This window comes from Bifidobacterium felsineum, from assembly GCF_002802915.1.
Taxonomy (GTDB): domain Bacteria; phylum Actinomycetota; class Actinomycetes; order Actinomycetales; family Bifidobacteriaceae; genus Bifidobacterium; species Bifidobacterium felsineum.
Map to the genome: position 1 here is coordinate 115343 of NZ_PEBJ01000004.1, position 53675 is coordinate 169017.

General features: G+C 58.7%; 31 protein-coding genes, 1 tRNA gene and 3 pseudogenes (1 of these 35 cut by a window edge). 7 read left to right on the top strand and 28 right to left on the bottom strand.

Annotated elements, in window-relative coordinates:
* The 16 genes and pseudogenes from CSQ86_RS08250 to CSQ86_RS08320 form a co-directional block, all read right to left on the bottom strand.
* Positions 1–1326, bottom strand: the 5' end (the start) of a protein-coding gene (locus CSQ86_RS08250; RefSeq protein WP_100494634.1) for a polyribonucleotide nucleotidyltransferase. The gene continues 1464 nt to the left of window position 1, outside the view; 1326 of the gene's 2790 nt are visible here — the first part of the coding sequence; its start codon is at positions 1324–1326; the stop codon falls past the left edge of the window.
* A gap of 313 nt (positions 1327–1639) precedes the next feature.
* Positions 1640–1909 carry a 30S ribosomal protein S15 gene (gene rpsO / locus CSQ86_RS08260; RefSeq protein WP_044089619.1) on the bottom strand — a complete coding sequence of 90 codons (270 nt, stop codon included), beginning with the start codon at positions 1907–1909 and terminating at the stop codon, positions 1640–1642.
* Positions 1910–2032: 123 nt separating this feature from the next.
* Positions 2033–2704 carry a hypothetical protein gene (locus tag CSQ86_RS08265; RefSeq protein WP_100494636.1) on the bottom strand — a complete coding sequence of 224 codons (672 nt, stop codon included), beginning with the start codon at positions 2702–2704 and terminating at the stop codon, positions 2033–2035.
* 88 nt (positions 2705–2792) lie between these two features.
* Positions 2793–2963, bottom strand: a complete 171-nt coding sequence (locus CSQ86_RS10020) for a hypothetical protein (RefSeq protein WP_207761569.1) — start codon at positions 2961–2963, stop codon at positions 2793–2795.
* Between the two features lie 135 nt (positions 2964–3098).
* Positions 3099–3346, bottom strand: a pseudogene (locus tag CSQ86_RS10025) (hypothetical protein); the annotation flags it as partial.
* Between the two features lie 366 nt (positions 3347–3712).
* Positions 3713–6094, bottom strand: a complete 2382-nt coding sequence (locus CSQ86_RS08275) for a hypothetical protein (protein ID WP_100494637.1) — start codon at positions 6092–6094, stop codon at positions 3713–3715.
* 98 nt (positions 6095–6192) lie between these two features.
* Positions 6193–7539: a SpaA isopeptide-forming pilin-related protein gene (locus tag CSQ86_RS08280; protein WP_165773810.1), complete on the bottom strand. Its 1347-nt coding sequence runs from the start codon at positions 7537–7539 to the stop codon at positions 6193–6195.
* An 84-nt stretch (positions 7540–7623) separates the two neighbouring features.
* Positions 7624–7935, bottom strand: a complete 312-nt coding sequence (locus tag CSQ86_RS09925) for a hypothetical protein (RefSeq protein WP_214379549.1) — start codon at positions 7933–7935, stop codon at positions 7624–7626.
* Between the two features lie 157 nt (positions 7936–8092).
* The gene (locus CSQ86_RS08290) at positions 8093–10612 is read right to left on the bottom strand and encodes a DUF7604 domain-containing protein (protein WP_165773811.1); all 2520 of its coding nucleotides are present in this window, start codon (positions 10610–10612) and stop codon (positions 8093–8095) included.
* A 339-nt stretch (positions 10613–10951) separates the two neighbouring features.
* Positions 10952–11025: transfer RNA gene (locus tag CSQ86_RS08295), tRNA-Gly, on the bottom strand.
* An 81-nt stretch (positions 11026–11106) separates the two neighbouring features.
* A complete protein-coding gene (locus tag CSQ86_RS08300; RefSeq protein WP_100494641.1) occupies positions 11107–13062 on the bottom strand; it encodes an alpha-amylase family protein in 1956 nt (651 codons plus the stop codon).
* A 128-nt stretch (positions 13063–13190) separates the two neighbouring features.
* Positions 13191–13616: a holo-ACP synthase gene (locus CSQ86_RS08305; RefSeq protein ID WP_165773812.1), complete on the bottom strand. Its 426-nt coding sequence runs from the start codon at positions 13614–13616 to the stop codon at positions 13191–13193.
* 522 nt (positions 13617–14138) lie between these two features.
* Positions 14139–18164 (bottom strand): annotated as a pseudogene (locus CSQ86_RS10135) (beta-ketoacyl synthase N-terminal-like domain-containing protein); the annotation flags it as partial.
* 57 nt (positions 18165–18221) lie between these two features.
* Positions 18222–23630, bottom strand: a pseudogene (locus CSQ86_RS10140) (fatty acid synthase subunit beta domain-containing protein); the annotation flags it as partial.
* 36 nt (positions 23631–23666) lie between these two features.
* Complete coding sequence (locus CSQ86_RS08315) at positions 23667–25298, bottom strand: acyl-CoA carboxylase subunit beta (protein ID WP_100494644.1); 1632 nt, start codon at positions 25296–25298, stop codon at positions 23667–23669.
* Entirely contained in the window at positions 25291–27174 is a 1884-nt protein-coding gene (locus tag CSQ86_RS08320; protein WP_100494645.1) for an ATP-binding protein, read from the bottom strand. Before CSQ86_RS08320 ends, CSQ86_RS08315 begins: the two co-directional genes overlap by 8 nt.
* A 439-nt stretch (positions 27175–27613) precedes the next feature.
* Here CSQ86_RS08320 and CSQ86_RS08325 point away from each other — a divergent pair, with 439 nt between their 5' ends.
* Positions 27614–28213, top strand: coding sequence for a biotin transporter BioY (locus tag CSQ86_RS08325; RefSeq protein WP_100494646.1), 600 nt, complete (start codon positions 27614–27616; stop codon positions 28211–28213).
* Positions 28214–28521: 308 nt separating this feature from the next.
* Here the strand turns inward: CSQ86_RS08325 and CSQ86_RS08330 are convergent, their stop codons facing one another.
* Complete coding sequence (locus CSQ86_RS08330; RefSeq protein WP_100494647.1) at positions 28522–29439, bottom strand: biotin--[acetyl-CoA-carboxylase] ligase; 918 nt, start codon at positions 29437–29439, stop codon at positions 28522–28524.
* 254 nt (positions 29440–29693) lie between these two features.
* Between CSQ86_RS08330 and CSQ86_RS08335 the strand changes: the two genes are divergently transcribed.
* The 3 genes from CSQ86_RS08335 (at position 29694) to CSQ86_RS08345 (ending at position 33967) form a co-directional block, all read left to right on the top strand.
* Positions 29694–32198 carry a glycoside hydrolase family 94 protein gene (locus tag CSQ86_RS08335; protein ID WP_100494648.1) on the top strand — a complete coding sequence of 835 codons (2505 nt, stop codon included), beginning with the start codon at positions 29694–29696 and terminating at the stop codon, positions 32196–32198.
* Between the two features lie 81 nt (positions 32199–32279).
* Positions 32280–33104, top strand: a complete 825-nt coding sequence (locus tag CSQ86_RS08340) for an alpha/beta hydrolase (RefSeq protein WP_100494649.1) — start codon at positions 32280–32282, stop codon at positions 33102–33104.
* Positions 33105–33169: 65 nt separating this feature from the next.
* On the top strand, positions 33170–33967 hold the full coding sequence (locus tag CSQ86_RS08345) for a TetR/AcrR family transcriptional regulator (RefSeq protein WP_100494650.1): 798 nt from the start codon (positions 33170–33172) through the stop codon (positions 33965–33967).
* 96 nt (positions 33968–34063) lie between these two features.
* On the opposite strand, the gene CSQ86_RS08350 is transcribed toward CSQ86_RS08345, so the two are convergent.
* The 11 genes from CSQ86_RS08350 to CSQ86_RS08395 form a co-directional block, all read right to left on the bottom strand.
* A complete protein-coding gene (locus CSQ86_RS08350) occupies positions 34064–34954 on the bottom strand; it encodes an ROK family protein (RefSeq protein WP_100494651.1) in 891 nt (296 codons plus the stop codon).
* Positions 34955–35113: 159 nt separating this feature from the next.
* Positions 35114–37180: a beta-galactosidase gene (locus tag CSQ86_RS08355; protein WP_100494653.1), complete on the bottom strand. Its 2067-nt coding sequence runs from the start codon at positions 37178–37180 to the stop codon at positions 35114–35116.
* Between the two features lie 30 nt (positions 37181–37210).
* Positions 37211–38749: a glycoside hydrolase family 43 protein gene (locus CSQ86_RS08360; RefSeq protein ID WP_100494654.1), complete on the bottom strand. Its 1539-nt coding sequence runs from the start codon at positions 38747–38749 to the stop codon at positions 37211–37213.
* An 83-nt stretch (positions 38750–38832) separates the two neighbouring features.
* Positions 38833–40872, bottom strand: coding sequence for an alpha-xylosidase (gene yicI, locus CSQ86_RS08365; RefSeq protein ID WP_100494656.1), 2040 nt, complete (start codon positions 40870–40872; stop codon positions 38833–38835).
* A gap of 183 nt (positions 40873–41055) precedes the next feature.
* Complete coding sequence (locus tag CSQ86_RS08370; protein ID WP_100494657.1) at positions 41056–43281, bottom strand: beta-glucosidase; 2226 nt, start codon at positions 43279–43281, stop codon at positions 41056–41058.
* A 63-nt stretch (positions 43282–43344) separates the two neighbouring features.
* Positions 43345–44820: an alpha-L-fucosidase gene (locus CSQ86_RS08375; protein ID WP_100494658.1), complete on the bottom strand. Its 1476-nt coding sequence runs from the start codon at positions 44818–44820 to the stop codon at positions 43345–43347.
* Positions 44813–45490: an SGNH/GDSL hydrolase family protein gene (locus tag CSQ86_RS08380; RefSeq protein WP_100494659.1), complete on the bottom strand. Its 678-nt coding sequence runs from the start codon at positions 45488–45490 to the stop codon at positions 44813–44815. The genes CSQ86_RS08375 and CSQ86_RS08380 overlap by 8 nt, the downstream gene beginning before the upstream one ends.
* 135 nt (positions 45491–45625) lie before the next feature.
* Positions 45626–47197: an extracellular solute-binding protein gene (locus tag CSQ86_RS08385; RefSeq protein WP_341476027.1), complete on the bottom strand. Its 1572-nt coding sequence runs from the start codon at positions 47195–47197 to the stop codon at positions 45626–45628.
* Between the two features lie 18 nt (positions 47198–47215).
* The gene (locus CSQ86_RS09930) at positions 47216–47383 is read right to left on the bottom strand and encodes a hypothetical protein (RefSeq protein ID WP_243387771.1); all 168 of its coding nucleotides are present in this window, start codon (positions 47381–47383) and stop codon (positions 47216–47218) included.
* 183 nt (positions 47384–47566) lie between these two features.
* Positions 47567–48487, bottom strand: a complete 921-nt coding sequence (locus CSQ86_RS08390; RefSeq protein ID WP_033891610.1) for a carbohydrate ABC transporter permease — start codon at positions 48485–48487, stop codon at positions 47567–47569.
* A 41-nt stretch (positions 48488–48528) separates the two neighbouring features.
* Positions 48529–49569 (bottom strand): ABC transporter permease, encoded by a 1041-nt coding sequence (locus tag CSQ86_RS08395; protein ID WP_100494660.1) that lies wholly within the window; start codon positions 49567–49569, stop codon positions 48529–48531.
* 265 nt (positions 49570–49834) lie between these two features.
* Between CSQ86_RS08395 and CSQ86_RS08400 the strand changes: the two genes are divergently transcribed.
* Genes CSQ86_RS08400 through CSQ86_RS08410 form a run of 3 tightly spaced genes read left to right on the top strand, consistent with a single transcriptional unit; the run spans position 49835 to position 53455 of the window.
* A complete protein-coding gene (locus tag CSQ86_RS08400; protein ID WP_100494661.1) occupies positions 49835–50482 on the top strand; it encodes a YesL family protein in 648 nt (215 codons plus the stop codon).
* Between the two features lie 36 nt (positions 50483–50518).
* Positions 50519–52570: a DUF6020 family protein gene (locus CSQ86_RS08405; protein WP_165773813.1), complete on the top strand. Its 2052-nt coding sequence runs from the start codon at positions 50519–50521 to the stop codon at positions 52568–52570.
* Between the two features lie 30 nt (positions 52571–52600).
* Complete coding sequence (locus tag CSQ86_RS08410; RefSeq protein WP_100494664.1) at positions 52601–53455, top strand: PucR family transcriptional regulator; 855 nt, start codon at positions 52601–52603, stop codon at positions 53453–53455.
* Positions 53456–53675 lie beyond the last annotated feature (220 nt).

Consider the following 53675-nt stretch of genomic DNA (forward strand, 5'->3'; position numbering starts at 1 on the left):
AAGAGCCTTCTCGGCGAGGGCGCCGTGGCCGATTTCGCGGCGCTTCGGGGAGCCGACGCGGCCGGTCTCACCGGTGGAGTACGGCGGCATCTCGTAGTTGTGCATGTAGCGCTTGGACTGCGGGCCGGACAGTGCGTCGATCTGCTGCTCCATCTTGAGCATGTTCAGAGTGGTGACGCCCAGAATCTGGGTTTCGCCGCGCTGGAACAGGGCGGAGCCGTGCACGCGAGGCACGATGTCCACTTCGGCGGACAGGGTACGGATGTCGCGCAGGCCACGGCCGTCGATGCGGTAGTCCTGGGTCAGGATGCGGCGGCGCACGATCTGGCGCTGCAGCTCCTTGAAAGCGTTGCCGAGTTCCTTGTCCTTCTCGGCGTCATCCAGCTCCGGGAACTCGTTGGCGAGCACCTCGCGCACGTGTTCCTTGATCTCGTGGATGCGGTCCTGACGCGGCAGCTTCTCGGCGATGGAGAGGGCCTCGTCCAGATCCTTGTGAGCGATTTCGTCGATACGGGAGTACAGCTCGTCGGTGTACTCTGGGAAGAGCTCGAATTCCTTGGTTTCCTTGGCGGCCTTCTCCTTGAGCTCGTTCTGAGCCTCGCAGATCACCTTGATGAACGGCTTGGCGGCCTCGAGGCCCTGAGCCACAACGGTCTCGTCCGGCTTGGTCTGGCCCTCGTCGTAGATCAAGTGCCATGCGTTCTTGCCGGCACCGGCTTCGATCATGGCGATGGCGACGTCGCCGTTCTCAATCACGCGGCCAGCGACCACGATCTCGAACACAGCGCGTTCACGCTCGCTCCAGCGCGGGAAGGCGACCCACTGGCCGTCGATCAGAGCCAGACGCACACCGGAAACCGGGCCGGAGAACGGCAGACCGGAGATCATGGTGGAGGCGGAAGCGGCGTTCAGGGCGATGACGTCGTAAGCATCATCCGGGTTCACAGCAAGCACAGTCTCGACAACCTGCACTTCGTTGCGCAGAGTGTGCGGGAACAGCGGGCGCAGCGGGCGGTCGATGATACGGCAGGCGAGGATGGCCTCGGAGCTCGGGCGGCCTTCACGGCGGAAGAAGGAGCCCGGGATCTTGCCGGCTGCGTACATCTTCTCTTCCACGTCGACGGTCAGCGGGAAGAAGTCGTAGTTCTCCTTCGGGCTGGAGCCAGCGGTGGTGGTGGACAGAATCATCGAATCGTCGTCGAGGTAGGCGGCCACAGCACCATCGGCCTGCTGTGCAAGGCGGCCGGTCTCGAAGCGCAGCGTGCGCTTACCGAACGATCCATTGTCGATTACGGCCTCAACGGCCTTGATTTCGGGACCCTCCATAGGGTTCCTCCTTTTTACTTATCTGTTATTCCTACATACAGTTGCGGCTTCAAAGCCGCATGTCCTCTTCAGCGGACGTCACATACCTTGTTTCGGCTGGCCCCTTGGCCACCGTTTCCTCGTGTCAACCCATTCATTCGGGTTCTCTTTTCGGCCTTACCTATCTGAACATCGGCACTTGGCTTGACTTGTTTGAACGTAGCGCAGTGCTTGTTTGCGGCCTATCCTCTAACCCTCTTGCTGTTGTTGCCGTTGGCTGGCGATATGCAAAACGCCCGAGCACCATTTTAGGCACTCGGGCGGAAGTCTGAAATTATCGACGCAGACCCAGACGCTCGATGAGGGAGCGGTAACGGTTGATGTCAACGCCCTTGAGGTAGTCAAGCAGACGACGACGATCACCAATCATGAGCTGCATACCACGACGGGAGTGATGGTCGTGCTTGTGCTGCTTCAGGTGCTCGGTCAGGTCGGAGATACGCTTGGACAGGAGGGCAACCTGAACCTCGGGGGAACCGGTGTCACCTTCGTGCGTTGCGTACTCGTTGATAATCTGGGTCTTCTCTTCAGCCGTCAGTGCCACGGCATCCTCCTTAATTGTGTCGTTGCGCGGTGTTCCGTGCGGGCTCGCTCGAAACGCTCTCTATCCGCGGGCGAAATCACGCCAAATGGATACTTTACGGCAGGGTGCGGACTGCGCAAGTACTCACACTGCAGTCAGCAGACCGCCGAACAGTACGACGAACAATGCCAACGCCTCAATCGCAAAGTACAGAATGAAGCTTGCCCAGCTTTTTGTGAGTACGTTGAGCGGCGAGCTTTTCTTGATGATGACCAGCAGTCCCACGAAAATCACGGCGTATACGGCGATGCCGATGGCAGCAGCCAGAATGCCGAGATTTGCGGCGTTGGCCAAGGCCGACTGATCGCCATACACCACATAAGTGGAGTACCAGAAGTTCAGGTTGAGCATGCTCAGGCCCGCGATGAATTGCTCAAAGGCGAGGCCTAGCACGAATACAATCAGCCATGGCCAGGATGGCGAGACGACCACCGCCATAGCCAGACCCACATAGGTGATTACCACGGCCACCCAGCCGATCAACGCGATGCCCTGCGGCGCGACGCCATTGAACATGGAGATGATGGCGTCGGTATTGTTGACAGCCAGCGTGCGGCCGAACCAATACGGTGCGATGATCGCCGCCAGCACGCCCACGATGATGGCCGCCCAGCGCACCGGATGCGAGCGCCGACGTTCGATGTCCGCCAACGACAGGTCGCTGACCGGAATCGAAGCCTCGGGGTGCTTGGACACCTCAACGGTCTCCACTTTGCCGCCCACCACTTCGATAGCCTCGTTGGGTTCCTTGTTCATGCACCGCCTCACCCATTATTCGTTGCAGTTTGATTGCGGTGACTATCTTAGCGTGCCGTCAGTCCAGCCGGCGCTGATACCGTCCAGCTCATTCCGCAGACGAAGCAGTATTATCTGCATTATCTGTGGTGTTGTTTACAGCTGATCCGCTGGCTTGTTTCTTATTCTGCTCCGTATGCAGCAACGCTTCCAGCATGTCTACTTGACGCTCCAGTTCATCGATGCGTCGAACTTGCTGAGAAATCAGTAAGTCACGCAAATCGCTGTTTGGAATATCGTTATCGAGACTGCTTGCGCCACGTATTGCCCGGAAAACTGGCGATGAGGATTCCCCCCCCCCCAGGGCCATTTTTAGGGTTTGACGTATCCGATCCTGCCTGCAGTATCTCGTCCTGCTGTTCACGCCAACGCGCAATACACTGCTCGATACGCTTATAGCCGATTAGCGCGGGGTCAAGCCCAGCTTCTCGGAACATGCGCACAGGCGACGTCCCCCTGATTGTAATGAATTATGCAGTACCGCTTGAATTCATCGGTATAGGTTATGCGTTTCGAGGTGGCTCCCGCTACCGACGGCAAAGACTTCAGATACTCAATTTCCTCGGGGCTAAATACCCCGCCGCCACCACTGGCCATTATCATCCCTTACTTGCACTCGGAAGGCTACGAATAAACAGCACGTGCCACAGTTCGGGATAGTAGTCAGTAGGTTACAGACCGTTGTAACCCCGTGAAGAGGCAGTTTTATCCCCGATTTTCCTTGGCGAGGAGCACTGACGCAGTGTGATTAATGCGAAATAGAGCACAAATAAGGAAATCGAGTGCCACGCAACTGCAAAAACAGCCAAAATGCGGTTGCGGGGCACTCTGCACTAGTGAAAATAATCAATTTCTGCCGAAAACCGTGCCGCACAAATGCAATTCAAGCGATTTTGCACTCGCGTGCCACAAACGAGTGCCACGCAACTGCAAAATTGGGGATTTTGCAGTTGCGGGGCACGAATCGCATTATGAAAGAATCCCCTCAATCGCATGTTTTACAAACAAGTGTTCAGTTCCCTTATACGGTGCAGGCTGATCCCATCCGGCGGCAATCGCAGAACGGCCCTGCGCTACTTTGCTATGAGTAGAGGGAGAAGTCGCATACCCGTTATTATCCACGGGTAAAGAGGCAATGCCATTGATATCGACAGGCAAATTGGTCGATAAGAAATCTCCCTCCTTGCGCCGAACAATTGGCCATCCTTCTCCAGTCAGTTTCCACCCAGCCGTACGGTACTTTTCAATAGCGGCATTAGACGGGTGCCCATACTGACTATTGCCCTTGGTCGTTGTTCCGAATGAAAACAGCAATCGAGCGTATTCATCCGCACGACGAGTGGGAGGCTTATTACTCGATGCGGATAATCTTGCACCATGATGGGATGCCGTCATTGCAACAATTTCACCGTACTGTCTAATGAATTTAAGGAAGGACTTTTTACTCGATGCCTGGAAAGACAGAACCGAAGGCTTTCCAGCTTTCAATGTGCCTACTTGCAGCTGGTTGAATTCCCTTTGCACTGTATGATAGCCTGCATCAGCCACAAGTAGCCAAACAGCCTTCTTAGAGGAATTCGCCACAGCAATTACAACCCCAACATCATTGGTGCTTTTAATAGATTGATTCTTATTACCCGGCTTTGTATGAGCCGTTTCACAAATAATAAGCTTTTCCTGATCATTCGATGCATTGCTCGAGTTATTCAGGTCAACAACACATAGTGCCGGCAACGTCGAACTCAAATTGTAAACATTCGCACCATTGTTAACGCCAATTGTACCCATTAATTTTGCATAGCTGGCTTGTCCTTTTTTCGTGGCAGGCTGCTGGGGGACAATCCATGAAAGACTTAGTAACTTAGGTTCCGCGCTAATTCCTAACCAATGATCTTCATCCCAACTAGACAAAATGATAAGAGGTTCATTACAAGTACAATATTTAGGTTTTTTAGTTTCATTACTGCCCAATCCAACATCAAAATACGCACAAGGCACACCATTCGCATCAAGCAAACCAACGCACTGCCCTTGTCCGACGTCAAATACCACCATTTGTTCAACGGCAGGCAGCCCGCTCAATAATTGAGCTACCTGTTGATCTGACGCAGTCGGCACAGCAGGAGCAGGCACAGCATGTCCTCCACCAGCATTATTCCCATTAACGGCCATACGCAGCACCGAACCATGTCTCGTCAGCAATGTCTCAACATTCTGTGAACCATTCTCACCATCAATAGCATTGCTAGTATTCACAGCCTTCACGATGCGTGAGGAAACGTTCTCAGATTTATTCTCGCTATCCTCGCTGTTTCCAATATCAATACGAGTGACATATGGTGTTGGATCCATTAGCCATGACAGTCGATTAGACAGCTGAACAGGCAAACGGTATATTCCAACAGGAGCGAGTGGAAGCTTCTCCCTTCCTTTTGGATTAGTCCCAACAAAATACTGTTGAACCTGTGCAAGCCCCAAATGCACTGCATACTTACTATTGATGATCCCATGATTTAGATACGTATAGTCTGGGCTCTGCACTGTGCGCAACCCGCTACTATCACCAATGCACTCGTTGGAGTACTTAGCTCTATCCTTACGAGATAAATCGGCCACAGGAAGATAATTAGTGCAGATTATAAACCAACGGCTACGCACATCCTTGCGCCGCGCCCAGACCGGCATGCTTTGAGGCGAATCAGGAACCACATCAATGGTGTAAATATCTACATCATCAAATGCATTCGGACGGATATCTCCACCGACTACAGCCTTATGCTGCCGATCAATGTTACGGCGGCGTCCCCAATACGTTCGATAGTAATTATCAGCTCCTGGATAATCACGATTTAAGGAGACATCCACATTCGTAATCTCGCTCAGCTGGCTTCTTTTAATTAACCTTTTTTCTGTCTCAGACTGCTGCGCCGGAATAGCCTGACAAAATGCTGGCGACTTTGCATCAATTGCCATAAATATCATATGCAAAGTATCATCATCATCGATTTCACTATGATCATATGCAGCAAAGAAACAATGCTTCGCTATCACCTTATTGACATATGTAATAAGATTGCTTTTCCACATGCGATAGCTTTTTAATAAAGTTCTAGGATCTTCGTTCTGCAAAGGAGCAATAATATCTATGTCATCTGTTGCAATATGAAGAGCGTATGCAATCCGACTTATTATTTGAGAATCATCAGATTCCGGATCATCGCTAAATGTGCTTAAGGCATCCTGATATATGATTTCTCCAGGATATATTTTCGCTGGAGCAGGATACGATCGATAGCATTCATGCAACAATCTACATGCTTCAGTAGCACTCATATTGATTTCATGCATCATGAATTTCCCCTTCTATGAATCATGTTTATATAAGCAAAAAGCCGGCCTGATTTCTCAGGTCGACTTCGGTATTACTCAATTACGAGCAAGTGTCAAGCTCAGGCTTCAAGAGCGTGCTTGGTGGAATGGGACTTGGCGAACACGGTCACGCCGGCGCCAGCAAGCAGAGCGGCGATGACCACGAACAGTGCGGTACCGGCAGCACCGGTGAGCGGCAGCTGCGTAATGGACTTGACGTTCTTCACGGTAGTGAGCTTGTTCGGATCGGTGGACGGAGTGACCAGTCCGAGCTTGTCCTTGGAGAAGGTCGCGGAGCCGTCCTTGTTGATGGTGACCTCAAACGTCGGAAGGAACTGGCTGGAGTAGCCGTTGGGGGCAACGACCTCTTCAACGGTGTACGTGCCTGCAGGCAGACCCTGGAACGACACCACACCCTTGGTGAGGTTGCCATCGGCATTAGTCAGCGTCTTGCTGTCGAAGCGGGTGGCCTGATCCTTGGTAACGAAACCCCAATGGCCGGTGGTCTCCCAGTCGTTCACCTTGTCGAACCACTTGTAGTAGTTCATAGCCTGACCGTTGCCAGTGACACCATCCTTGGTGCTGAGTACAAACTGTGCACCATTCAAACCGAGCACATCGGAATCGACGCCAATCTTCTGGAACTTGACTTCGGTGGTATTGAGCTTGTTCGGAGTGCCATCGACCCAGTTCTGGTTGTCGTTGCCCACGGAAACCGTGTTGGTCACGCCATCGAAAGCGGCATCTTCGGTGACAGTAGCGGTATAGCGAACGACCAAAGTCTGCCCATCCTTGCCAGCTACGTTGTTGACCTTGATGACGGTAGTGGTGCCCTTGGTCTGGCCTCCAGTCTGGGAGTAGAGGACGTAGTCCGTGTCGGCCGTGAGCCTGGTTTCGTTACCATCGAGCTTGCCATTGTTGTTGGCATCGTAGAACACAGTGAAATCGTTGGCAGAGGCCGGCACCGCCAGACCCTTGGAAGCCACATCCTTGATGTACAGGGACAGCGGGTGGTCGGCATCATAGTTCCTCGTATCGGCAATCTGCTCGCTGATGGTGTAGTTCACAGTGTCGCCATAGCCGACGGTACCCTGATCGTCCTTGTCAGACGTCTTGGTTGGCACGTTGTTGTCGGCGTGCTTGGCGTTGACCTGACCGGTCACAAGAATCAGACCACCATTCGGGTCACTAGGATTCTTCTGAGTCAGGTCAGTGTTAACCACCGGGAATTCATAGTTCGTATTGTTATCGACGATGGTTGCCACGATGGCGGAGGCACCACCGGACACGGTCTTGCCGTCCTTGTCAGTGGTGGTATCGGTCACGAGGTACCAGCCCTGTGGCACGTCGAGCGTCACAGTCTTATCCGCAGCGTTCGCAGCGGCACCGGCAACGGAACCAGCGGTTTCATCCTGCGCCTTCGCCACAGCAGTCAGCTTGTTGGCGAAGTCACGAAGCTGATCCTGGCCGAGCGTGCTTACGAACGCCGCAGCGTTGTCCTCATAATAAGTCTACCACTTCGAGTCATACTGACCATCCTGCTTGACGTTCTTGGCAACGTTCTTGATCGTGTTGTTGAAGCCGCCGATGGTCAGCTGATCGCGCCAACCGCTTGCGGTGGTCACTTCAACTTGATCCTGCGTGGTGCCCTTAATCAGCTTCAAATCAGCGAACTTGTACGCGGTGTAAGTGTGGCCTGCCTGCGAATTGTTCACTTTGATGCCAGGGTTGGTGGCCGCATTAGCGGTGGTGGCGCCGAAGGCCAGGCCACCGAGCAGGGTGGCCATAGCGGCAACGCCCGCGAAAAGCTTCCTCATCTTCATGAGAAATCCTCTCTTCCTTATTACTTCTTTTGCTGGTGGAGTGCTCCATCAGCAGGTTTGTTCTTGCAATCGCGGAGGCTCCAGCCCCCCAAACATGAGGCCTTCGCGATCCGCAAATCTGTAATGTGGCGGGGAACTCAGCGATCCGGCTATTGCCTCAGACCAGCTGCCGCTTGCGCCAGATGATGTGTCCGGCCGCCGCGACAAGCATCGCGAAGCCCAGACCACCGGCACCTGCGATCAGCCATTGACGGCCCATGGTGCCACCGGTAAGCGGCAACCGGGAAACTGCCAGAAGCTTGTTGGTGATCTTGCCGGCGTTCACCGTGAATTCCGGATCAGTGGAAGAATCACCTGCCGGCAGCACCTTGACGTCATAGGTCTGGGCGGACTTGGCATAACCGTTCGGCGCTTTGGTCTCTTCGAGCGTGTATTCGCCCCACTTGAGGCCGGTGACCTTGAGATTGTCAGGATTGCCGGCAGCGGCATCGTCGGTGCCGTCATCCATCACGGTCTTGCTGTCGAAACCTGCTGCAGCAGCATCCTTAGCGGTGAGAGTCCATTCGGAGCCAGGCAAAGTCTTGGACTGGTTGCTCTGATCGACCTTCTGCCATTGGATGGCACCCGGCTTGGCGGTGTTGGTCACTGTGCAGGTGACGTTCGCACCTTGCTGCAGGTTCATGGTCTGCGTGCCGTCTGTACGTTTGGTGACTTTGACAGCATTGCCTTGCTCGTCCACGCATGACCAATCGCCGGCGGAATATCCGCCGAAGTACTGGTACGTGGAGTTTTCATTAGGCGCCTCGCCCAGGGTGTAGGTTCCGGGGGCAAGCAGGGTCTTAGCTATGGACTGCTTCGTCACTGTGCTTTCAGTAGTGACATCGCCGGCCGGCACAGCCGATTGGATGCCGTATGTTCCACTGTTCTTCGTCGCGGACAGCGACCAGTCGGACGGCTTCGCGCCAAATGAACCGGCGTTCGTATTGTCTACGGCCTTCGTAAGCGTCAGGCTTGGCACATTGACCTGAATGACCGGGCGGTCATAGGCGGCACTTTTCTGCTCACTGACCACAGGATCCTGTCCCTCGACCTGCGTCACTGTTTTGTAGAGAACGTTTGCGGTAGTGGAACCATCGGCGTTATCCGCATTCGAGTAGAAACCAGGCTTGCCGGAGCTGGTGGTGTTGCCTTCCGCATCGGTGCCTTGGTCGCCAATGCTTGGATATTGGCCGGAATGGTCGATGAAGTATTGGTACGCCTCGTCAGAAGGCTTGAGTTTGATCGAAACCGTGTAGGTGACGTTTGGACTGAGCACAGTGCCCTGCGGGAAGTTCAATTCCAGCTGCTTGGTTTGCTGATTATAGGTTGGCTGCATCGTTTGGGCAGCTGCATCCGTCGTCGTCACATCGTCGCCATTTACATCGCGAGCGGAAGCCTCTATTGATACGCCTGTGCCGCCAAGATTGTCAGTGCTCACCGCATAGCCGGACAAGGTGTCCTTGATGAGCACATCCTGATACTTCGAATTAGTGATGATATGTTGGATGATGGCATCAAAGGCATTCGCCAGCTTTGTGGCATCGGTGCCGTCGAAGAAGGTGCCTTTTGGCTCAATCGTATCGGCGAAATCCTTCATCTTCGTGTTGGCTTCGGAACCCGTGCTCACCGCATATAACACTGCGCCATTGCGCCTGCCCGCGGCGCTGACGGCAGCATTGAAATTGTAATTCTTGTAGTCGTGATCAGGCAGACCCGTTCCGTAAACATGTTCCACAGGCCTATGATTTTTGCCGTCGTAGTAATCACAATCGCCATATGTAGACTTACCTTCGGCTACCATGCCGCAATCCGTATTCATGGAACTGTTGCGGAACGTTGGAGCACCATCGGAGACGAACACAATGTACTTATGTGCACCAGTGCGATTGGTTTGCAGCAGATTTGCATTGTCGAGGGCTGCTTCCCAATTCGTACCACCACCATTCTCATAGCTCACGTCCATGGAATCGAATGAGTTAATGACATCCTGAGCCGAGGTGCTCCATTGGCCACCGCCGAGGTTCTCAATTGTTGATTTGGTGTCGAAATCAACCACAGACATCTGCACCTGCTGATCAACAGGCAATGCAGCATTGTCGACAGTCAAGAGTTTCTGAGCCAGAGACGATGCCGCAGCTTTCGCGATATCCCAACGAGAGGGGTTTGCATACGCTTTGCACTCCCACGCCTTTGTAATTTCGTTATATTCCGAATCGGTGCACGATGACATACTGCCGGAGCTATCCATCACCAGCACCACGTCGGCGGGCTCGCGTTTCTCTTCGGTGCTGGCACGGGAGGCACCGGTCACGTCCAGGCTCAGCCAGTAAGTGCCGTCATTGTTGTACTTGATGTATTTGCGATGGGCGGGAGCACCGAGATCAGTGTCAGCGGCAGCCTTCTCGTCAGCGGCTGGACGCAGCGCGGCGGCTTCGGCAGTCTCTTTAGTCTGCTTCTGCGTAAACGAATCACCAGTCTTGACTAACGATTGACCAGCTGCCTGATTAGCCAAAGCTGGTGAACTCACAGCAGCCAAAACACCTGCCATCGCTACAGCGACAACGATGGCCGCAAGCCGTTTGCCGCCTTTCGCAGCCATGGCCAAAACAGCGTTAAGCCATTGCGCAATCTTCTTCATCGAGCTCTCCTCGCCAAACACGTTCGGCATGTGCTGCGCAGATACATCGCGGCACACTACATGCCTTTGTGAGCGAGGCTAATTGCGGCTTTGCAATGATGCGTACACCCCAATAGGAGGTATAGATATCCCCCTTGTAATCTATAAAGATTGCAATAAAGCCGAAGTCATACCCTCGATATTCGAGGATGAATAATATCGAAACTGTCTACATCATGACATCAGGCGGCTTGTAAATTCATTGTTGAGCTTGAATGCACGATGGCGATCAGTTGCAGTGCGGCAACAACGATAAAGGCCGGAAACCCATGAAATCCATGAGTTTCCGGCCTTATCAGCTGGAGCGGATGACGGGAATCGAACCCGCGTAATCAGTTTGGAAGACTGAGGCTCTACCATTGAGCTACATCCGCGTGTAGGGCGTCGCTTTTGGCGACTTGAGACATTATACACAAATCACCGAAAGCGGCAAGCCCATGTGAGCAGCGTCTACATCACAGGTGGATGGAGCGGGCCTCGTACGGGGCGAGGTCGGCCTCGAGCGACTCCTTGATCACGGCGTCGCCCTGCTCATCGGCACCCGGGTTCAGGTGGACGTGCTGCTCGAGTTCGGAGAAGTTGAACAGGCCGACCAGCACAGCGTCATCGACTTTGCGGACCACGGCGAGCACGGCGTCGTTGAAAGTGTCCCAAGTGGAGACCCAGGCGTCCGGGGCGAAGCAGGGGTCGTGGCGCTCTTCGCGCAGGCCTTCCATGCCCTTGAACAGTCGATTCTGGAGCGTGCCGGCCTTCTTGCGCAGTGCGGCCTTGTCCCAATCGAACTTGCTGCGGTGCAAGTTGCGGCTGTCCTCCACGCGATCGGGATCATCCTTGTAATCCCAGCCATTGAGCTGACCGATCTCGTCACCGCAGTTGAGCATCGGGAATCCACGCAGGAATGCCATGGTCTGGTGCATCAGCAGGTCGCGCTTGATGGAGGTCTCGTACAGCGGCTTGTCGTGGGTGATGATGGCCTTTTCGATGCCGGTGAGAGATGCAGTGGTACCGCAGCTGCGGGCGTCGCGGGTGGCTTCGTCGTAGTTGTAGAGCTCGCCCATCGACCAGCTGCCGGGAACCGCACCCTCGTAGAAGTGGTACAGGAATTCCTTGTGCTTGAGCGGGTCGATGTCGAGGTAGCGTTCCACATCCTCGTCAAGACCCCAGCCGATGTCGTCATGGCAGCGCAGGTAGTTGACGAACCAGCAGTTGTCGGGCAGGGCGTCGAACTGGTCAATCTGGTTCTTGAGCAGGCGCACGTCGCGGCTGGCGAGCGCACTCCACAGGTTCACCATGATGGAGACGTTGTAGAGCATGTGGCACTCGGGGGCTTCTGGGGTGCCGAAGTAGGCGGCGAGCTCCTTGGGGGCCATCACCACTTCGCCCTTCAAGACGACCGCCGGGCAGACGCATTCCAAAATGATGCGCAGCATGCGCACGATGGTGTGCACCTGCGGCAGGTTACGGCAGTTGGTGCCGAGCTCCTTCCAGATGTACGGCACAGCGTCGATGCGGAAGACCTCCACACCGAGGTTGGCGAGATGCATCACGGAGCCCATCATGGCGACGAGCACCTTGGGGTTGCGGTAGTTCAGATCCCACTGGAACGGGTAGAACTGGGTCATGACCCACTTGCCCATCTGCTCGTTATAGGTGAAGTTGCCGGGGGCGGTGTTCGGGAAGACCTGCGGCACGTGGGCGTCGTACTCGTCCGGAACCGTGCGGTCGTCGTAGCAGAAGTAGTAGTCCTGGTACTCCGGGTCACCGGCCTGAGCGGCCTTGGCCCAGCGATGGGTGGAGGCGGTGTGGTTCATCACGAAGTCGATGCACAGGCTGATGCCGGCGCGGCGCAGCTTCTTGGCGAGCGCGGCGAGGTCCTCATTGGCGCCGAGCTTCGGATCCACGTTGTCGAAGTCCTCGACCGCGTAGCCGCCATCGTTGTTCGGGTGCGGCATCTGCAGCAGCGGCATCAGGTGAAGATAGGTGAGCTTCTGCTCCTTCAGGTATGGGATCTTGTCAGCGAGTTTCTTGAGGTCGCCGGCGAAGAGGTCGGTGTACATGGTCATGCCGAACATGTCGCCGCGCTTGTACCATTCGGGATCGGCTTCGCGGGTCTTGTCGAGGCGCTTCAGGTCGGTCGGGCGGTCGGCGTAGGCGGTGGCCATGGATTCGAGGAGCGCATTGAAGTCTTCGGTGGCGGTTGCGCGCTCGCCATACAGGCTCATGAAGAGGCTTTCGAGCTCGGCCTTGTGGGCTTCGAGGCGGGAAAGGAAGACCGGGCTTGGGGTGTGGCGCTTCGGCTTGGTTGCAGTCGCACGCTTTGTTGCCGATCGCGTAGTCGCCTTATCTGATTTTGCAGTCTTGGTCTTGGCTGCGGTGGTTGCTTCTTCTACCGATTGGTTACCCTGAGCCATCGGAAACTCCTTCGTCCCATTCTTTTGCCCGCGTCAACCGTTTGACGTTGATGCCTATAGTATCGAACCGGTTCGACATCGGCACATGCGACACACCGGGGAATTTCAAGGTTTCAGCGGCACACGCATCAATCGGAAAGCACGACCACAGCCGAGGCGATCGGGCCATCATGACTTAAGGAAATATGGACGACGGGAATCGAACCCGTGTAATTAGTTTGGAAGACCTGCGCGACTTCGCCTGCCAGCATCACATGCGGCACTCCGCGCGAATCATCGAGGATTTCCACTTCACGCCACGGGAAATCATCCAACGTAAATGGGTAGGGCTTCTCCCCCAGTGCCTCACACCATGCTTTGAGGAACGCTTCCTTGCCGGCCCACTTGACGGCCAGATGCACGGCCTCGCCATCGTTTTTCACGCGCGCACGTTCGGCAGCTTGGCGCAGCTCGCGCACGGAGAACAGCGCACGCATGCAGGTGCCCGGCTCGGTGAGCTGCTCGGCGAATGCGGCGATGTCGACTACGTCGTGACCCAACCCATAAATGCTCATATCTTTATTGTCTCAGCCAGTTATATCTTTCGTAGGACTAAGCGGCACCTTCGCAGCGATATATCGCGTATCTCGGTTACGAGGGGTTGATTTGCGGGTTGCCGGAGGTCTATCTGCGTTACGAGGGGTACCTATCCGAGTAGCGACAGCCCCAAAACGGCGGAATGACGTTGCAGGAACGCCATTAATACTCGCGATCTCGCGGATTAGGAACCCCTCGTAACGCAGATAGATGTTCCCGAAAGTGGAAATCAACCCCTTGTAACGCAGAAAGGGTTGGAGCACACGGAAATCCGTGTGCTCCAACCCTTTTGTGACTCTACTACCCCTCAGTCGGCTGCGCCGCCAGCCCCCTGACAAGGGAAGCCGAGTAAAAAGGTCAGGCTTCGTAGAAGCCGTCGGCGCCGAGACGGGCGTCGGGTTGAGCCGTTAAGCGGGATGCCCAGTGGGCATCCCGTAGGCGAAGTGAGCGGGGCACACCACAGGTGCCCCGCGAAGGAATCCTGATGGGAGCCGACTGAGTCAGGCTTCGTAGTAGCCGGACTCATCAAGGCGAGCATCAGGATTCAGGAGCATCGCCTTTTCGACTTCATGGTGGTCGTAGCCACGATGGTCCTCGTGGAAGCGACGGTTGTCGATCGGCTCATAGAGCGCGGCGCGACCCATCATGCCTTCCTCGAGGTGGCGCTGGCCGGCGGCGAGGCGCTCGTTGGCGCGTTCACGCCACTTGGCCAGAGCCTCTTCACCATCGGTCTTGGCCACGGCGGCCTCGAAGGCACCGGGGTGGACCAGTGCCACGAAGCCGGAGACATGTCCGAAGCCGAGCGAGGTGGCGAGGCCGGCCTTGACCGGGTGGCCAGCGGTCTCTCGACCGAACTGGTCTTCACCGCCACCGATACGCAGCGGCTTACGCAACCACACCATATGGTCGTCGCGTTGTAGCTTCGGGTCGACGCAGTCGAGCGACGCGTTCGCCGGAATCACACCGGACTTGAACAACTGAGTCAAGCCGTTGACCTGGAAGATGCAGGCACCGCCCTTGGCGTGGCCGGTGAGCGTCTTCTGGGAGATGACGAACAGCGGGTTGCCGTCCGTGCGGCCAATGGCATGGGCCAGCGTGTTGTGCAGCTCAGATTCGTTCGGATCGTTGGCGTTCGTGGAGGTGTCGTGCTTGGAAACCACGGCGATATCGTCCGCGGAAACACCCAGCGCTGCCAGATCATGCACCAGCTTGGACTTGCGTCCGCCGAGGCCTGCAGCCAAAGCGCCGAGACCTGGAGCCGGGATCGAGGTGTGTGCACCGTCGGCATAGCTGTGGATGAAGCCGACCACAGCTGCTACCGGCAGGCCCAGCTTCAGCGCGATATCGCCACGGGTCACGAGGATCGTGCCGCCACCCTGGGATTCCAGGAAGCCGCCACGGCGACGGTCATTCGCACGGCTGAAGAAGCGCGCGTCGATGCCCTTACCGTACATTTCGGCGGAGTTGGCGGTGGCGTTCATGTTGCCGAAGCCGATCACGGATTCCACACCGATGTCGTCAATCGCACCGGTGACCACGAAGTCAGCCTTGCCGAGGGCGATTTTATCAACGCCCTCTTCCAAGGAGACTGCGGCGGTGGCACAGGCGGAAACCGGCTGAATCATGTTGCCGTAGCCGCCGATGTAGGACTGCATCACGTGCGCGGCCACCACGTTCGGCAGGGCTTCCTGCAGGATGTCGGTCGGAATCTCGTGGTTCAGGAAGCGGTCGAGGTAGAGCTTGCGCATCGAGGCCATGCCGCCGAAGCCGGTGCCCTGTGTGGATGCGACCAGCGACGGATGGATCGACTGCAGAATCTCGGCCGGGGTGAAGCCTGCGTTGAGGTAGGCGTCCACCGTAGTGACGATGTTCCACAGTGCGATCTTGTCCACGTCGCCGACCATCGAAGCCGGGATGCCCCAGCGGGTCGGGTCGAAGCCCTTCGGGAACTGGCCGCCGACCGTGCGGGTCATCGTGGCGCGGCGAGGCACGCGAATCATCGAGCCGGCGTGGCGGGTCACATTCCATTCGCCGGATTCGACGTCCGGAGCGATGGTGGTGTGCTTGGCGTCCAACTTGACGTACTCTTCAGCGACTTCGCGGCTCGGCACGGAGAAGGTGACGTCGTGGTCCAGGAAGACCTCGGCCTCCTCCTCGTCGGCACCATCCTTGTAGTCGTTGCCCATGCCTTCCTCGAACGGACGGATGCCGGAGCGGGCCACAACCTCGTCGTGATAACGCTCAGCGATGTCCTCTTCGGGCACCAGATTGCCGTCGGTGTCGTACCAGCCTGGCTTCGGGCTATCCTGCCAAGTCAGCAGGCCCATGTTCCAAGCCAGTTCGAGGATTGCACCAGCACTCAGGTCGACTTCGCCGTCCGAATGGATGCCCAGCTCGGCTTCGGCACGCGTGCGGCCGGAACCCCACGGACCAAGTTCACCGATGGACACGATGACGATTTCGTCTTCCGGCTTCGCGGTGACACCCTGCCAGTCGGCAAGGTTGACTGCGGCCTGCTTGGTGACGATTGGCGTAGGCAGGGCCTTCAATACGGAGCCTGCGGCGCTGTGCTCATCCTTCTCAGAAGATGCAGTGTTGGCGGCAGTCAACTCTTTTTCTGCATCGGCTTGAGCCTCCGCGCGAAGGGCCTTGATGTCGATGGGCTCGGAGCCGAGGCCACCGGTCAGGTCCACATCGAGCGGCGCCTTGACGGCTTCCGCACGAGATTCCGCGGTGCACAGGTCGAGCAGCTTGGCGGCGATCTGAGCAGTGGAATAGGTGTGGATGCCGTGACGTTCCACCACGTTGACCAGTGGATCGTTGCCGCCCATCAGGCCGGTGCCACGCACCCAGCCGATCTTCGGATGGGCGAAGGTCACGCGGCCGGCCCAAGCATCGCGCTCGGCGCGGGCACGGTTGACCACGGCATCGAAGGCGGACTTGACTTCGCCGTAGGCACCGTCACCGCCGAAAACGCCGCGGTTCGGGGAGCCGGGCAGCACCACATGCAGCTTGTGCTGCACGTTGGTGTCGGCACCGATCTTGGCCAGGCCTGCGATTGCGCGTTCCACGCCCCAGAGCATGAGTCGCGCCTGGGATTCGAACAGGTCGCCGGCGTCCGCCAAGGTGCCGTGCACCGGCGGAGCGGCAAATGGGAAGAACAGAGTCGGTTCCCACGCGGGCTTCAGGATGGTCGTGGTGGCACCGGAGGTCTTCTTCTGTTCGTGGCCCACCCAGTCGACCAGCGCGTCCACATCGCGATAGCTGGAGAGGTTGGCCGGAACCAACCACAGCTTGGCGTTGCCGGTGGCGTGCTCACGGTACGCCTGCTTGGCCCATGCCTTGACGGACGGCTTGAAGCTATGAGAGGTTGCCACCACGGTGGCACCGCCGGCAAGCAGGCCTTCCACCACCTGAGCGGCGATGGAGTTCGGGCTTACGCCGGTCACGATGGCGATGTCGTTGGCGAAGCGAGAGACGGCAGCGTCGGCAGCAATTGATTCGAGAGCCTCGGACGCGACCTTCTGGAAGGCGGCCTTGAGCTCGTCATTGTCTGCACGGTCAGCGAACCAAGTAGCTTCGTCGGCGATGGTCTTGCCGAGGCCGATGAAGCTGCCGGCGAGCGCGGAGGCATCACGGTTGTAGTAAGCGCGCGCCAAATCCTCGCGGGCAGAGGCCCAACGATCGTCGAAGAGAATGGCCTTGTTGGCATCGAAGCGCGGCTCGACCTGCTTCGGCCAATCGGAGCCGAGCTCGGCTTCGACGGCAGCCACCACAGCGGCGTTCTCGTCGTCACCCTCCTCGGGAACCGGAGCGGCCACACCTAGTTCGTTCAGCACGAACCGTGCGGTGGCGGCGAGTACACCGTTGGAACCGGTGACCTTTTCGGCGAACGCGTCAAGGGCCGCGGAATCAACCACAGCGCCACCGGCCGCACCGCCAGCGGACGGCAGGGCAACGGAAACACCCTTGAGCTGGGCGACAGCCTGCACGGCGGCATCGATGAGCTTATCGGCTTCGGCCTTGGACTGCACGGCTGCGGTCGGCAGCTTGGCCAAGTCGCCGCCACGGGAGCTGGCACCCTCACGGGTATCGAGCAGCAGTGCGGCGAGCACGCTGGCCACCCAGCCTTCGCCGAGCTGCCAGACGTTGGTCACACGGTCGCGAATGTACTGCTGCTTGACGCCGGCGGCGCCGAACAGCGAGCGCAGACGGTCACGCAGAGCCTCGGAGAGCACGGCACCGAACGGCTTGTAGTTCGGAGCGGCCTTGTTGACGATTTGTGCAAGCTGTACCAGCGTTGCTTCGGCGGCACCGTCCACGCTGGCCACACCCAGCTCGGAGCTGATGTCCATGAGCAGCTGGTTACGGCGAGAGGAGACGCCGTTGGTCAGGGTATCGGTGGTGTCGGTGCTGCCGATCTGGTCGAGGCGCACCTTGGCGGAGTAGGCCATGAGCACGCCGATGGCGTCGGAGGCCTTGAAAGGCAGGTCGGCGACTGCGGCGCCGGATGGAGCACTGACGGCAGGAGCGGCAACAGCAGGCGCAGGAGTCGCAGCGGCAGCATTTTCCTCAACAGTAGGAGCCTGAGCGGAGGCGACGCCGGAGCCAAGCTTGGCGACGGCGGATCCACCGGCAGGGGCGGTCTCGACCGGAGCCGGAGCCGCGGTCTCGGCCTCATCATCATCGGGCACCAGCGAGTCCGAATCCGTCATATAGACGCGGCCTTCGTCGCGACCCACGTTGTAGACCACGGTGTCGGTGCCGGCGAATTCAGGCAAGCGCAGCGTCTTGGCACCGAGGTTGGCCAGCGTCGGCGCATTGCCGAGGCCGACTTCCACGTATTCCTCAACGCCGAGTCCGCCTTGTTCCTTCTTGCCGAACAGCAGGGCCTGGGTTTCAATCCAACGCACCGGGGAGGCGAACTGCCAGGAGAGCAGTTCGGTCAGGAGCAGTCGGCCGAGCTTCTGATCGTCGGCGGCATAGGAATCCCATACAGCCGGGTCATCGAGGGCAGCCTTGATGCGCTCGGACGGCACGACTTCGAGAATCTTCGCCGCGAATTCCTTGGTCATTTCGAACGGCACGGCCACCAGGTTCGGAATGTAGCGGCCAACCAGACGGCCACGGTAGTCGATGTATTGCGGCAGCAATGCGTCGAGCTTGTCACGGAACTCCGGCACACCCTTACGAAGCAGCGTGGAGTGGAACGGCACGTCGATGCCCGGCACCAGCATGAACGCCGGCTTGCCGCCGTATTCGGCCACGCGACGGGCGGCATCGGCCTTCAGCGCCTTGAGTCCGGCGATCGTGCCGGCGATGGCGTACTGCTGGCCGGCGAGGTTGTAGTTCACGATCTGCAGGAATTCGCCGCTCTTCTTGGCCACGGATTCCACGTATTCCTTCACATGGGCATCGTCCACACCGAACTGGTTCGGGCGCAGGGCTCCCATGCGGTAGTTGGAGCGGCCCTGTGCATCGCGATCGATCAGGTGATGCATCGTGGAGCCACGGTGGAACACGAGTTCGAGCACGGTTTCCAGCGGAATCACACCGGCGAATGCGGAGAGTGCATTGTATTCGCCAAGCGAGTGGCCGGCGAAGTAGGCGGGCCAGATGTCGGCACCGGCTTCGCGCAGACGTGCGGTCTGTGCGAATGCCACGGTGGCGAGCGCCACCTGGGTGAACTGGGTCAGGTTGAGCAGCCCTTCAGGGTGACGGTAGGTGACGCCGTTGGCGGTCAGTTCCTTCGGGTTATCGCGTACCAGGCCGATGATCGAAAAGCCGAGCTTGGAGCGGGTGAGCTTATCGGCACGCTCCCACACATCGCGTGCGGCGGCGGACTTGGCGCGCTCGTCGAGGACCATGCCCTGCTTCTGAATGCCCTGGCCGGGGTAGACGAAGGCGGCGCGAGGTGCGCGCACCAGTGCGGTGCCACGGGAAACCAACTGGCCATCGATACGGCAGGTGACTTCAAGGGTCATGCCGCCATGGCTTACCTTGCCGACGCGTTCCACGGAGATTTCCACCTGATCGTTCAGCTGGACCATGCCGTACATGTTGTAGGTCCAGCCGGCGATCTCGTAGTGCGCACCCTTCTCGTCAGTGGCCTGCACCGCATGCTGGGCGGCGGCGGACAACCACATGCCGTGCACGAGCGGAGCCTTCAGGCCGGAGATGCGAGCGCCACGGGTGGAGGTGTGGATCGGGTTGAAATCGCCGGAAGTGCGGGCGAATGCGGTCATGTCGCCGGGGGCGGTGACCTTGACGCGACGCAGCAGGCGCCTCGGCGTGGGCTCAATTTCATCGTGCTGGGCGTCACCAAATTCCGGCGCATCGGCCGGCAGCGCGTCGGAGTAGACGCGGCCACGAATGGCGAAACGCTCGGTTTCACGGGCGAGCAAGGTGCCGTCGGCGGCGGTGTGGGTCACATGAATGGTGACCACGCGGCCGGATGCGGATTCGAAGTAATCCTCAGCCCAGGAAGTCAGCGCAACGGTTTCGCCGACGTGGCGCAGCAGCTCGTCTTCATCAACCTCAAGTTCGATGAGATGGTCGAGATGCACGGCGTTGAGCAGGCCTTCGATCACCGGATACCCGTTGACGGATACGGAACCGAGTGCCGCGTAGATCGCCGGCCAAGCTGGGCCGACCAGTGCGTCAGGCGCGATGCGGCTCGGCTGCAGCGAAGTCGGCAGTGCACCACCGGTGGCTGCCTCATGGTCGAAGCCGAGGTTGGCGGACAAGGTGTAAGTGGTGTGTGCTTCGCCGAACACGCGATCGGCAGCCGGCACGATCTCCGGCATCGCGGTGAGCTTGTCGCCGGTGATGGCGGTGTTGCCGATGCCGGCGGTGGCGGCGAGCATCGCGTAGACGTCCGGGATCAGGCGCTCGCGGTCCACGACCGGCACACGGCCCGGTTCAGCGCCATCCACGATCAGCGGGATGACGATGTCGCGCACGGCGTGCTTGGAGGTGCCGCCGTCCGGGTCGTTGTCCCAGAAGGTATCGAGATGGATGTCGAGATCGTACTTGCCGGCTGCGGCATCAAATGCGCGAATCTCATAGTTCTTGTCGCCCAAGGCAGTGCCGTAGGCAGGATTGTCGGTGATGTGGCCGACCCAGGAGATGTTCGGGGACTTGCGGATGAAGTCCTCGGCGGACGTCGCTTCGCCGAGCGCAGCAAAATCAGCGGACTCAGACTCAGTCGAAGCCTCTGCGTCCTTGGCACGCTCAATCGCGGCCTGCTCGAAACGGCCGAGAATCGAGGCCACAGGCTCGTCCACGGTGGTGATGCCGGCCACGGAGATCGGGCCGGGGATGGCGCGCACGGAATCGGCGGAATAACGCGCGTCTTCGGACTGCCAGAGTTGATCCTGGCCCCACCAGCGCAGCAGATCATGGTCGATGACCGGTACGAACGGCATTGGCTTCGGGTACTCGCGCACGAGCACCGGGAACCAGGCCACATCCGCGGGGACGACTTTGAGCTCGGCGACGCGCGGGTAAACTTCGGCGAGCTTGGCGATGGCGGCGGTCGGGTCGGCGGCCACGTCCGCGCGGGTCAGCAGACCTGCAGCGGCCGCCTCTTCGGCGGAAACATCGGCTGCAGCGAACAGCTTGGAGACGAATTCACCGGAATCCGTATCGCTGACGCGGGCTTCGATGCGCTCGAGCAAGTGCTGGAAGCGATTGGCATACGTCGGATCGACCCATGGGAAGGCGAGCTTGGCGAAACGCTGCGCCCATTCGAGGTAGGTCATGGAGGCCAGATCGCCGAAGTATGGCTTGGCGGTCTTATCGAGTGCCTCAATGATTTCGGCACGACGGGAATCCAGTTCCTCCGGGTGCTTCATCACGCGCACAAGCAGTCGGCCGCATTCGGCGGAGGCGTTTTCAAGCTCGTAGATATCGGCATGCAGGTGGCTCAGGCCAGAGGAGACACCGCCCACGGACTTGCCGGACGGCACCCAGTGCGCAGCCTGCGGCGCGAACACATCAGCGGAAGCGGCGGCATCAGAGCCATCGCCAGCGGCCGCAGCGCCGGTAATGCCAGGCGTCTTGACCAGCAGCTGCTTGACTTCAGGGCTGGTGTGCGCCTCCTTGGCGGTCATGACGGCGGTACCCACAAGCACGCCATCCACCGGCATATCCGGCAGACCATAGGCGCGGGCCCACTGGCCGGAAATGTAGTCGGCGGCACGTTCCGGAGTGCCGATGCCGCCACCGGCCACAAGCACCAGATTTTCGCAGGCGCGCACGTCGGCGTAAGTAGCGGCCAGCAGATCGTCCAGTGCCTCCCAGCTGTGGTGACCACCGGCTTCACCGCCTTCCACCTGAATCATGATGGTGGCGGGCGCCACAGCCTTGGCGATGGCAACCACCTGGCGAATCTGGTCCACAGTACCGGGCTTGAAGCTCACGTATGGCAGGCCGTCGGCGTGCAGCTGCTTAATCAGCGTCACGGCCTCATCCAGCTCAGGAATGCCGGCGGAGATCACCACACCATCAAATGGAGCGCCGGATGCGCGCTTCTTCGGCACGATGCGGGAGGAGCCGAACTGCAGGTTCCACAGGTAACGGTCCATGAACATGGCGTTGAATTCCACCGTGCGACCTTCTTCTAGCTGCTCTTCGAGAGCGGCCACATGGCGGTCGAACACTTCGGCGGTCACCTGACCGCCACCGGCGAGCTCGGCCCAGTAGCCGGCGTTGGCCGCCGCGGCCACGATCTCCGGATCCACGGTGGTTGGTGTCATGCCCGGCAGCAATACCGGCGGCTTGCCGGTGAGGCGGGAGAACTTGGTGACGAGCTTGTCACCGGCCGGCGTGCTGATCACACGCGGAGCAAACGCCTTCCAGTTCTGTGTGCGTTCCGGCTCGCTCTCCAGCGTGGAAAGCGCGGCACGCTCGGCCAGCGTGGTAGCTTCCACCACACCAACGCCAGTGCCCTGCACCACATTGCCGATGAGCTTGCCGAGCGTATTGCCCGGGCCCAAGTCCACAATCCACAGCTTGGCCGGGTCCTCCGCAGTCTCCAGCAGATGCTTAACGCGGGCGTTCCAGTCCACGTGATTGATGAGCACTTCCTCGGCGAGCGCGCGGGTGCGATTCTGATCGAATCCGCAGGCGGCCGCCCATGCCACAGTCTGTTCCACGGCTTCGGCCATCAGCGGCGAATGGAATGGCAGGGTGACTTCGAGGTATTCCAGCGTCGGGTTGAACACAGTGCCGCCATGCAGCTTCTGCTCGCGCAGCTTGGCTTGATGCTTGTGTTCGCGCTCGGTTTCCACGGCGAACGCGGCCAGATCCTCCGGGTATCCGGACAGCACATAATGGTTGGCGGAGTTGGTGACGGCGATGGAAATCGGCCCGCGGGCGCGGCCGGATTCGGCCACGCGTGCGATCAATGCCTCGACCTGTGCCTTATTGGCGCCCTTGACGGAGAGCATCGGGCTGGCCTCACCATACTTGGGTGCGAGGCCCAACGCGCGCACGCGGCGGGTGCCGGCAGCGCCAATCAAGGCCGCAGTGGCCAGGATTTCGTTGAGCGCATCGGCTGCCGCCTCAACGGAACCGGCCTCTTCGATGGCACGGGCCATGTGCACGGCAAGCACACCCTGGGAATGGCCGAGTACGGCGACCGGCTTGGCGGCAGACAGGCTGTAGCCGAGGTGCTCAAGGTCGAGCAATGCGCCGAGCTGGGTCAACGCGATGCCTTCCACGGAGGCGGTGGCATCAGCAGCCGCACCGAGTCGAGCTGGATTCGGTGCGAAGGCGAACAGATCGACCGGCCGACCGGTGGTGGCCAGCAGATCGGCGGCGACTGGGGTGAGCAGTCGGCCTGCGGCTTCGGCGTGCGCGTGCAGCGCATCGGCGAGGCTGGGATCGGTGGTCTGGTCGGCGAGCGCGACCGGCCACGGGGTGGACTGTCCGGCGAAGGCGAGCGCGTGCGGCTCGGCGGCCAGGCGATTGAGGAAGAAGGTGGTCATTGCTGTTTCCTTGGATTGATGGGTTGGATTGGACGTTTACAGCGGTTGGTTGCCGTGGTGTTTGGTGGTATGTTTCACACGCCGTTTGGTGGCCAGTGTGGCAAGTGATTCGATGATGACCTCACGCGTCTGTTCGGGGTCGATCATCGCGTCGATCTGGCCAATTTCGAGCGAAAGGTTGGCGTTGACCGTGCTGGTTTCGTAATCCTTGATGTATTTGGCTCTCAGCGCTTCCACATCAAGTCCAGCGGCCTTGGCTTTGGCCAGATCGTGGCGGTGGATGATGTTCACCGCGCCTGCCGCGCCAAGCACGGCAATCTGGGAGCTTGGCCATGCGAAGTTCAGGTCGGCGCCGATGGCTTTGGATCCCATCACGATGTATGCGCCGCCGAATGCTTTGCGCAGCACCACGGTGACCAGCGGCACTTGTGCGTTGGCGTAGGCGTAAATCACTTTGGCGCCGCGGCGGATGATGCCCGCGTGCTCCTGATCGGAGCCTGGCTTGTATCCGGGTACATCCACGAGCGTGATCACCGGCAGGTTGAAGGCGTCGCACAGGCGTACGAATCGTGCGACTTTTTCGGAGGAATCCACATCGAGGATGCCGGCTCGCACATTCGGCTGGTTTGCCACGATGCCCACCGGCTTGCCTTCGATGCAGGCGAATCCCACGAGTGCTGAAGCGCCGAAGAGTTCTTGCACTTGCACGAATTCGCCGTAGTCGGTGATGCAGCGGATCACGTCGAGCATGTCGTAGGGCTGGCGTTCGTTGGCGGGCACGATGGCGGCGAGCCGCTTGGCGGTGTCGCGCTCGGCTCGGGTGGCGGCATACGCGTAGGTCGGCGGCTGGCTTTCCGAGTTGGATGGCAGGTAGGCGAGCACTGTGCGCGCGTAGTCGATGGCGTCGGACTCGTCTTCGCCTAGATAGTGGGCAACGCCGGAGACCTTGTTATGCACTTCGCCGCCGCCGAGGTCGGCCATCGAAATGGTCTCGCCGGTGGCCGCTTTGACCACGTCCGGGCCGGTGACGAACATATTCGAGTTCTCGCGGGTCATGATGATGAGATCGGTCAGAGCCGGGCAGTAGACGGCACCACCGGCGCAGGGGCCGAGAATCAGGCTCAGCTGCGGCACGAATCCGCTGGCTTCGCAGGTTTTGCGGAAGATGCGGCCGTACTGGGTGAGCGCGGCGACGCCTTCCTGGATGCGAGCGCCGCCGGAATCCACAATGGCCACGATCGGCACTTTGAGGTCGATGGCCATGTCCATCAATCGGCAGATCTTCTCGCCTTCCGCAGTGCCCAGGGTGCCGCCTTTGACGGAGAAGTCCTGCGCATAGACGGCGACTTTGCGGCCATAAACGAGACCGAAACCGGTGATGACCGCAGCTCCGGCGTTACCGCCGGCGATGTTGCCGCCTTGGAATCGGCCGATCTCCTCGAAGGAGCCGGTGTCGAAGAGCAGGTCGAGGCGTTCGCGCGCGGTTTTCTTGCCTTTGGCGTGCTGCTTGTCACGGGCGCGATCTTCGGCTGCACGGGCGAGTTCGGCGGCACGCACCACGGCGGCGCGCAACGGCTGGTGAGCGGACGGCTGGGCGGCGCTGGCACTTGTGGAGGCTTCCGCGGCCTGCACGGCTTTGACGGCCGGCGAATCCATGATGTCAGTCATTCTTGCCGCCTTCCTTCACCTTGCTGGTCACATCAAGCGTGACCAATGTGTCGCCGGCCTCCACGCCATCGGCGGGGCTGACGAAGATCTTCTTGACTTCGCCGGCCGCTGGCGCGTACACGTAGTTCTCCATCTTCATGGATTCGAGCACCACCAAGAGGTCACCCTTGGCCACCTGCTGACCTTCGGAAACGTTGATGCGCGTCACCACGGCCTGCATCGGGGAGGCGATGATGCCGGATTTGGCGCCACCGTTGACTTTGTTTGCGCTGGAATCGACGTTGTGCAGTCCGGCACCACGCAGCGGCTGGGTCGGGCGCTTGGCATTGCGGGCGCGAGCGGAACCGGTCAGATTCTCCACGATGTCGAGCGGCACGGTGAGCTTGACGCGGCGGTCGTTCATTTCGATGACGAACGTCTCGGACTTGGTCTTGTCCGTGTCGTCAGAGGCAGCCGCCCCCGGAGTGCCGGCGACCGTGGCACCCAGCGATGCGGGCTGGCCGGCACGCGCGGAATTTGGTTCACGATTGAGATACGTGCGTTCCAGCCACTTGGTGGTCACGGCGAACGGGTGGCCATGTTCAGCAGTGAAATCGTCGTTGCGGAAGATCTCCTTGTACAGCGAGATCGGCGTCGGCACGCCTTCGATCACCAGTTCATCGAGCACGCGGCGCACGCGGGCCACGGCGTCGAGGCGATTCTGTGCGGTGACGATCACCTTGCCCATCATCGAATCGAATTTCGGGGAGATGGTGTCACCTTGCTCCACGCCGGTGTCGATGCGCACGCCCGGGCCTGCCGGCCATTGGATCTTTTCGAGTGTGCCGGAACCCGGGGTCAGGTTGGTTGCCGGGTCCTCGCTGGTGATGCGCAGTTCAAAGCTGTGCCCGCGCGGCTCGGGCGCGCGAGTCAGTTCGCCGCCCGAAGCAATCACCAGTTGTTCGCGCACCAAGTCGAGTCCGCTGACTTCCTCGGATACCGTGTGCTCCACCTGCAGACGAGGATTGACCTCCAGGAAGTACACCTTGCCATTCGGCGTCACCATGAATTCGCAGGTGCCAAGGCCCACATAATCCACGGTGGTGAACAACCTGCGAGAGTACTCCTCCAGCGTGGAGACGACCTCTTCGGTCAGGAATGGCGCCGGCGCTTCCTCCACGAGTTTCTGGTTGCGGCGCTGCAGCGAGCAGTCACGCGTGGAGTACACGGTGAAGTTGCCGTGCGAATCGCGGCCGGATTGGGTTTCCACATGGCGGGCCTTGTCCACGAATTTTTCGATGAAGTATTCGTTGAGGTCGCCGCCCTGCAGTGCGTCATGATTCGTGTAGAAGCGGCGCAGCTCCTCATCGTCATGCACCACGGTGATGCCGTGGCCACCGCCGCCATCCGTGCGCTTCATCATGATCGGGTAGCCGTGGGTGTGCGCGAAGTCGAGCAGCGTGCGCACATCGGTCACCGGCTCGGAGATGCCGGGCACCGGCGGCACTTTGGCGCGCAATGCCACGCGACGGGCGGTGATCTTGTCGCCAAGATCCACCAACGCGGTGTGATGCGGCCCCACCCAAATCGCGCCTGCGTCCTCGACTTTCTGCGCGAAGCTCGGCACCTCGGAGAGGAAGCCGTAACCCGGGTGCACGGCGTTCGCTCCGGAGCGATGAAGGATGTCGATGAGCAGATCCTCGTTGAGGTACGTGTCCTTGTAGGTGTCGCCCGAGAGCAGGTAGGCTTCGTCCGCCATGTCCACGTAGCGGCTGTTGCGGTCCTGTTCGGCATACACGGCAACCGTGGAGATCCCCATCTCCTTGGCGGTGCGCACCACGCGAAGGGCGATTTCACCTCGGTTCGCGATCAGTATTTTTTTGACACTTTGAGTCATATCGTCAGATTGTCCTCGCGGTCGCCGTCTTCGGCAATCGGCATCCGAACAAAAGCTTTCACCCGGTTTTGTAGAGCCCAAACAAACGTTCGCGTAGGTTCCGCTTACGTAACCGGTAAGTTGAGATGCCGAAAAACCTTGAAATCGCAACGTTTTTGCGGTACATCAATCGCATAATTACCAAGTTGACACTAATGATTTATTCGTCAATTATCGACAAAGACATTTCCGGAAATTTGTATCTTGATACGAAACCGCACGAAATCGCACACCCGTACGATGGCAATCACAGTTGGGAAGGCTCCTCGCTATCGTGCCGGCGGTTTCACCCGTAGAAATCCGCCGGCACGACGATTCAGGGAAATCACCATCATCAATGCGCAATCATGAGCGGCATACGCCGTTCAACGCAACCGCAGCGCACACTAAGGGGAATATCATGCAGACTTCGCATACCACCGCATCCACCACCGTCACCGGTTCATTGGCACGCCGCGCGCTTGCCGCATCCTGGAAGCCGGTGTTGTTCGCCGTACTGCTGTGGCTGTCCGCCGCTGCCGGCGAAATCCCGATTCCAGGCACTCCGGTGCCAATCACCTTGCAGACGTTCGTGGTAATGCTCGCCGGTCTGATGCTGACTTGGCGTCAAGCCGGCTCCGCACTGGCGCTGTATATCGCCGCTGGTGCCATCGGACTGCCGGTATTCGCCGGAGGTGCTTCCACGATGGCATTGGTCGGCCCGAGCGCCGGATTCATCTTCGGCTTCCTGCCGGGTGTGGTGGCAATCGCACTACTGCGAGGCAAGGCTGATACCTCTTCCGCCGCACGCGTTGCACTGACCTTCGGCCGCTACCTGTTTGCCGCCATCATCGGCGGCGTCGCCGTGGTGTACGCGTTCGGATTCCTCGTCCAGTCAGCACTGACCGGTGCCCCGATCGCCGCCGTGGCCCTGGCATCCATGGGCTTCGTCGCCGGCGACGCCGTCAAGGCCGTAGTCGCCGCACTGGCCGCCGCAGGACTGACCAAACTCAGCCGCTGAGCGTCCATAATTCGGGTAAACATCCCATCTCACCCAATTTATGGACACTGAACTTCAATAAACGTCCAAAAAATGGGGAATTACGCCACTCGTCCGGATTTATGGACACTGACATGAGGTAAGTGTCCATAAATCCGGATGTTCAGCATTTCTACCCGAATTATGGACACCGGCGAGGGGCAGAATCATATTCGTATTCGATGGCTTTCAGTAGTTTGCAGACGAAAGCCAGTGGACCGGAAGCGGAGAACGAAGGAACAGGGGGCCAAGGTCAGAAAACGAAACGAGGACGGGTCAACGGGGACGGATTACAGCACACCGACGTCCGCAGTGTGCACCATGTGATCCACACCGTCTGAAGTGCGCAGCACCAAAGAGGCATCGTCATCGAGACCGATAGCCTCACCGGTCAGCGTGGAACCATCGGTGAAATGCGCCTCGACCTCACGGCCGCTGGCCCAGCAGATGGTCTTCATCTCATCGCGCAGCAATTCAGCCTGACCTTGCGGATCCGCCACAAACTTCGCCAAACGAATCCCCAGCCCCTCGACCGAGCGTGCCGCCACCGCATCCTGCATCGCATCGAACGACGGCAGTCCAGTGGCATGCAGCTGCAATGACGTGGACTTCGACGTAGGCAATCGACTGGGATCGAGTGCCAGATTCAATCCGACGCCGAACACCAATGCCACATCATCGTCAGCCCCATCGGCAGCACCGCCCTCAGCACCAGGAAGCATCACCACTTCAGACAAGAGGCCGCCGAGCTTCAAACCGTGGCAGAACACATCGTTCGGCCACTTCAGCTCCAGGAAATGCGCCGAATCGACCATTGAGGCACCATATTCCTCAATCATGCCGTTAAGCGCATCGATTGTGGTCAGTCCGGCGATCATCTGCAGCCAACCGTTCACGGACGGGTCCAGCGCAACAGCACGAGGGATGCGCACGACGTAGGAAATCGTCGAGCAGCGGCCCGGCTGACTGATCCATGTGTGCCCATTGCGTCCTCGCCCGGCCACTTGGCGGTCGGCCACCACCACGGCAACAGACAGTCGCTCGGCGTCTGGCCCGGCAGCCGAAGACGGCAACGCCAGCGAACCATCCGCAATCATCTGGGCGGCCAACGCATTGGTGGAATCGGTCTCGGCAACGCTGACGATACGATTCGCAATGGCCTCGGTTTTAGGCAACTGAGGTTTCGTAGTCTGTAGTGCAAGCATCATGGGCAAAACGTTACCGCATTATGGATGCCAAAGAGCCCAACAATCCCACGAAAAAACGGCTTAAAATTAAGGTTTTTGCCCACCATCACCATGTGAACGTTCACACGTGGGCAAAGTCACAGCCACACGCCCAATGCACCCTTATTTATAACTTTATAAATAAGTGCTATGCTGAAGCAGTACCAAAGACGCACGATGCGGCAACAGAGACGACACAACGCCGCAGCAGCAATGACGCAGCCGAAAGGAACACTATGCGATACGGTCATTTTGACGACGCAGCCCGCGAGTATGTCATCGAGACTCCCGCCACCCCACTGCCCTGGATCAACTACCTCGGCAATGAAGACTTTTTCTCGCTGATTTCCAACACCGCCGGCGGCTACTCCTTCTACAAGGACGCCAAGTTGCGCCGCATCACCCGCTACCGTTACAACGGCGTTCCTGCCGACAACGGCGCACGCAACTACTACGTGAGCATTATGAGCGGCGAAGGAACCGACGCAACCCCGGTTGAGACCTTCTCTCCCACCTTCCTTCCGACCAAGACCCCGCTGGATTCCTACCAGTGTCGCCATGGCATCGGATACACCGTGTTCGAAGCCGCAAAGTCCGGCATCAAGACCACGCTGACCGCATTCGTGCCACTGCACACCAACGCGGAAATTAACCGTTTCGATGTAACCAACACCACCGATTTCACCAAGACCATCGATATCACCGGCGCAGTGGAATGGTGCCTATGGAATGCCGTGGATGATTCCACGAACTTCCAGCGCAACCTGTCCACCGGCGAAGTTGAAATCGAGCAGCGCGAAGATGCAACCTTGCTCTACCACAAGACCGAGTTCAAGGAGCGCCGCAACCATTACGCATTCTGGTCCGTGAACACGCCGACCATCGGCTTCGATACCGACCGTGCGACCTTCCTGGGTCAGTTCAACGGCTGGGATACTCCACAGGTCATCGCCGAAGGCCACGCCCACGACTCCTATGCACATGGCTGGTCGCCGATTGCCGCAAACCGCGTGCGTCTGACCCTTCAGCCCGGCGAAACCCGCTCGCTAGTGTTCATGCTCGGCTACATTGAAGTCCCCACCGATCAAAAGTGGGAGGATCCGAACGACCCCGCCAAGGTGGGCATCATCAACAAGCAGTCCGCTCATGACCTTTACGAGCGCTTCGCCACCGTCGAACAGATCGAAGCTGCACTGGCCGAACTCAAGGATTACTGGAACCAGCTGCTGAGCATCTACACCGTTGAATCCGGTGACGAACGACTGGACCGCATGGTCAACATCTGGCATCAGTACCAGTGCATGGTCACGTTCAACATGTCCCGCTCCGCCTCCTACTGGGAGTCCGGCACCGGCCGCGGCATGGGCTTCCGCGATTCCAACCAGGACCTGCTCGGCTTCGTGCACCTCGTGCCCGAACGCGCCCGCGAGCGCATCATCGACATCGCCTCCACCCAGATGGAGGACGGTTCCGCCTGGCATCAGTACCAGCCGCTCACCAAGAAGGGCAACGCCGATATCGGCGGTGGCTTCAACGATGATCCGCTGTGGCTCATCGCCGGCACCTACGCTTACCTTGCCGAAACCGGCGACACCAGCATTCTCACCGAACCGGTGCCGTTCAACAACGTCGAGGGCTCCGAAGCTCCGCTGCTCGAGCACCTGCGCCGCTCCGCCAATTACACGATGACCCATCTCGGCCCGCACAAGCTGCCGCTGATCGGCCGTGCGGATTGGAATGACTGTCTGAACCTCAACTGCTTCTCCGCCACCCCGGGCGAAAGCTTCCAGACCGTGGAAAACAACGACACCGGCATCGCCGAGAGCGTGTTCATCGGCGGCATGTTCGTGCTCTACGGCGGTCAATACGCCGATATTCTTGAGCATTATGGCACCGACTGCGGCATGTCCTCCAGCGAGACCAGCGCTGAGGTTGCCCATGTGCACGAGGCAATCAAGGATATGACCGAGGCCGTCAAGACTGCCGGCTGGGATGGCGAATGGTTCGTCCGCGCCTACGATGCTTACTCTCGTCCGGTTGGTTCCCACACCGATAACGAGGGCCAGATCTTCATCGAACCGCAGGGCATGTGCGTTATGGCCGGCATTGGTCTCGACGATGGTAAGGCCCAGGCTGCGCTCACTTCAGTGCGCGATCGTCTGACCTGCGAGTGGGGTACTGCGATCCTTGCCCCCGCCTACTCCACCTACCGTATCGAATTGGGTGAGATTTCCACCTATCCGCGCGGCTACAAGGAGAACGGCGGCATCTTCTGCCACAACAATCCGTGGATTTCCATCGCCAACGCCGTTGCCGGCAATGACGATGAAGCGTTCGCCGTCTACCGCCGCAACTGCCCGGCTTGGCTGGAGGATAAGTCCGACATTCGCAAGGTTGAGCCGTACGTGTACTGCCAGATGGTAGCCGGCCCTGAAGCTGCTGTACCCGGTGAAGGCAAGAACTCCTGGCTCACCGGCACCGCTGCTTGGACGTTCGTGGATGTGTCCCAGTATCTGCTCGGCATTCGCCCGACTTTGGACGGTCTCGCCATCGAGCCGCATCTGCCCGCCGAGTACACGAACCTCAACGTCACCCGCAAGTATCAGGGCAAGACCTATCACATTGCTTTGGAACGCACCGGCGAGCGCACGCTCAAGGTAAACGGACAGCCCGTTGATGGCACTCTGGTGCGAGCGTCCGCCCAGGATGCCGATGACGTCGAGGTCACCGTCACCTTCTAGTCCACTGATTTCACTGATTATTTTGGGGTTGGCTTCTACCGCTCGGAGAAGCCAACCCCACGTCTGACGCAAAGGATTGCCATGCAATACATTGATCGCGCCATCGAAGGCATCGATGGCACCACTGCACAATTCGTCGGCTATGTTATTGATAATTCCCCGGAAGTCGACCCGAATCGCAAGCGCCCGGCTGTGCTGATCATTCCGGGCGGAGGCTATGAAATGACTTCCGACCGCGAAGCCGAGCCCATCGCGTTGAAGTTCGTCGGCGCTGGTTATAACGCGTTCGTGCTGCGTTACTCCTGCAAGCCCAGCGTGTATCCGACCGCCTTGTGCGAAGCCGCCGAAGCCATGCGCCTCATCCGTTCTCATGCCAGCGAATGGCATACCGACCCTGATCGTATTGCCGTGGCCGGTTTCTCCGCAGGCGGGCATCTTGCCGCCAATCTCGCCACCTCCGCAGGCGATGACGACGAGCAGGCCAACGGTTATGACCCGGATGAGGTTCGCCCGAACGCGCTGATTCTTGGCTACCCGGTCATCACTTCCGGCGAATATGCACATCGCGGCAGCTTCGATGCGCTGCTCGGCGACGGTCGCAACACCGATACCGCATGGCTTGAGAAGCTTTCCGTTGAGCAGCATATCGATGCCAAGACGCCACCGGTCTTCCTCTGGCATACCGTCACTGACGATTGCGTGCCCGTGGAGAACAGTCTCATGCTCATCTCAGCATGCAAAGCCGCCCAAGTGCCGGTTGAAGCACACCTCTTCCCCGAAGGCGGTCATGGACTTGCGCTCGGCACCATCGAAACCGCATGGGAAGCGAACCCGGCCTGCGTATTCGAATGCGTTCAGGTCTGGCCCGAGCTTGCTATCAGCTGGATGAAACGACTGTTCGAATAGCACCCGATAGCGTACACTATGGAAGCATTGTGAGCGCACACATTTGCGTTGGAGGGAGGTCATCAATGCCCGTTGCAGCATGGGAACAATTCTTGCAGGATCAGAACAGCTGGCCTGCGGCGTCCAGAACCACCCGCCAAGCCGTGGTCCGCGACACCACGTCCGGCACCACCTTCGAAAAGCGCAAGCGCATGAGCCCTGAGGAACGGCATCTGCAGATCATGCAGGCCGCCGTCAAGGTCATTGCCTCCAAGGGCTTCTGGGGTATGTCGTTGCAGGATATCGCCGATGAAATCGGCATTACCGAAGCGGCACTGTATCATTACATTCGTTCAAAGAACGAACTGCTCAATATGGTGCTTGCCGAGGGTTACGATACGCCCGAAGCCGACGAATACAATGCTTCCACTGCCACCGTGACCGATTTCGATGGTCATTTCTGCTACTGCTTCCCGCGCTACTGCATCAATGTAGTCCTGTACAACCTGCAACGCCCGGAAATGGTGCAATTGTTCTCCATGCTTAACGGCGAGGCTTTAAATCCCGCGCATCCCGCCCACCGATTCTTCATCGGCCGGCATTTGCGCAATTGGGAACAGATTGGTTCGATGAATTGGATTCTGCCGCCCGGATACGATGAGGAGCGACTCTACCATCTCTATACGCTGTCGATGTCTGCGATGGATGGCCTGCAGTATCGTTGGCTTGCCGATCATTCCGTCAATCTGTTGGAGGAATGGATGGCATTCTCCGAAGAGATCTTTCCGGAGAATGTTTGGAAAGGCTTCCGAGACCCGTCCGAATACGACCCTGCAAGCGGCCAATGCTTGCAGGAGTTCACGCTCGCCGCGAGGGAACTGTAAAAAAAGCTTTGCCACGCACGTAATGGAATGAGCGGTACCGGTCTCACATAGCCGGTACCGCTCATTCCATTACGCGCGCATATGCGCGCATTCCCCCTACTTCTGCAGCTCGGTCACAAACGCATAGTAGGCACCAATCAGTCCGGCGTAACTCACGTTCCGGCAGCGCTTGATGGGGGTTGCAAAGTCCTTCCAATATGGAATCGCATCCAAGGCCTGCTCCACCAGCGGCATGAACGCCGTTTCCTGGCATACCGCTCCGCCCAGCAATACGCATTCAGGGTCGAGCGATACCACCACGTTATAGATGCCTACGGCGATGTATTGCGCCCATTCCTCTACGATGCCACGCACTTCCGGGTCATTCATACGGCGCAGTAGGCTGGAAGGCACTACGATTTCGGCCGGTCCTCCGAACTTCTCCGCATAACGTTCACTCAACCGATCCGTGGCCGAGTATTCATGCAGCGATCGTGCACCTTCCGTCTGATAGTTCGTGATCATCATGCCGAGCTCACCGGCACGCCAATCACGACCGCGGCGAATATGCCCATCCAAAAACAGCGCGCCACCCACACCGGCATCGGTAATGGTGAACACTACGAAATCATCGAGTTTGCGTGCGTTGCCGGCATATCGTTCGGCAATGGCTGCACAATTCGCATCATTCTCCACCCAAATCGGCAGATCATCGCCGAGTCTGCGGTGCAGTTCCTTGCCTACATTCTGCTTATACAAAGCATTGATTGCACCACCAGTAATGGTGCGCTGCTTCTTGACGTCAACGAATCCGGGCAGGCTCAATGAGATGCCATCAATCGGTTCCTGCTGTTGGCGCACAACATTGGCAATGCCATCGAATAAGGCTTCGGAATCTTCCTTAGGCGTGGCAAAAGCGGCCGGCACATCCTGAATACCGTCAGTCACCACGGCATGACGAATAAACCTGTACCCCACATCAAATGTCAGCACGCGCGTGCTTTCCATATGCCCTCCTCGGCTGTTCCGGCTACTCCTTTCGCCTCGTTGACGCTTCCACACCAGCATGAAACGGAGCAATACCGGTAGTTTAACAGGCCTTGCTATTCGTATTGATGAACGAATCAACAAGGCCTGCGATGTTTATGTTGTGCAGCCGCACGACCCTTAGTGCGCGGCCACAATGACTTGATACGGGTCCAGTGTGCAGCCAGCTTCCAACACGGCACCACCCGCCAGCAAGTCGGCGGCACCGGACAGGGCCGGCAACGTAACCTGCTGCTCACGGTCGGTCAGGTTGATGACGAAGGTGAACACTCGGCCATCATCCGCGTATCGTTCGGCGACTTCGACGCCATCCGGAGTGGAAACCGAAACCAGACCGGCCGCTTCCACTATCGGCTGCACCAACGCATCCATGCCGGGCTCGCTGAGCGGAGTGCCCACATAGTAAGCCTCGCCCTTGCCGAACGTGTTCACGGTAACGGCTGGCGTGCCGGCATAGAATTCGTTGCCGCCATAGGTGGCGAGCGCACGGGCACCTTCCAAATGCATGATGCTGGCAACGATTTCGCCGTTTGCCTCGACCGCATCGGCAGTCGAGTCGGCAGGCGAACCGAACGACACCGGAATCGTCTCCCCCGGCGCCATCGCGTCGATTTCCTCGGCCCACACACCGGCGAGCGTACGGAATGGGCCAGGGTAGCCGTCTGGAATCACCAGATCATGCTCGTCGTGAATACCGGACATGTAGCCGGTGATGAATCGCCCGCCATCGTGCACATATGCTTCAACGGCTTCGGCTACGCCGGGCTTGACCATGATCAGCGTCGGCGCCGCCACAATGGCGTAGCGGGCGAGTTCAGCTGCTGGCGTGGTGCTGGGAATGATATCCACGGCGAGTCCGCGACGGTTGAATGCACGGTAGAAGCGGTGGACTTCGTCCGGGTAGGAGAAGCCTGCGATGGGCCCCACGCAACCTTCCAACGACCAGTAGCTTTCCCAGTCGAACATAACGGCCACATGTGCGCGAACTTCGGAGCCCATGATGTGAGGTGCGACTTTGGCGAGCGCTTCGCCGAGCGCCGCAGTCTCACGGAAGACTCGGGATTCTTCAGTGCCATCATGCGCAATCACGGCACCATGGAAGCGTTCGCAGCCGCCCAGAGACTGCCGCATCTGGAAGAACTGCACTGTATCCGCGCCATGCGCCACAGCCTGCCAACTCAACGCGGCAACCTCGCCGGGGCGCTTGACTTTGCAGTAGGGGAACCAGTTCTGCTGGTTCGGTGTCTGTTCCATCAGCATGAACGGCTTACCGCCGCCCACGCCACGCATCAGATCGTGGTTCAAGGCCACGCGACTTGCCGGCATACCCATACCCGGGTAGTTATCCCAGCTGATTACGTCCATTTCCGACCCCCATGTGAAGTAGTCGAGGTCCTTGAAGGTGCCCATGAGGTTGGTGGTGATCGGTGTCACAGAGTCGAACTGACGCACGGCATCGCGCTCGTTCGTGAAGCAAGCGAGCTGGGATTCGTTCTGGAATCGGCGATAGTCGATGAGCAAACCGGAAATTACGCATTTGCGAGGATCCCAATCGGATCCGATGCCATCACCGTAGCCGACCGGCGGCACAATATCCGCCCAATCCACAATGGTGTGGCTCCAGAAGTTCGCGCACCATGCTTTGTTGAGTGCCTCGAGGGTGCCGTACTTGGCTTTGAGCCATACGCGGAACGCTTCAGCGCATGCCTCGCAGTAGCACAGGCCGCCGCCTCCACCGTATTCGTTGCCGATATGCCAGGCCTTCAAGCCTGCAGTGCCGGCATATCGTTCGGCTATTTTGCCGGCGAGCTTGCCGGAAACCGCACGGAAGTAGGTGCTGTTTGGGCAGAAGTTATGACGTCCGCCGAACACATGGCGCCGGCCTTCGAATGTGGTGCGGATGATTTCAGGATGTTCGCGCACCATCCATGCAGGCAGTGCGGCAGTGCCGGTGGCGAACACGATGTTGAAGCGATGCTTGACTAGGAGCGCCACGATTTTGTCGAGCATGGTGAAATCGTAGGTCTCCTCGCCGGACTGCAGCAGCGTCCAGGAGAAGACGTTGATGGTCGCCTCATTGATGTGCGCGTCCTCGAGCATGGCGAGATCGTGTTCCCATGTTTCTTCAGGCCACTGCTCGGGGTTCCAGTCGCCGCCGAAGAGGAACGTGTCAAATAAAGGTGTCATCTGATGCTCCTTTGCGGTGTTATTCCGCCGCTATTGCTGCACGCTGTAATGCACGTTGTTGAAGGTGATGTTGCCTTGGCCGTGCGCATAGACGCCGAGCAGGATGCCGGTGAAGCCGCCCGCATTGGTGAAGCTCAGCAGTTTGCCCGGCACATGGCCGAGCAACTGCTCGCCGCCCGCGAATGCGCTGGTGTTGGCCACGGCGAAGTCGTATCCGGATTCGTCGCCGCGCACAATCAAGCGCAACTTGGCGCTTGCCGGTACAGCTACTGTGCCCACCACCGTGGCAAGTCCGGCGTTGTGGGCGGTGGCTTTGACGCGGATCAATCCATTGGCGTCGGAAGCGCGCACTGCGATGGTCAGGTAGTGATGGCTGTTGGCGTATACGGCAACGCCTGCTTCGCCAAGGGATAATGCGCGGGCGTCCGCCAATGTTGCGCCGAATTCGAAACGCAGGTCGGTCTGACGGGTGCCGATCATCGGCGCACCGTGGGTCAGATCGAATGATTGTGCGGCCGCGTGCACGGTGATGGTCGCGTTATTGGTGGTAGCCGGTGCCATGGCATGTCCGGACGATACGATGTACTGCTTGTCCGAATCGATGCCGGGAGTAATCCATTCAACGTCTGATTCCAATGAATCATTATGACCATTGAGGTCGCAGTCATATGACTGATCAGCCAGCTCGGGCCAGCCATCCTTCCAATCGAACCAGACGGCGTACGGTTCGCGACCAACCCAGCCCTGGGCTGGATATTCATTGTTGTTGCGAGTGCCATGGAACACCATCAGCGTGCGATTAGCCTCGAAGTGCGCGCAATCGCAGTGGCCGATGGCCTGCAAAGTCAGGTGGGTGGAACGATTGGTGATCAGCGGATTGCCCGGGTACATCTCATACGGGCCTTCCGGCGAATCCGAGCGCGCGATATTCTCCATATGCCCGGATTCGGTGCCGCCTTCCGCCCACATCAGGTAGTAGGTGCCGCCGCGCTTATACATGTGCGGACCCTCCGGATTGGAGCCGGTGATGCCGCCGCAGATGCGCTTGCGCTTGGTCAGCACCGTTCCGGTGGCGACGTCGATTTTTGACAGGTAGATGCCTGCAGGTTCGCGTTCGCCGTTCTCATCCGGTTCTCCACCTTCGTTACCGCAGATATAGGCGGTGCCATCGTCGTCAAAGAACAGACTCGGGTCAATGCCGGGCCAGCCTTCCACCCAGATGGGATCCGACCAGCCAGAGTGCGGATCGGTTGAGGTAAGAATCATGTTGCCGGTGTTCACGTTGGTCACGATGAGGTAATACGTGCCATCGTGGTAACGCAAGGTCGGCGCGTATATGCCCTGGCTGTTGTCCATCGTCTTGTACGGGAACTGTTCGGGGCGGTTCATCGCGTCACCGATCTTGTGCCAATGTTCGCCGTCTTCGGATTCGAAGACCGGGAGCCCCGGGAAGAACTCGAATGAGCTATTGACCATCAGGTACGTGCCCTGCGGGGTTTCACAGATGGTGGGGTCCGGGTGGAATCCGGAGGCGATGCGCCGTGCCGGCTTGACGTTGAACAGGGTCATGATTCTTACCTTTATTGCAAAGTCTTTGAGGCTCCCCTTGAGTCGGCTACGGCGGCTCAAGGGGAGCCAATAATAATTGGGACTCAGAAGGCCAGCGGATCGGAGCCGGGGCGAACCAGTACAGGCAGAGTGTGGTAGTCGTACTGTTCGGTGTACCAGCGGCCCGGCTCGTAGGTCTTGCCGGTCAGCAGGTTGGCCCATGCCTCACCAGCGTGGTCACCGCCAGCATCCGGCACGTAGAAGCGAGCGGTGCCGTCTTCGGAGAACACCGGTGCCACGAGCAGGTCGTCGCCCAGCATGTACTGGGTGTCGATGTCTTCGCAGGCCGGGTCGGCAGGGAACTCAAGCACCATTGCGCGCATCATCGGCACGCCGGTCTCATGGGTCTCCTTGGCCATAGCTTCCAGATACGGCTTGAGCTTGAGCTTGAGTTCGGTGAACTCACGGGAGACTTCCACGGCCTCGTCGCCGTACAGCCACGGCACCTTGTATTCGGTGGAACCATGGTAGCGGGAGTGGGAGGAGAGCAGACCGAACTGGGTCCAACGCTTGAACAGATCCGGGGTCGGCTTGTCTTCGAAGCCGGCAATGTCATGGCTCCAGTAACCGAAGCCGGACATGCCGAAGCTCAGGCCGGCGCGCAGGGATTCGGCCATAGACGGATAGTTGGAGGAGCAGTCGCCACCCCAGTGCACCGGGAACTGCTGGCCGCCCACGGTGGCGGAACGAGCGAACAGGATCGCCTCGTCCTTGCCCTTGGTTTCCACCAGCACGTCGTACACGGCCTTGTTGTACAGGTAGGTGTAGTAGTTGTGCATCAGCTCGGGGTCGGAGCCATCGTAGTACTGCACGCCTTCGGTGGGGATACGCTCGCCGAAGTCGGTCTTGAAGCAGTCGACGCCCTGGGCCACAAGGTGCTTGAGCTTGTCCTGGTACCACTTGGTGGCTTCAGGGTTGGTGAAGTCGACGATGGCCATGCCGGCCTGCCACTTATCCCACTGCCAGACTTCGCCGTTGGCATCCTTGATGAAGTAGCCCTTCTTGGCGCCTTCCTCGAACAGCGGGGACTTCTGGCCGATGTAGCTGTTGATCCACACGCACACCTTCAGACCGCGCTCATGCAGTTTGGCGAGCAGACCTTCCGGATCGGGGAACTTGGTCTCATCCCACTCGAAGTTGCACCATTCGAGTTCCTTCATCCAACGGCAGTCGAAGTGGAACACGGACAGCGGAATGTTGCGCTTGGCCATGCCATCGACGAATTCCATCACGGTCTTCTCGTCGTAGTCGGTGGTGAAGGAGGTAGAGAGCCACAGGCCGTAGCTCCAATCCGGCACCAGCGGCGGCTTGCCGGTCAGGTCGGTGTAGGTGTTGAGAATGCCCTTCAAATCCTTGCCACCGATCACCGAGTAGCTCATCTCTTCGCCGGGCACGGAGAACTGCACGCGGGAGACCTTCTCGGAGCCGACTTCGAAGCTGACCTTGCCGGGGTTGTCGACGTAGAGGCCGTAGCCTTTGTTGGACAGGTAGAACGGAATATTCTTGTATGCCTGCTCAGTGCCGGTGCCGCCGTCTTCATTCCAGATGTCAACGGTCTGGCCGTTCTTGACGAAGTTGGTGAAGCGTTCGCCCAGGCCGTAGATCTTCTCGCTGACGCCGAGATCCAGCTGCTCGGAAACGTGCAGACGGCCTTCCGGATCGGTGACGAGGCCCTTGGCGCGCCAGCCTGAGTGGGCGATGACCTTGCCGTCATAGATGTACTTGAAGTCGATGGTTTCGCCCTTGGAGATTTCCAACGTCAGCTTGCCGGAAGTGAAGGACCACTTGTCGTCATCCTCGGCGATGGTGACGGACGGGTCGGACTCATTGAGCGCGAACTTCGGGCAGTGGCTGCGATTCTTCTTGAAGTTGATGAGCCTGGTGGTGATGATGTCTTCGCGCGGGCTGGTGACTTCGATGGTCAGGATGCCGCCGTCCAGGGTCTGGCCAGGGTGATGAATCGGCACACCGAACGGGCAGAACAGGGTGAGCTTCTTCTCTTCGACGTTCGCCGTGTATACATTGGCCGCGTACTTGACGTCGAAGCCGTCTTTGACAAGCCATCCACCATTGAGGAACTTCATTGTTACGTCTCCTTCATTGCGAGTACGTTGTGTTGAAATTTATCTTATTTATAAGTCTATAAATAACCAATTTCGACACGCCAGTGCTGTACTAACTGCCGCATAAATACCGCAATACAACGCAAAAGGCCTGCCGCAGATTGCATTAAGCAATCCACAGCAGGCCTTGAAATTGCTGAGGTTTCAGGCAGTGATAGCCATACCGTCTTTCGATTGATCGGAATCCGCAGCCTCACAGGCCGCAAGGAATCCAGTCAGTCGGATGTCCGCCACCGATTCGCCAACGTATACATGGGCGGCCGGCGCAAGGGCATATGCTCCCGACTCGTTGGACCAGTAGCGCAGCGCACGTGCCGCATCCAGCACCAGCTCAATCTGGCGGCTTTCGCCCGGCTGCAGTTCAACCTTCGTAAATCCGCGCAATTCCTTGATCGGGCGGCTTTCGCCGGTACCCTCCAGACCGAAGTACACCTGTGGCACGGCCTTGCCGGCTCGCTTGCCGGTATTGGTCACCGTGAAGGCCAGACGAACCTCGTCATCCACGAGTCGCACATCGCATGCGCTGTAATCGAACGTGGTATATCCCAGTCCATGGCCGAACGGGAAGAGCACCGGTACATGCTCGGTCTCGTAATGGCGGTACCCCACGAAGATATCCTCGTCATAGCGCACATGGAGGCCGGGGCCGAAGGTGCCGATGGAATGTGCGGGGCTGTCTTCCAGAGCCATCGGGAACGTTTCGGGCAGGTGTCCGCTCGGGTTCACACGGCCGAGTAGGGTCTCGGCGAGCGCGGTGCCGGATTCGCATCCGTTGTACCAGTTCCAGACAATCGCGCGGGCGCAATCGGCCCATGGCATAGCTACCGGGGAGCCGGCCACGAACACCAGAATCGTGTTCGGATTGACTTCGAGCAATGCTTCGATCAATGCATCCTGACCGTAAGGCAGCTGCAGGTTCTCACGGTCGCGGCCTTCGAGATCGTATTCGTGATCGAGTCCACCTACGAAAATCACCGGATCGCCGGAGGCTGCGTATTCTCGAGCCAGGGATACGGCTTCTTCGCGTAGGTGGGCGGCGCGCTCGGCATCGTCGGCAGCAGAGTCAACCGAGTTCTCCAAGCTGTCTTCCTGCCAGGAATCATCCTGTACCACCTGCTTGGCGTCGTAGCCGAGTGCGTATTCGATCTCCACGTTGCCGCCGAGCTGGCCATTCAGACCCAAGATCGGCGTCACTTCGTGCAGCGCCTTGATGACCGCGCTGCCACCGCCGCTGGAGTGAATGCGGTCGGCGTTCGCGCCAACGACCAGTACGCGGCGCATCGAATGTTCGTCGAGTGGAAGCAGCGTATGGCCTTGGTCATCGGCCTCGTTCTTCAGCAACACGATGGATTCGCGGGCCACATCCAGTGCAGCCTGAGCGTGTGCGAGCGTGGCATAGGAGCCGGGCTTGCGGGCGGTGTTTTCCGCACCATGCTCACCATGCTCACCATATGCCGGCAGCATGTGCAACGCATCCATGACGGCAAGCACGCGCAACACCTTGGCATCGATGTCCACTTCGTCGACCTCGCCGTTCTGCACGGCCTTGCGCAGCGGATTCGCGAAGTAGTACTCATCGAAGTTCGGTGTTACGGACATCTCCACATCCAGGCCCACGCGAGCGCTGGCCACCGTGCGCTTGACGGCGCTCCAGTCAGAGACCACGAAGCCGCGGAAGCCCCATTCGCCGCGCAGAATATCGTCCAGCAGGCGCTTGGATTCGCAGCACTGCTCGCCGTTGACGAGGTTGTATGCACCCATCAGAGAGAGCACGCCGCCGCGCTTAACCACATCTTCGAATGCCGGCAGGTAGATTTCGCGCAATGCTCGTTCGCTGATGGTCTCGTCGACTTCCAAGCGATCGGTTTCCTGGCTGTTGGCCGCATAATGCTTGGCGCAGGCGGCCACATCGGACTCCTGCACACCTTTGACGAAGGCCACGCCCTGCTCGCCGGTCAGATAAGGGTCTTCACTCATGTATTCGAAGTTACGGCCGCACAGCGGGCTGCGCTTGATGTTGATGGAGGGGCCGAGAATCACATCCTTACCGCGCCCTCGAGCCTCAGCACCCAATACCTGACCGGCCTTATGCGCCAGATCACGGTTCCAAGTGGATGCCACTGCGGAGCCGGAAGGCAGGTAGGTCACGCGATCGCGCGTGTTGTAGAGCGGAGCCCAATTGTCGTTGTGCAGCTCCTCGCGCGGACCCATCGGGCCGTCATCCATCTTGAACGGCGGAATGCCCAGCCTCGGCACACCTTCGGTGCGGAAAAGGCCGGCAGCGTGAATCATATCGACTTTTTCATCCAGCGTAAGCTCGGCGAGCAGCGTGCGTGCTGCGGCAACGTTGGCTTCGGTAATGGCAGTCATGATGGTCTTTCTTTCGGTATTGCTTGGGTTCCAGCATCGATGCCGCAACCCAAGCTGCAGTGCTTATTGAACGGTGATTTTGAATCCGATGGGCAGGTTTGCGGCAAATCCCGGACGCTGTACCGGCACGATGATCAGCCCGCTGTTGGTGCGCTCGTACGATACAGGTCCTGCACCAAGCTGTTCGACCGTGTCGATCACGCCGTTGAAGGGCGGTTTGACGCCGTCGTGATATGCGGCGAACGTGGTGCAGGTCACCGATTCGGCGTTGGCCGGGTTGAGGCAGAACGCATAAATCGCACCGTTCTTTGTAGTGAATCGCCAGTCCGCTGCCGTGTATTCAGTTGCCTGCTGATCGGCGAACATACCAGAGCCGGCCACGGTCGGACCCTCCTGCGTGATGCGCCATGGACGGGTGCCATAGATGCCTTCGCCGTTGGCCGCCATCCATGCACCCATTGTTTCCAGCAGTTCGCGATCATGGTCCGCAATCGAACCGTCTGCGCGAGGGCCGACGTTCAGCAGGAGATTGCCGTTCTTGCTTACCGCGTCCAGCAGCGCGATCACCAGCTCATCCACGCCCTTGTATTCCAGAGACGTGGTGTAGCACCAGGAGTTACGCGCGATGGCGGTATCGGTTTGCCAGACGAACGGCGTTGCATCGGCGTAGCCGCCGCGTTCAACGTCGACGATGCCGGAGCCCCATGCCATGCCGTCGTATTTGTAGCAGATGGACGTCGGCTTGCCCCATTCGGCACCGCGGTTGTAATAGAATGCGGCCAATTTGCGCATGTACGGCTTGAATGATTCATGCTGTACCCACCAGTCGAAATACAGCAGTTCAGGTTGGTAATTATCGATGATTTCGCATACGCGCAGCAGCCAGTCTTCAAGGTATTCGGCAGTGGGATGCGGGTCGGAGTGGATGTCGAACTCGTTGCGTTCGGGCATGGCCGGCCAGTAGAAGCCGCCCTTGGTATCCGCTTCGGCACCTTGCACATCGGAGTCGAAATCTCGGCCGTGGCTCATGAACCACCAGTGTTCGGCACGATGGTTGGACGCGGCAAAGTGCAGCCCATGCTTCAACGTCGCTTCGCGCAGCTCTCCGATGATGTCGCGATGTGGGCCAGTTTCCACCGTGTTCCAGTGCGAAAGTTCGCTGCGATACATCTGGTAGCCGTCATGATGTTCGGAAACCGGGAAGTAGTAGCGGGCGCCGGCTTTGGCGAACAGGTCAAGCCATTCATCCGCATTGAATCGTTCGGCGGTGAACATCGGGATAAAGTCTTTGTACCCGAATTCGGCTTGCGGTCCGAAGACCTCGCGATGATGATCGAATTCCGGGTAGCCTTCGATATACATGTTGCGCGAATACCATTCATTGCGGTATTCAGGCACAGTGTAGAGGCCCCAGTGGGTGAAGATGCCGAATTTGGCATCCGGGAACCATGCCGGCACGGGAGCCTGAGCAAGCGATTGCCACGTATCTGAATACGGGCCTGCGGCAATCACTTGATCGATGGTGTGCAGATCAATCATCGAATGTGCTCCTATTCCAATCGAAACCTACAGCCTGGCACCATGAACGGGCGATAATCATCGCGCCGCGCTCGTATGGGTGCACACGATCCTGGCTGGCCAGGCAGCCATGCAGTTGGGTCAGCCAGTGGTCCACGGCCGCTTGCGTATCCACGAAGATTGCGCTGTGCTTTTCGGCCACACGCTTCGAAGCCGCGGCGAATTCCTCGATTTTGGCGCGCATCTGGTCTTGCGGATTCGGCTCGAACATGAACGGACGCATGACGATGATGCCTTTGAGCTCCGGCAGGGCTTCCTTGGTGCGTTCGAGCAGCTCATCGTAGATGCGCTCGAAATCCTCCACGGTGTTGAGTCGCGCCTGCCAGAGCGGTCCGTCAAAGTATCGCCATGCATCATTGACGCCGACCATCACGGAAACATAGTCCGGCTTCAGATCGATGACATCCTGCTGCCAGCGTTCGGATAATGCCACGATATCGTCGCCGCTGATGCCGGAATTGATGGTGCACAATGCACGATCAGGGTAGACGGCGGTAAGCAGGTTATGCAGAGCGTTCACGTAGCCGGTGCCGTAACCCCAACCGCCCGGGATGGCGGTACGGTCGCGGCCGGCATCGGTGATGGAATCACCCATGAACACGATGCGGGAATGTTTCGGGAAAATCAGCATGATGATCGCTTTCGGATATGAGATTGCGCGGTGGCCCGGAAGGAGCTGGGCCGCCGCGCAATGCGAGGAAAGGGCTGTTACCAGTGATAAGGATCACTTCGGCAGTCTCTCAGCGGAGGCTGCCGAAGAGGGGAATCACTTGGATGCTTCGTACTGCTTGACGACTTCCTGGCGAGCCTTGATCCAGTCCTTGGCGTTCTGCTGATCAACCTTGAGCACGCTGTCGTAACCGAGATCCTTGACCTGCTGACGAGCGTCCTTGAGCACCTTGGTGAACTCGGAGTCGGACTTGGCCACGAGGGCGTTCCAGGAAGCGTTGACGACCTCAGTCTTGATGGAGCTGCGGGTTGCGGAGACGGTGGACTCTTCCTGCGGAGTGGTGTAGGAGGCACCCGGAGCCACAGCGAGCAGGTTGTTCTTCTGGAGGTAGTCGATGTCGCTGGTGGCGCCGCCCATGTGCTCGGACCAATCCTGGAACAGAGCGGAGGTGTCGGCCTCGGACTCCCACAGCTGCGGGTTGAAGGCAGCACCGGTCTTGGAGTCAATGTCGTTCTGCTGCACGGCCTTGAAGTTCAGCAGGGAGAAGCCGGTGTCGTAGGTGCCGCCGCCAAGCTTGTCGGAGATCTTGAGGTTGGCGTGGTCGCCGTTCATGGCCTGCTTGCCGAAGTCGGTGAGCTGAGGCTTGCCGTCCTCGCCTTCGGTCCAGCAGCCGAGTTCCTTCGGGCATGCGGCGCCACCGGCGTTGGAAGCGGCGGCGTACACGCCGTCGGAGGAGTACAGCCAATCGATGAACTTGGCGATGCGTTCCTTGTACTTGGACTTGGAGCCGATGGCGATGATGGTGGTGCCGTCACCATCCGGGGTGAAACCGGTGGAGTAGACCTTCATGGTCTGCAGCGGGGCGAGCATGAAGCCCACGCCCTTGGCCTTGTTCTCATCGGAGTTCATACGCGGCTTGCCCAGCCAGCTGAAGATGGAGACGAGGGTCTTGCCGTTGGTCACCTTGTTCTGCATGGTGTCCCAATCCTGGGTGGTGGATTCAGGATCCACGAGACCCATCTGATCGGCCTTGTTGAGGAATTCGAGAGCCTGCTCGTAGACGCCGCCTTCCTTGGTGGCCGGCTGCACGTCCTTGCCGTCAGCGCTCACGAACACGGAGCCCTGGCCCTGGTAGCCAAGCCAGTTGACGATGGCGGAGGCGTTGTTCATCACATCGCCATCCCAATCCTTGAACAGGGAGAAGGCGTAGATGTCGTTCTGGCCGGTTTCCTTGCGGGCCAGATCCTGCATATCCTTCAGCACGTCGAGGAAGGAATCCAGGTCCTTGATTTCAGGGTAGCCGAGCTCCTTGTAGTACTCCCAGCGGATGTACGGAGCGGAAGTAGGCTCCATGCCTTCGCTCGGGCTGGACGGGTCGGAGGAGGAAACGCCCTGCGGAATACCCCACACGCCGTCCTTGCCGGCCTGCTTGGTCACGGAATCCACAGCGTTCTGGTATTTCTTGACGTTGGTCATCTTGCTGTAGTACGGCGTCATGTCGGTCACCAGGTTGGCCTTGACCAGCTTCTCCAAACGGCCGTTGCCGGTGCCGGTGATAATCAGGTCGCCCAGGGAGCCGGAAGCTGCACGGGTATCGAACACGGTGTCACCGCCGGAGACGTTCGGAGCGATGATGTTGAGCTTCAGGTTGAACTTATCCTTGACGATCTTGGCGAACCAGCCCTTTTATTCGCCCTGCTGGTTGGCCAGGGAATCGAACACATCGATGGTGACCAGCGAGCCATCATCCTTGGCGTCAGCTGCGGTGTCACCACCGCAAGCGGCCAACGAGAACGTCATCGCCGCGGCCAGGCCAACGGCCAGTACCGAGGTGAGCTTCTTCTTGAGTTCCATAACGGAAACCTCCTTGTTTCTTTTTTCCTTGTGCTGTCTTGAAAAGTTTGATTGTGTAGTTGAGGACCTCAGTCCTGCAAGAACGGACCTCGCTCCGCTCGGACTCAATCCGACCTTCACCGGGACTATCGCCCCGGCTCAGGCTGAGGTCAGTCGGAAGCCCACCGGGCTTCCTTGATGACCTCAGCCCTTAACCGCGCCGAGCATCATGCCCTTGACGAAGAAGCGCTGGAAGAACGGGTAGACGAACATAATCGGCAGCACCACGATGACGGAGACGGTCATACGAATCGAGGTCGGGGTGGCTGCGGAGGCCAGGGCGGCAACGTTGGCGGCGTTCGCCTTAGCGGCGTTGGCCAAGGCGCTGGCCTGGTTGATGTACGTGTACAGCAGGTACTGCAGGGAGTAGAGCTTGTCGTCGGTCATGTAGATCAGGGTGTCCTGGAAGGAGTTCCACTGGCCGACTGCGGAGAAGATGGCGACCGTGGCCAAGATCGGCGTGCACATCGGCAGCACGATCTTGCCGAAGATCGTCAGGGTGCCGGCGCCATCCATCTCGGCGGCCTCCTGCAGGGAGTTCGGAATCGACTCGATGTAGGTCTTCACCAGGATGATGTTGAACGGCTGCACCACTGCCGGCAGGATGTAGACCCAGAAGTTGTTGGTCAGACCGAGGTTCTTCATCGTGATGAACATCGGAATCAGGCCGGCGTTGAAGTACATCGTGATAACCACGAAGCGGTACCAGAACGAACGGGCCCACATCTTCTTCTGTGTGAACATGAAGCCCAGGTAGGCGCTGGCGAGCACGGTCAGCACCGTACCGATCACGGTACGGGCCAGAGAGATCCATGCCGCGCGGCCGAGGCCGGAGAGCGCCAGCACATCCTTGTAGTTCTGCAGATGGAAGCCCTTGAACCACCAGGTCACCTCGCCCGCCGCAGACAGGTTGTTATCGGACAGCGAGTTGATGATCAAGTAGTAGAACGGGTAGGTGCAGATCAGTGCGAACACTGAAAGCAGCACGATGTTGAATACGTTGTAGACTTTCTCACCTGTGGTGCGACGCATCGCCGGCGAGACGCTTGACTTCTGCTTTGCCATGATTGTTCCTTAATAAATCTCGCGTGACTTTGCTTGGCCGATCAGACGATGCCCTCGCCGCGGGTGCGCTTGGACAGCCAGTTGACGATGAAGAGCAGGGCGACGGAGACCAGCGACTTCAGGATGGAGATCGCGGTACCCAGCGACAGGCTGGAGTTGCCGAGGCCGACGTTGTAGACGTACAGGTCGAGCACTTCGATCCACTTCTGGTTGAAGTTGTTCTGGAACACGTAGTACTGGTCCATGCCGTTGTTCAGGAAGTTGGAGATGGAGAGCATGAGCAGCACGAAGTAGGTCGGCAACAGCTGCGGAATGGTCACATGCCAGATCTGCTGGAAGCGGTTGGCGCCGTCCACCTGTGCGGCTTCATACAGTTCCTGATCGATGCCGGCAATGCCTGCGAGGTACATGATGGAGCCCCAGCCGAGGCCCTTCCACAAGTTCCACAGCAGCATCTTGAGCCAGATGTGATCGCCGGAATCAAGGAACTTGATTGGCTCGGTGATCAGGTGCAGGTTCTGCAGCAGCTCGTTGATCATGCCGGAGGAGGAGAACATCGCGAAGGCGATGGAGTAGACCAGCACCCAGGAGATGAAGTTCGGCAGCGTGGTGAGCGTCTGAATCAGGTTCTTGAACCACTTCGCGCGAATCTCGTTCAGGGCGATGGCGAAGATCACCGGGAAGAACGAGGTCAGGATGTTCAGGCCGGACATCGCGAAGGTGTTCATCAACACCTGACCGATCTTGGCCAGCTGAGCCGGGTTCTGCACGAGCAGCTCAAACCACTGCAGACCCACGAACTCGCTTTCGGACAGCGGAATCGGCGGCTGGTAATCATAGAAGGCGTAAATCCAGCCGAACAGCGGCAGGTAGCTGAAGAGCACCACCATAACCAACAGGGGTGCGACCAGCAGGAACAGCTTCAATCCGTGGCGCTTGTTGTAGTCGGCACCAGGAAGCATCTTCTTCGCCTTGTTGGCGGCACGACGATCACGACGGCTACGCGCCGGCTTGGCGTCGGCAGCTGCGACGTTATCCGAGGCAAACCCGACTTCGCCGTCTGCGGTTGCAACGTTCTGCATCTTGTCTCCTTTGAAGCAATGCAGTGAAGACCATCATGGGTGCGACCCGTTTCGCAACCCGTTGTCTTCTTTTCTCTTGTTTATAAGTTTATAAATAAGATTTTTTCTGTCAACCGCACCTACGTCCCTTAAGGCCATTCAGCGCATTTGCAACACCGGAAAATCGTTGGAAAATCGCGGAATTCGACCAATAGAATTTTTATTTATATACTTATAAATAAGCGTGTCGCAATCGGTGAAACATCACCTAGGAATAGGAGGAACGATGAAGTTCAATACCAATGCGCCCTTCTGGCGGTTCATGGATACTCTGGTGCATTTCACCGCATTGAATCTGTTGTATCTACTGACGATGATCCCCGTCATCACCATTGGCCCTGCTCGTGCGGCGCTGTACAGCACACTGTTTGCATACGACGAAAACGATGACATCAGCCTCACCCGCGAATACCTGCGCCGCTTCAAGCGGGAGTTCAAGCACGGGCTGATCTCCGGCATTATTATCATGGTGCTTGCGGCGGCCATCATCTTCGGCCTTGCCTTCTGGGCTGCCTGGAACACCAACGCCTCCTATATTCCGTTGATTGTGCTCATTATGGCGGCAGTCATTGTGACGCTCACCGCCGAATATCTCTTCCCGATGCAGGCCCGTTTCGAAAATCCTTTGGGCACGCAGTGGAAGTTGGCGGCGATGTTCCCCTGGCGTGCGTTCCCCTGCACCTTAGCGCTGCTCGGCATTGATGTAGTGCTGCTCGCGGTGGCCTATTTCATCCCGTTCATTCGCGTACTTGTACTGATTTTCGGCGTGGCCTGGGGCGCTTACGCGAAGTCCTTGGTCTTCCTCTGGGGCTTCAAGCGGTATGGCGGTATGGGTCCGGTGGAGCGGCCTACTTATATCAACGCACACGACTAGCCTTGCCGTTCGCGTGTGCGGCTACCATTGACTGACATGACGTCACCAGCCATATCCAAGCCTGCCGCCGTCGCGGAACCCATCGTATCCGCGACGAACTCACGCTCCCATACGCAGCTCGCCCGCCTTGGCACCATCGCCCGGTGGACATTAGCGGTGTTGGCTTGCTTGTGGCTGTCTTTGTGCACCGCCGTCGGCCCGCTGTATTGGGATTTCGAGACCGGCACCATCGCGCACTGGAACTGGGCGAACACCGCAATTTTCATCGGCTCGTTCGTCATATATCTCGGCATTATCGTCATTCTGGTGCGACTCGCGAAAATCGGACGCATACTGCCCGCCAAACTCAGCAAACGATGGAGCGCGGCCGATCAGCGGTTCTTCGCAAGCGCTGGCAGTGTCGAGAGCACAGCTGATAGTGCAACGGCCGCCAAGTCAGAAGCCGGCAATCCTAAGGGCAAAATCCGATTTCGCATCTCTCCGCACCTTATCGTCTCATCGGTAGCGCGGGCGCTGTTGTTCTGCAATCGCTGGATCGTGCGCGGCACGAACCGATTCTGGAAACTGCTGCTGGTGTTCTTCATCGGCTGGCTGTGGATTCCCACTACGCTGCTCGCCGCATTCGGCGCTGATGTCCGCTCGCAGATCCGCGAATTCAGCTGGGCCTGGAACCAGTGGACGGGATTGAAGCAGCCCTACATCGGATTCTTCTCGTTCGTGCCGATGGACATCTACCCCACCGCGCACTATATGTGGCCCTCCAATCCCACGTATCTGACCGACCAGCACAATATCGTGCTGACATTGATCTATGGTGCGACAGCCTCATTCTCGCGCTATGTGACCGGTTCGAACGATGCCGGCATCGTGGTGCTCGCCGCCCTGCAGATGCTGTTCGCGGTGTTCTGCTGCGCCGCCACCGCCCATCGCTTCCTGAACCGACCGTGGATGAATGCAACCGCAGCCGCGGATTCGGCAACGCCTCAGCAGGCCGGCGGCTTGGCGCGATTCCTGATTCTCCTGTTCTTTATGGTGTGCCCGCTGGCCGTATTCTCCACGATTTCGCTGACCAAATCACCCCTGTTCGCGTTCGCGTTCGTCTGGTGGTTCGGCATCTGGTATGAGCTCACGCAAACATGGAAGCCCTCGGTCAAGCTGCCCCGCCACAGCTTCATCGCCTTTATCGTGTCTACTTCAGTGATGCTGATTTCCGCCAAATACGCGTGGTACATCATCGCACTGCAAATCGTGCTGGCCATCATCGCCGACCGCCGCCGCTGGGCCACCTATGTCGCCGCGCTGCTCATCCCCACCGTGCTGATTCACGGCGGCATCGCCTATGCCATTTCTTCGAATATGATTATCGGCGGCGACCCGATCGAAAGCCGGGGCGTGCAGCTGCAGATGATCGCGCGCGTGGCGCAACGCAATCCTGATGGCATCTCAGACGAGGCCATGAAGAACCTCTCCCCTGTGTTCAATAAGGATCAAATGGCCGACGCCTATTCCCAGCAGGATGCCGACCCGGTGAAATCCTCCGGCATTCAGGCCAAAAAGGTGAGCTATAAGTGGCGTACGGTGACTCCGGACGACATGGCGAACTTCAATAAGGCGTGGCTGGATATCGTCAAAGACAATCCTGTGATCGCATTCGACGCACTGATGGCCAAATGCTTCGGCTACTTCAATGTGACCGATCAGCCGTATGTATCCATGGGCTACTACGTGTCCAGCGACTATGTGCAGAAGAACTCGGTGTGGATCAAATCGTATAACCATGATTGGCGCGAGCATATCGCCGCTTTCGCCAAGTCCTGGGGCTTGATTCCGGTGCTGGGCTGGCCGACGCATGGTAATTTCTACGTGGTGTTGACGCTGCTGTTTGGTGCTGCTGAAGTGATTCGACGCCGTTGGCTCACCTTGATGACGCATATTCCGCTGCTGTTGTTGATGGGCGTAATGATTACCGCGCCGGCCAACAATTTCGAGCGGCACATGTTGCCTGTGGCGTTCGTATTCGGCTTTGTCGTGCTCACCTACTGGCGTGAATCACGCGCTGAGTTGGCTAAGGCAACCGATCATCGGTAACCCCCAGCATCAAGGTTTACACTATTGGGTATGCCTTCAGACTTTCTTGATCTTCTCGCCGCCGATGCAGCCGATGCCAATGACGTTTCTGCTGTGGACCGGATCCGCAAGGTTCTTTTCGAATGTCTGTTTAACCAGCTTTCCGACCAGCGCATAACCTCATTGTTCACGTTGCTCGGCTTCGATGGCGAGTTCGATTGCTATGCCATCGCCGGTTACCCTGCGCGTTCTTCGGCACGAACGCGCAAGTCCATCGAAAAAATCGTTTCCGATTTTGCCGGAGATTGTTTGACGGCCGAGCATGCCATGGGTAATCCAGTCGTGCCGAATGCGGATGATAGCGGACGCGCGAATAAGTCCAATACCGTGGTCGTGGCCCTGATCCGCCCGGTTGGGGCCGCTACGCCTGAGGTGATTTGCAATACGATTGCGTCGGAGTTCGACGATACACGCCCGCTGTCATTAGGGCCGCAGCGCAGTGGCGCGGAAGGCGCGATGAAGTCGGTTCGTACCGCTCTCTACTGCCTGCAGGCTGCGCCCGCTCTGGCTGCCGCTGTTCCGCAACTGCCACGTCCACTCCGCAACGACGATGCCTTGCCTGAGCGTGCGATGATTGGCGATCCTGATGCGCGTGAAGAGCTTGTACACGTGGTGTATGGCAGCCTGGCAGCTGCGGGACCTGACGATCCGACATTGCTAACAGTATCGACATTCCTGAAGTACGGAGGCTCACTGGAAACGGCCGCCAAGGAGCTCAATGTGCATCCGAATACGATTCGATACCGCTTGAAGCGTGCAGCCGAATCGACAGGTTGGGATGCGACTGACCCGCGCGAGGCATTCGTGCTCTCCTGTGCGATTGCGTTGGGTCATATGGCCGCGTAGCAGTATTACTAAAATGCCGAGGCTCTCTATGGAATTTATACTCCATAGAGAGCCTCGGCATTAGTAGTGTCTCTCTTCATTCGACACTGCGTTCAAAGAACAAAAAAGTCCGACATCGATTGATGTCGGACTTTAAAAGTTAAATGCGGCGGTGTGCTACTCTCCCACACTCTGTCGGGTGCAGTACCATCGCCGTGCCAGGCCTTAGCTTCCGGGTTCG

What these genes read in the sequence shown, in the direction of transcription:
- CSQ86_RS08405 (WP_165773813.1), top strand. Translation starts at nt 50,519, where the DNA reads ATGACGTCACCAGCCATATCCAAGCCTGCCGCCGTCGCGGAACCCATC.
- CSQ86_RS08375 (WP_100494658.1), bottom strand. Translation starts at nt 44,820, where the DNA reads ATGATTGATCTGCACACCATCGATCAAGTGATTGCCGCAGGCCCGTAT.
- CSQ86_RS08330 (WP_100494647.1), bottom strand. Translation starts at nt 29,439, where the DNA reads ATGATGCTTGCACTACAGACTACGAAACCTCAGTTGCCTAAAACCGAG.
- yicI (WP_100494656.1), bottom strand. Translation starts at nt 40,872, where the DNA reads ATGAAGTTCCTCAATGGTGGATGGCTTGTCAAAGACGGCTTCGACGTC.
- CSQ86_RS08265 (WP_100494636.1), bottom strand. Translation starts at nt 2,704, where the DNA reads ATGAACAAGGAACCCAACGAGGCTATCGAAGTGGTGGGCGGCAAAGTG.
- CSQ86_RS08360 (WP_100494654.1), bottom strand. Translation starts at nt 38,749, where the DNA reads ATGACCCTGTTCAACGTCAAGCCGGCACGGCGCATCGCCTCCGGATTC.
- CSQ86_RS08335 (WP_100494648.1), top strand. Translation starts at nt 29,694, where the DNA reads ATGCGATACGGTCATTTTGACGACGCAGCCCGCGAGTATGTCATCGAG.
- CSQ86_RS08305 (WP_165773812.1), bottom strand. Translation starts at nt 13,616, where the DNA reads ATGAGCATTTATGGGTTGGGTCACGACGTAGTCGACATCGCCGCATTC.
- CSQ86_RS08410 (WP_100494664.1), top strand. Translation starts at nt 52,601, where the DNA reads ATGCCTTCAGACTTTCTTGATCTTCTCGCCGCCGATGCAGCCGATGCC.
- CSQ86_RS08325 (WP_100494646.1), top strand. Translation starts at nt 27,614, where the DNA reads ATGCAGACTTCGCATACCACCGCATCCACCACCGTCACCGGTTCATTG.
- CSQ86_RS08350 (WP_100494651.1), bottom strand. Translation starts at nt 34,954, where the DNA reads ATGGAAAGCACGCGCGTGCTGACATTTGATGTGGGGTACAGGTTTATT.
- CSQ86_RS08320 (WP_100494645.1), bottom strand. Translation starts at nt 27,174, where the DNA reads ATGACTCAAAGTGTCAAAAAAATACTGATCGCGAACCGAGGTGAAATC.
- CSQ86_RS08400 (WP_100494661.1), top strand. Translation starts at nt 49,835, where the DNA reads ATGAAGTTCAATACCAATGCGCCCTTCTGGCGGTTCATGGATACTCTG.
- CSQ86_RS08315 (WP_100494644.1), bottom strand. Translation starts at nt 25,298, where the DNA reads ATGACTGACATCATGGATTCGCCGGCCGTCAAAGCCGTGCAGGCCGCG.
- CSQ86_RS09930 (WP_243387771.1), bottom strand. Translation starts at nt 47,383, where the DNA reads ATGGAACTCAAGAAGAAGCTCACCTCGGTACTGGCCGTTGGCCTGGCC.
- CSQ86_RS08300 (WP_100494641.1), bottom strand. Translation starts at nt 13,062, where the DNA reads ATGGCTCAGGGTAACCAATCGGTAGAAGAAGCAACCACCGCAGCCAAG.
- CSQ86_RS08340 (WP_100494649.1), top strand. Translation starts at nt 32,280, where the DNA reads ATGCAATACATTGATCGCGCCATCGAAGGCATCGATGGCACCACTGCA.
- CSQ86_RS08345 (WP_100494650.1), top strand. Translation starts at nt 33,170, where the DNA reads ATGCCCGTTGCAGCATGGGAACAATTCTTGCAGGATCAGAACAGCTGG.
- CSQ86_RS09925 (WP_214379549.1), bottom strand. Translation starts at nt 7,935, where the DNA reads ATGAAGATGAGGAAGCTTTTCGCGGGCGTTGCCGCTATGGCCACCCTG.
- CSQ86_RS08390 (WP_033891610.1), bottom strand. Translation starts at nt 48,487, where the DNA reads ATGGCAAAGCAGAAGTCAAGCGTCTCGCCGGCGATGCGTCGCACCACA.
- CSQ86_RS08370 (WP_100494657.1), bottom strand. Translation starts at nt 43,281, where the DNA reads ATGACTGCCATTACCGAAGCCAACGTTGCCGCAGCACGCACGCTGCTC.
- CSQ86_RS08275 (WP_100494637.1), bottom strand. Translation starts at nt 6,094, where the DNA reads ATGATGCATGAAATCAATATGAGTGCTACTGAAGCATGTAGATTGTTG.
- CSQ86_RS08355 (WP_100494653.1), bottom strand. Translation starts at nt 37,180, where the DNA reads ATGACACCTTTATTTGACACGTTCCTCTTCGGCGGCGACTGGAACCCC.
- CSQ86_RS08290 (WP_165773811.1), bottom strand. Translation starts at nt 10,612, where the DNA reads ATGAAGAAGATTGCGCAATGGCTTAACGCTGTTTTGGCCATGGCTGCG.
- CSQ86_RS08380 (WP_100494659.1), bottom strand. Translation starts at nt 45,490, where the DNA reads ATGCTGATTTTCCCGAAACATTCCCGCATCGTGTTCATGGGTGATTCC.
- CSQ86_RS08395 (WP_100494660.1), bottom strand. Translation starts at nt 49,569, where the DNA reads ATGCAGAACGTTGCAACCGCAGACGGCGAAGTCGGGTTTGCCTCGGAT.